Here is a 57,226-nt window from a genome sequence, read left to right on the forward strand (position 1 = left end):
AGGAGGATGAACAGGGGCAGGATGGCGACGGCGAAGGGGAACATGAGGCCGATGGCGAACAGGGTGAAGATGAGTTCGCGGCCTGCGAAGGCGAAGCGGGCGAAGATGTAGGCGGCCATGGCGGAGGCGGTGACGACGACGGCTGCGGTGGCTAGTGCGATGAGGGTGCTGTTGGCGAGTTGTCGCCAGAAGACGGTGTCGGCGAGGATGCTGGTGTAGTTGTCGGGTTGCCAGGGGTCGGGCCAGCCGAGGGGGTTGGTGGACAGTTGGCCGTTGTCTTTGAAGCCGCCGAGCACGCCGAACCCGACGGGCACCACGATCAGCGCACCGATGGCGATGGACACGAGGTGCAGCACGGCGCGCCGGGCGCGCGCTGCCGGATTGTCGGTGGTGGTCATCGCTGCACTCCCCGGGTGGTGATCGCGCCCTCGATGTCGCGGCGCAGCACGAATCGCTGGTAGAACAGGGCGAAGACGAAGCTCAGCACGAACATGACGATGCTGATCGCGCTGGCGTAGCCGACTTCGAAGCGGCGGAAGCCGCGGTCGAACATGGTGACGGCCATGGTCTCGGAGGCGTGGATGGGTCCGCCGCCGGTGAGGACCCAGACCATGTCGAACAGCTGGATGCTGCCGATGACCGACAGGAACACGCTGATCCGGATCGTCGGACCGAGCAGCGGCAGCGTCACGTGCCGGAACACCTGCCAGGCGCTGGCGCCGTCGGTGGTGGCGGCCTCGCTGAGTTCGGCCGGGATGCCCTGGCGACCGGCCAGATAAAGGATCATGTGGAAGCCGAAGTACTTCCACGAGATGACCAGGAACAGGGCGAACAGCACCGTGTCCGGGTCGGCGAAGATCGCTCCGGCGTCGGCGCCCAGCCACTGCGACAGCGTGTCGCCCAGGCCCCGGTTCGGCGAGAACACGAGGGTGAACAGCACGGCGGTGGTGACCTCGGACAGCACGTACGGGGCGAAGAAGATGACGCGGTAGACGCTGCGGCCCTTGAGCTTCTGGTTGAGCAGCATCGCCAGGCCCAGCGACACCGGCAGCTGGATCAGCAGCGACATGCCGATGAGCACGAACGCCCGCCACAGGTCGCCGAGGAATGTGGGGTCACCGAAGGCGCGGGTGAAGTTGTCGACGCCGACGAAGTTCTCCGGCAGGCCGAAGCCGTTCCACTTGTACAGGCTGGCATAGCCCGCGACCACGATCGGGGTGATCACCAGCAGCCCGAACAGCACCAGTGCCGGGGCCAGGAACAGCGCGATGGTGCCCAGGCGGCGGCGCGGCCGGAGCCGGGTCCGGCGGCCACGCTGCTGCGCGGCCGCCGGATCCGCCGCCAAGAGCTCGGTCGCCGCGTCGCCGGTGCGCGGGCCGGTGATCGTCGATGGCGTCATCGTGCCTGCTCCACTCGTTTCTCGTACGCGGTTACGGGTTCTTGGTCGATGAACATCGCTACTGGCTCTTCGCGACCTTGGTGATGTCCTTGACGATCTGCTCCGGGGTCTTGGAACCGGCGATCAGCTCGGCGACGCTGTCGTTGACCTGCTGACCCACCGCCGGCGGGTAGGCCTGGTCCAGGAACAGCTGGAACCCGGTGGCCGAGGCGAGGCTCGCGGCCACGACCTTGCTGTTGGGGTCCTTGATCGCGTCCGCGGCGTCCTTGACCGTCGGCAGCACCGCACCCGTCGCCGCCGACTTACGCTGATTCGCCGCGTCCAGCAGCACCTTCAGGAAATCGGTCGTCGACGCCGGAGCGTCCTTACCGACCACGAACCCGTTACCACCACCGAACGCCTCCGCCACGGTCCCCTTGCCACCGTCGACCGCCGGGAACGCGAAGTAACCCAGCTTGTCCCCCAGGCCCTTCTTACTCGTCGACGACGACGCCTGCACCGACGGAGCCCACTGCCCCATCAGCTCCAGCGCCGCACCACCATTGCCCATCGTCGCGGCCTGACCATCCGGCGACCCGTACTCCGCCCCCAGGAAACCCTTCTGGAACGGCTGCAGATCCACCAACTCCTTCAACCGCTGACCAGCCGCGATGAAATCCGGCGTATCGAAGTTGTTGTCCTTGGCAGCCTGCTGAAGCGCTCCCAGACCACCGATGCGCATAGCCAGATACGCCCAGTAGAAGTGCCCCGGCCACTTCTCCTTGCCCGCCAGGGCCATGGGGACGATGCCCTTGCCCTTGATGGTGCTGACGGTGGTGAGCAGTTCCGCCCACGTGGTCGGCGTCGCGGTGACACCGGCCTTGACGAAAAGGTCCTTGTTGTACCAGAACCCGACCATGCCCACGTCGAACGGCACCCCGTAGATCTTCCCGTCGATCGTGAACGGCTGCACCGACGCGGGCAGCAGACTGCCGATCCACGGCTGCACATCGGCCGTGATGTCCTTGACCAGACCGGCGTCCACCTGCTGCTTGAGCACGCCACCGCCCCAGGACTGGAACAGGTCCGGCGGCGAACCGGCCTGCGTGGCCGTGGTCAGCTTGGCCTTGAACGCCTCGTTCTCCAAAGGCTGGATCACGACCTTGACGTTCGGATGCGCGGTCTCGTACTCCTTCGCGATCGCCGCCCAGACCGGCAGCATCGGCTCCGTGTTCTGAATGTGCCACCAGTTGATGGTCTGCGGACCATCCGGTGTGCTCGGTTCGTCGCTGCCGCAGGCGCTGAGCAGGTATGCGCCCGCGCCGGCGCCCGCGATGCCGAGCAGCGTTCGGCGGGAGAGGTGCGCTGTCATGTGCCATCCCTTCGAGGACTTACCAGGTGCTCGGATGCCGATCGGGTCGGCGGGAGGTGCGGAAACACGGCTCCGAAACTTTCAGTACGCAGCCGGTATTTTCAGTTGATGGCGGGCACGTTACGACGTGGGCGCACACGGGGTCAAGGGGCTGTCTTATCTCGACTCGAACCGCTACGGTGGGCGGGATTTCTGAACCATCGGTCCGATAATTCTCGGAACGGTGCCGGAAGACAGGTCAGTGCCACCCCGAACACAAGGAGCCGAACATGTCGACCGAGATCGCAGACGTGGCCACCGCCGCCCGGTCGATCCGCAACCCCGTCCTGACCGGATTCCACCCCGACCCCTCGATCCTGCGCGTCGAAGACGACTACTACCTGGCCACCTCCACCTTCGAGTGGTACCCCGGCGTCCGCGTCCACCACTCCCGCGACCTCATCCACTGGCGAGCCCTCGGCGGCATCGTCACCGAACGACGACTACTCGACCTACGCGGCTGCGGCGACTCCAACGGCATCTGGGCACCCGACCTCACCTGGCACGACGGCCATTACCACCTCGTCTACAGCGACGTCGCCAGCTTCGCCAGCGGCTACTGGGACCCCCAGAACTACCTCACCACCGCACCCGACATCACCGGCCCCTGGTCAGACCCGGTGGCCCTGCACTCGCACGGCTTCGACGCGTCGCTGTTCCACGACGACGACGGCACGACCTGGCTGCTGGCGATGAGCGCCGACTGGCGGCCGGGGCGCGACCGGTTCGGCGGCATCGAGATCCAGCGCTACGACCGGGCCAAACGGGAGCTGGTCGGCAACGCGCAGATCATCTTCACCGGCACCGCGGCGGGACTGACCGAGGGCCCGCACCTGTACCGCCACGACGGCTGGTACTGGCTGGTCACCGCCGAGGGCGGCACCAGCTGGGAACACCAGGTCACCGTCGCCCGGTCCCGCAACCTGCACGGGCCGTACGAGGTCGATCCGATCGGGCCGCTGCTGACCTCGGCCGGGCGTCCCGACCTGGCGCTGCAGAAGGCCGGGCACGGCAGCTTCGTCCGCACCCAGCACGGCGACTGGTACCTCGCCCACCTGGCCGCCCGGCCCTACACCCCGCTGGGCAACTGCGTACTCGGCCGGGAGACCGCGATCCAGAAGGTCGACTGGACACCCGGCGGCTGGCCCAGCATCCCCGGCGGCATCCCCGCCGACGAGATCGCCGCCCCCGGCCTGACCCCGCACGCCTGGCCCGCCGAACCCGCGACCGACCACTTCGACGCGCCCCAGCTGTCCACCTCGTGGTCGACCCTGCGCCGCCCGGCCGGCCCCGCATGGATCGACCTGCGCTCCCGGCCCTCGCACCTGCGCATCCGCGGCGGGCAGTCACCGGTCGGCAAGCAGACCCCCAGCCTCGTCGCCCGCCGCGTCGGCGCGACCCGCTGCGCCCTGGAGACCGTCGTCGAGTTCGACCCCGCCGACCACCGCCACCTCGCCGGGATCACCGCCTACTACAACACCCTCAACTGGCACTACCTCTACCTGACCAGGGCCGACGACGGACGCCCGGTGCTGGAACTGCTCAGCTCCGACAGCGGGCGGCGCACCGCCCACCCGGCCCTCACCGTCGACGTCAGCGCCGCGGGCCGGGTCGGCCTGCGCGCGGAGTTCGACGGGCCCGCGGTGCGCTTCGGTTACGACCTGGGCGACGGCTGGCGGCAGCTGCCTGTCGACCTGGACGCGACCATCCTGTCCGACGAACACGCCGCGCTGATCATCGACGGCGAACCCGCCGCGTGGGGCTTCACCGGCGCGTTCCTCGGCCTGTGGGTGCAGGACCTCGGCAACGACGGCGTACACGCCGACTACGACCACGCCACCTACCTCGAGTACTGACCATCCCGTCGACTCCGGTCGACGCCCACCATGGAAGGACGCTCATGAGAATCAAACGGTGGATCGCCACCGGCGCCGTCGCCATCGCGACCGTCGGGGCGCTCAACACCCTGCCCGCCTCGGCCGGCCGCCCGTACAACCCGGCCGATCAGAGCCTGCGCAACCTCGGCCTACGCCACGACCTGTACATCGGCACCGCCGTCGACATGGCGGCCCTGAACGACGCCGCCGACCCGCGCTACCGCGAGCTCGTAGCCTCGCAGTTCTCGACGGTGACCGCAGAGAACGTGATGAAGTGGGAGAGCTTGGAGCCCACCCGCGGCACCTACGACTGGGCGCCGGCCGACGAGCTGCTCGCCTTCGCCCAGCAGAACAACCAGCGGGTACGCGGCCACGTGCTGGTCTGGCAGAACCAGCTGCCCGGCTGGCTCACCACCGGCGTCGAGGACGGCTCGATCAGCACCGAGCAGCTGCGCGACATCCTGCGCAACCACATCACCACCGTGGTCAAGCACTTCAAGGGCCGGATCTGGCAGTGGGACGTCGTCAACGAGGCCGTCAGCGACCCCTGGGACAGCCCGTCGACCCTGCACTACAAGGGTTTCTGGGCGCAGCACCTGGGCCCGGACTACATCGCCGACGCGTTCCGCTGGGCGCGCGCGGCCGACCCGAAGGCGCTGCTGTTCTACAACGACTACAACATCGAGGCGTTCGGCTCCGGTGACCCCGCCGACGACAAGACCCAGTTCGTGTACGACATGGCCAAGAACCTGCTCGCGCAGCGGGTGCCGATCGACGGGGTGGGCAGCCAGGGCCACCTGGGCACCCAGTACGGCAACTACGACACCCTGCAAGTCGCCGCGGCGTTGAAGAAGTTCGCGGGCCTGGGACTGGCGACCGCGTTCACCGAGGTCGACGTGCGCAGCCAGCTGACCGAGGCGGTGCGGAACGGGGACTCCAACGAGATCAATCCCCGGCTGCAGGCGTCGGCGGCCAACTACAGCGTGCTGCTGCAGGCCTGCCTGGCCGACCGGCACTGCCTGTCGTTCACGGTCTGGGGCTTCACCGACAAGCACTCCTGGGTGCCGGACTGGTTCGGCAACGAGGGCATGGCCAACATCTACGACGAGAACTACCAGCCCAAGCGCGCGTACCACCTGATGAAGGCGGACCTGATCTACGCCGGCCCGCCGTATGTGCTGCCGCGCATCGCGCAGAAGCCGCGCAGGTAGCCCGACGGGGGCGAGGCCCTGCGGTCTGGTTCTCCAGACCGCAGGGCCTCGGCGGGTCCGGGTGGATGGGACCGGGCGGCGCGACGCGGGCGGGCGGCCCTACACCGCCCGCCGCCGTCGTGTCCTCGCGCCGCCCGGCGACGCCGGGCCCCTCGGAACGGACCGGCTCTGCGGCCATGCCGCCGGCCTGCCGCCCCGGTCGCGCCCGGAGACACCCCGGCGCAACCCCGTGCGGTCGCCACCGCCGGTCACGGCGCCTCCTCCAACGCGCCGGGACAGCGGTGAACGGCCGACACGCTGGCCACAGCATTCGCAGTATTTTGCGCGGCACCGATCGACGTCAATGACTTTCGGAAAGTATCGGCGGCCGGTGGCCCCACCGACGCCGTCGCCCCGCCTCGCTCGACCGTCTCCGGAAGCCATTGACGGCCCGGAGCGGCCTGGCGAGAATGGAGCGGCGTCCCGAATCGTTTACACCACACGGCCGAATGGTTTCTGATCCGCGTGAGCGCCGCCATCATCGACACCGCACACGGCGACGGCGACGTCGTCAGTCTCACCTTCGACGACGGGCCCAACCCGGCCGACACTCCGGCTCTGCTCGACGTGCTGCGCCGCCACGACGTCACGGCCGTGTTCTGCCTCCAGGGCGACCAGGCCGAACAGCACCCCGAGCTGGTACGCCGCATCGCCGCCGCCGGGCACACGCTGTGCAACCACGGCATGCACCACGACGACATGAGCTCCTGGACACCCGAACAGATCGCCGCCGACCTCCGCGAGACCAGCGCCGCCATCCGCCGCGCTCTGCCGGGTGCCCGCATTCCGTACTTCCGTGCACCGTATGGCGCCTGGGGCGGCAGCCCGGCCGTGGCGGAGGCACTAGGCATGCGGCCACTGGGCTGGCGGCTGGCCGTCGCCGACTGGGAGACCCCCGGCACCGGTGAACTGGTGCGCCGCCTGCGGGCGGGCATCACGCCCGGCGCGGTGGTGCTCCTGCACGACGGCGGCGGCGACCGCAGCCAGACCGTCGACGCCGTCGACCTCGTCATCGCGTCCTTGAAGGCCCGCCGCTGGCGCTTCACCCAACCCCGGCCCGACTGGCCGCAAGCCCCGGCCTGAGCCGGGATCACGCTGCGGCGACCGCCTTGTTCCGGTCCAGCCACTGGCGGTGTGAGGCGCTCAGTCCCTGCTCGGCCGCGGCGACCACCGCCGCGTCCAGCGGTTCGGCGAGCAGTTCGTCGGTGCGCTGCCGTAGCCCGACAGCGAGCAGCCGTCCCGCGCCGGTGAGGGCGCCGGATGCCTCGACCGCGCCGAGTCCCCGGTCGACCTGCAGGCGTGCTTCGGCGAACCGTGAACTGGCCAGTGCGGTGAGGCTGTCCTCGGCGCGCAGCGCGCGCCAGGCGTCGGCGACGCCGACGAAGGCGTAGACGCCCTGTAGGAGCCCGGCGAGCGGGCGCGGGTCGGTGCGCCACGGCGCGAAGTAGCGGCGGGTGTCGGCCGGGTCGGTCAGCGGGGTGATGTCGAGCAGGCCGCTGAGTTTCGAGTGCTGGAACTCGTGCACCATCGTGACGGCGAGGTCCGCCGCCGATGCGGGGCGGGTGAGGCCGAACGCGCCGAAGGCGTGCCGGACGGTGGCGCTGCGGGCCGAGTGCGGATCGGTCTGCGCCAGCGGCACCAGCACCCGCAGCCCGGCGGCGAGTTCGGCGGCACGTCCGGGCAGGTGCCGGGCGAGCATCGTCCAGGCCTGGGCGAACACGGCCTGCCACTGGGCGACTTCGGCGTCGTCGAGGCGGTTGGCGGGCGGCGCGTGGTGGCCGTGGCGGTAGGGGTCGACGTCGTCGAGGGCTACCCCGGGCGCGTCGGGGGCGGTGAGCCGCCGGACGGGCTGCCATCCGGGCAGGTCGTCGCCCTGCCACCGGGGCTCGCCGTCGCGCAGGTCCGCGGGAATCCGGAACGGGTCGCCGCCCGCGGTGACGGAAAGGCGGCCGTCGTCGGCGGTGAGCCGCGCGGCGGTGGCGTCACCGACGGACAGCGCCCCCAGGCCGGGTACGGACAGCACGCCGTCGCGTACCGGCACCGGCAGGTCGGCCGGCACGCCCGCGGCGGCGGCGGCGACGGCGGCGAGGCCGCACAGTTGGCTGAAGTCGGCGGCGGCCGCGACGCCGCGTTCGGCGGCGCGCACGGTGATGCCGGTCCAGGAGCCGACCAGCGGTGCGCTCAGCACCTCGGCGAACCGGTCCGGGGCGGCCCGGCGGGCGCGTTCGAGGGTGTCGGCGATGGTGTCGCGTTCGGCGGTGCCGCCGGGCCAGTGGCGCAGCAGGTGGCCGATGAGCAGGAGATGGCGGCTGAGCTGCGCGGCCCGGAGTGCGGTCACGGCCTGAGGGCCGCCGTCCCCGCGGGCGAGCGCGGCGAACGGTGCGGGGCCGAGTTCGTGGTAGGTCGTCAAGGCTTCTCCGGGGCGGCGGCGCGGCGCAGGTCGGCGGCGACGCGGGCGGACACGTGGTCGATGAGCCGTCTCAGGTCCTCGCAGTACACCGACGGGTGGCGAAAACCGGTGCCGGGCCGGTAGCGGTGGGCGTAGTGGCCGCCGCCGCAGACGGGTACGACCGGGCAGGACAGGCAGGTGGCGGATAGGGCGCGCAGGCCGAGCTGGCGGGCGATGACGCCGGGGTCGGCGAGGGCCGCGTCGAGTTCGTCGTGGCGTACGTCCAGGCCGGTGGCCGCGGCGCCCGGGTAGGCGGATTTGAGCGCGTCGACCTGTTCGAGGGCGCCGTCGGACTCGACGACCAGCATTCCGGCGGGGCTGAGCCCGACCTGTTCGGAGCTGCCTGCGCCGCCGAGCAGCAGGGCGAGGATGTCGTCGAACAGCCGGATGCGGACCGGTTCGCGGCGGCCGTACCAGTGGTCGAAGACGGCGATCAGCCAGTCGGCGTAGGGGGTCGTGCCGGGTCGGGCGTGCGGTGGCGGTGCGCTGGTGTTGGCGTGCGGGAGCAGGAAGTCGATCGTCGGCGGTGTGAAGGCCGACAGTGCCTCGAAGGTGCCGACGGGGTCGGTGTCGGGCGACACGGTGGTGAGGATCCCCGCGTAGACGGACCGGTTCGCGGGTTCGCGCAGCAGGTCCAGGGCGCGGGCGACGGCGGCGTGGCTGCCTCGCCCGGCGTGGGTGCGGCGGTGCCGGTCGTGGTCGGCTTCGGTGCCGTCGACGCTGACCCCGACGGCGATGTCCAGCTCGCGCAGGCGGGTGACGACGGGGCGGGTCAGCAGCACGCCGTTGGTCTGCATGCCGACCAGGGTGCGGGTGGCGGGCGGCATCCGGGCCCGCAGGCGGCCGACGAGCCGTTCGATGCGGTCGAGACCGCACAGCAGGGGTTCGCCGCCGTGCAGGATCACCCGGACGTGACTCAGGTGGTGGGTTTCGGCGTGCCGGGCCAGGTTGTCGGCGGCGGCCTGCCAGACGTGGTCGGGCATGACCGCCGGGCGGTCGCGCCAGCTCTGGTCGCTCGACTCGTAGACGTAGCAGTAGTCGCAGGCGAGGTTGCACCGTTGATGGATTTTGAGGATCAGGTCGCGGACCGGGGTGGGCCGCCAGCCGGCGGCGTGCAGCCGCTGCGGGTCGAGCTCGGCGTACGGCCACGCTGCCGCCGCCTGCTGCGCCTGCCGCAGGGCCATCGTGCTGCCGCCGGCCGACGGCATGGTCACGAAGTGAACGACTGGAACGCCGAGATGATCCCGTCGGGGTCGTCGAGCGCGCCGATCACGCGGCGGGCCGCTCGGGCCAGTGCGTCGTCACCGCCCTGGATCACTTCTAGAACAGGACGGTCGGCCAGGTCCACCAGCGGCGCCCACGTGACTGCCGCCCCTGACGTGTTTGCAGCGTCCACCATTGCTCCCCATCACTGCGCTACGGTGGGCGGCCGGTCGGCGACATTCGGGTGCTTGGCAGCGCGCCCTGGAATCCCAAGATAGAGCCCGGAAGGGCGCTGAACTGTGCCAATCTTCCTGTTTGACAAAAATTGGCGATCATCGACTCAGGTCCGCGTCCTATCTGGACGCGTTCGGCGCGCACGCGACCGTCAGGGGCTGTTCGCCCGCGCGTGCCTCCACCGCGCCTGGAACTCGGCGACCAGCACGGCCTCGTCCAGCGGGGCACGCGAGCGCCTGTTGAGCTCGACGATGATCGAGTGGTATTTCGGCCAGGACAGCAGGTAGGCGCCCCGCAGTGCGGCCCGGTAGGTCTCGTGTGAGACGACCTCCAGCGAGCGGTCCCGGTAGATGCTGGTGCTGACCACCCGCCCCGACGGGCATCCGGCGTTGAGGTAGAGCTCGTGCAGAGCGTCCACCAGGTCACGGAAGGGTCCCGGCGGGACGGTGTCCAGGCCAGGTCTGCTGATGTGCACTGGGCGGCTCCGCACGGATGATGGCAGGGAGGTCGGACGGCGAAGACGCCGACGGTGGTGACACACCGTGGCGCCTCGTCACCTCCCGTGAGCATATCGATGGAAAGAAGCTTTATCCATCGACATCCATCCCTGGCCTCGGCATCCGGCGGGCTCAGTTGCCCGCGCTCCGGCGGCGCTCGCGCTCGTCGCGCAGGATCTGCCTGGCCTCGTCACGGCTGAGCCCGAGCTCGGACAGCAGTTGCCGCTGCGGGATGAGCAGCAACGCACCGATGCCGACGCCCACCGCCGTGCCGCACGCCGGTGACAGCGTCACCTCATTGACGATGAGCAGGGCCAGCACCCCGACCATCGCCACCGCGAACACCCACAGCGAGATCTTCAGATTGCGGTGCGAGCGCACCAGCCGCTCGAGATCCCGGGAACTCAGCTTGCGCATGGTCACCGAACCCTTCCCTATCGTGGACCGGCCTCATGCCGTCGCGGGGAAGCTAACCGGCAGGGCCCGCCGCCCGCTGCGGCAACTGCCGCGCAGTGCCCGCGCTCGGCCTGCTCGGCAGGGGTGGTGCGGTTCTCGGCCGGTTCCCCGGTGCGGGCCGCTCCGGCGATCGGCGCGGGGCCCGACCGTCCACATCGGTACGCCTAGAATCAGGTCGACGTCGGACACGGGAGGTCGCGGACCACGATGGCGCAACTGTCGCAGGACCCCGACGGCGCGCCCCGGACCGCGTTCACCGCCGCCCTCGCGCAGCTGCGCGGTCGCCTGCCCGACGTCTCCGACGAGGTGCTGGCCCGGCGGGCGAGCCTGACCGCGCTGCCGTCCGGGCGGCGGGTCGCCGTCAATGCGCGACGGCTCGGCGAATGGCTCCACGGCCGCTCGGTGCCCCGCGACTTCGAGCAGGTGCACGCGCTCGTGCAGGCCGTCGAGACGGCCGCGGGCGGGTCGGCCACGAGCCAGTCGCTGCAACGGTGGCGCCAGCTGTGGCGGGCCGCGCAGGAGCAGCGCACCGCCGTACGCACCACCCCGGCCGCCGGTGCCGAGCTGGTGGTCGGCCGTGCCCCCAGCGACGCCGCGTCACTGCGCCAACGCCCGGAGCTGGCCGGGGCGATCGATGACGCGCTGCGCGACCCCGCGGTGCGCCAGGTGCTGCTGACCGGACCGGGCGGGTCGGGCAAGTCGCAGCTCGCGGCTGCGGCGTTCCACCGGGCGCGCGGCGGCGGGGGCCTGTTCGCTTGGGTGTCGGCGTCGTCGCGGCAGTCGCTGCTGGCCGGATACGCCCGGGTCTGGCGGGCGGTCGCGGGCGGTGTCCTGGACGCCCCCGCCGCGCCGGGCGGGCGTCCGGCGCACCCGGACGGCTACGGCCACGACGAGGAGACCCAGGCAGATCTGCTGGTCGCGTGGCTGCGGTCCACGCCGCAGCGGTGGCTGGTGGTGCTCGACGACGCCGACGACCCGGCCGACCTGGACGGGCTGTGGCCGATGGGCGAGCACGGCCGCACCACTGTGACGACCCGCCGCCGCGACGCGCTGGTGCTGCGCCCCGCCGCACGGGTCGTGCAGGTGGGTATGTTCACCGGCCCGGAATCGGTGGACTACCTGCGCAACCGCCTGTCGCTGGACCCCTCGGCCGGACGCGGCCAGCCCCCGCCCGACGGCGAACTGGCCGAGCTGGCGGCGGCGCTGGGGCACTTCCCGCTCGCCCTGTCACAGGCCGCGGCGTTCCTCATCGACACCGGCACGGACGTGGCGGCATACCGGCGGCTGCTCGACGACGAACGCGAACGGCTCGCCGACCTGTTCCCTCCGTCGTCACCGGCCGACGGTCACGACCGTACGGTGGCCAGCACCTGGCAGCTGGCCGCGCAGCGGGCCGCGGCGCTGGCCAAGCCCGGCACCGCCCAGCGGATGCTGGAGCTGGTGTCGCTGCTGGCCCCGGTGGGCGTGCCGCAGGACCTGCTGCTGACCGGCGCGGCCCGGACGTGGGTCGGCGCGCAACGCCGGGAGGCGCTGGCCGCGCTGCGGGCCCTGCACCGGCTCAGCCTGCTCACCCACGACGCGCCGACGGTGGCCATGCACGCGCTGGTGCAGCGCGCGGTGCGGGAAGCCGTCCCGGAGTCCGAGCTGCCCGCGCTGGCCCGCACCGCCGCGGACGCGCTGGACGAGGCCTGGGCGACCCCGGACCCCGCCCTGCCGGTGGCCGCGCTCTACGACAGCCTGCTGGCGCTGCGGCGGGCGGCCGGTGAACACCTGTGGCGCCCCGGTATGCATCCGGTGCTGCGGCGGCTCGCCGAACACCTGATGGCCGTGGGCCGGACCGGCGCGGCCCGCGACACCGCGGGAGAGCTGCTCGAACAGGCCCGCGAACGGCTCGGCGGCGAGCACCGCGACGTGATCTTCCTGGCGGCGCAGCAGGCCCAGGCCGTCGGCGAGCTCGGCGACCCCGCCACGGCCCACGCCGCACTGGCGGTCCTGCGGCGTGACGCCGAGCGGCTGCTCGGCGCGGACGATCCGGACACCCTGTGGATACGCCAGCGCGAGGCGCTGCAGCCGTTCGAGCTGGGCGCACCCGCCACGGCCCTGGCGGAGATGGTGCCGCTGCACGCGCGGGCCGCGGCCGTGCTCGGCGACGACCATCCGCTGACACTGTCGACCCGGCGGTACGTGGCGCTGTGCCGGGGCATGTCGGGTGATCCCGCCGGAGCCAGGCAGTGGTTCACGGCCCTGGCCGACGAGCTGGCGCAGCAGCGCGGCCCGGCCCATCCGGACACCCTCAGCACGCTGTCGGACCTGGGACGGTGGATCGGCGAGACCGGTGACGCCGACGGGGCCGTCGACACCTACCAGCGTGCGATGCTGGGACTGGCCGCGGTGCACGGGCCGCTGCACCACGACACGCTGACCGCCCGGCACAACCTGGCCTACTGGCGCGGCCTGGCCGGGCAGCCGACGGCGGCCGTCGAGGAGTTCAGCGTGGCCACCCAGGACGCCGAACGGGCCCTGGGGCCGCGGCACCCGACGACGCTGACGTTCCGCACCAACCTGGCCTACTGGACCGGGCTGGCCGACGATCCGGCCGCGGGCATGGCGGCCCTGGCGGAGCTGCAGATCGTCGTCGAGCAGGTGTTCGGGCACACCCACCCCCGGGCGTTGCGCACCCGGCAACTGCACGCGCAGCTGCGCCACCGCGGCGGCGACGCGGCGGGCGCGGTCGGCGAACTGACCGGCGTACTGACCGACATGCGGGCCGTACAGGGCGACGGCCACCTGCGCACCGTCGAGGTCGCACAGCTGCTCGCCACGTGGACGTCGGCACCGGACCCGGTGGGGTGAGCACCCGCCCGGCGTTGACCAGGTGCGGCCGACCGGCCACAGTGGAGGCGTGCACCGTGCCCTCCACGCGCTGACCGTGGCCGCGTACCTGACGCTGGTCGCCGGGGTCGCCGTGGCCGAACCTCCGGTCACCATGCCGCACCATCCGGTCGCCGCGATCGTGCTCGGCGCGGTCTACGCCGGGGCGGCCACGGCAGGTTTCGCCCGGATCCGCAGTGTGTCGCGGCGGGGGCCGCGCGTCGCGTACGTCGTGGCGCAGCTGGTGTCGGGTTATGCGGTGTTCGTGGCGTCGGGCGCGTCGGTGGGCGCCATCCTGCTGCTGCTGGTGCTGGTGAGCCAGAGCGTGCTGCTGCTGCCCTCGCGCGGAGCGCTGCTGGTCGTCGGCCTGGTCCCGTTCGCGCACCTGGGCATGGCGTGGCGGCCCGGGCTACGGGAGGGCCTGGGCATGCTCGCCGCGGCCGCGTTCGCCGCGGTGCTGACCCGTCTGATCGTGCGCGAGCAGCTCGCCCGCCAGGAGCTGACCCGCGCCCACGAGCAGCTTCGCGAGTACGCGCTGCAGGTCGAGCGGCTGGCGGTGGCGCAGGAGCGCAACCGGGTCGCCCGTGACATCCACGACGGGCTCGGGCACTCGCTTACCGTGGTGCAGATGCAGGTCAAGGCGGCCCGGGCGGTGCTGGGCACCGATCCGGGCCGGGCCGACGCCGTGCTCGCCAAGGCGCAGGAACAGGCGGAGGAGGCACTGGCCGAGGTACGCCGGTCGGTGGGCGCGATGCGTGACCCGCGCGCCCAGGCGCCGCTGGCCGAGGCGCTGCGCGAGCTGGCCGAGCAGGCCTCGGCGTCGGGGGTGCCGACCAGCCTCGACATCGCCGGACAGGCCCGCCCGCTGCTGACCGCGGCGCAGGAGTCGCTGTACCGGGCAGCCCAGGAGGGCCTGACCAACGTGCGCAAACACGCCGGGGCGACCCGGGCCGCACTCGTGCTCGACTACACGGCGGGGGCCGCCGTGCGGCTGGAGGTCCGCGACGACGGCACGGGACTGCCCGCCGAGATCACCGACCTGGCCGGATACGGCCTGCTGGGGGTACGCGAACGGGCCGCGCACGCCGGTGGCCGGATGAGTATCGCGTCGGTGCCCGGTCAGGGCGCGACGCTGAGCGTCGAGGTGCCCGGGTGAGGCCGGTGCGGGTGCTGCTCGCCGACGACCAGGCCCTGTTCCGCGAGGCCCTGGCCGTGCTGCTCGGCGTGCGCGACGACATCGTGGTGGTCGGTGAGGCCGGTGACGGCGCGCAGGCCCTGGACCGCGCCGCCGCGCTGCGGCCCGACGTGGTGCTGATGGATCTGCGGATGCCGGTCCTGGACGGGGTCGCCGCGACCCGGCGGATGCGGGCCGAGCACCCCGCGGTGCGGGTCATCGCGCTGACGACGTTCGACGACGACGAGGACGTGTTCGCCGCGCTGCGCGCCGGGGCGCTGGGGTATCTGCTCAAGGACGTGTCGTCGGCGCGGCTGGTGGAGGCGATCCTCGCCGCCGCCCGCGACGAGGCGGTCCTGCAGCCGTCGGTGGCGGCGAAGGTCGTCGCGCGGTTCGCGCGGCTGCCCGCCGAGCAGCCGCCCGCCCGGCCGCAGCCGCTGCTGGTGCCGCTGTCCGAACGGGAGCTGGACGTGCTGCGCCTGCTCGCCGACGGCCGCTCCAACCGGGAGATCGCAGCCGCGCTGTTCCTGGCCGAGGGCACCGTCAAGAACCACGTCAGCGGGGTCCTGGCCAAACTCGACGCCCGCGACCGCACCCAGGCGGCGCTGCGGGCCCGCGCGCTCGGACTGCTCTGATTTCCGCCCCGGTCGTGCCGAGGCGTGACCCCGCCCATGACTTCCGGCACCTGTGGGCGCGGCCCCGGCTGGTCCAGGATGGCTCCCATGACGACTTCGACGCCCGACTCGACCGCCGCCGAGCACCCGCCCGCACGGTCGGCCACCCGCAAGAACCTGCGTTTCGCCCTGCACTATGCCGAGATGGTCGTCGCCATGCTCGTCGGGATGTTCGCGCTGGGCCCGCTGTGGTCGCTGGCCTGGCCCGGCCTGGCCGACCTGGCGGTGCCCAGCGCACTGGTGATGGCCACGAACATGACCGTGGGCATGGCGTTGTGGATGCGGCTGCGCAAGCACCGCTGGGCGCCCATCGCCGAGATGTCCGCAGCGATGTTCGCGCCGTTCCTGCTGCTGCTGGTGCCGTACGCGTTCGGTGTGCTCTCCGGGCACGGGCTGATGATGGGCGGCCACCTGCTGATGTTTCCCGCGATGCTGGCCGCGATGCTGTGGCGCCACCACGAGTACCGGCACTGAGCACGGACCGCCCGGTCCGCCGTCACCCGCACAGGGTGTCGGCGGACCGGGCGGTGGTGTCACTGGACGCCGAGGTTGCCGTTGTCCAGCGTCACCACACCCGACTCGTACGGCGTGCCCGTGCCGGTGATGCGCAGCGAGAACGTGTCGTGGCCCTTGCCCGGGTTGCCGCCGTCGAACAGCGTGGCGCGCAGCGTGGCGGGGCTGCCGCCGAACCGGCCCGTGGCCTGGAAGACCGCCCGGTCACCGACCACGACGAGCCAGGTGACGGTGTCGACGTCGAAGCGCTGCGCCGCGCGGTCGACGCGGACCGAACCGCTGGGTACGCCGCCCTGGTACCGGATCGAGGAGGTCATCCGCAGGTCGGTGCCCGCCCGGTCGTCGCCGCGGCCGGTGCCGGACACGCGGCCCGCCGGGTTGAACAGGACCAGCTCGGCGTCGACGGGCGGCCCGGTGAAGTACGCGCCGGTGAGGTCGGCGCGCAGCGCCCAGATGTCGGCCGGGGCCGCCGTCAGTGACACCTCCGCCCGTCCGGCGGCGTCGAACACCACGTCGTAGGAGCGGCTGCCGCTGGTCAGCGTCGGCGACAGGCTCAGGTGGGCGCCGGCCCGGCTGAGGTCGGCCGGATACCCGTCGGCCTCCTGGGTGGCCTGCAGTGTCAGCTTCGCACCGGTCCCCGCCGCTTGAACCAGGCCGGTCACGGTGAAGGTGAGGTTCTCCCGCTCGACGGTGAGTGTCGTGTCGGTGGCCGCCGCCTCGTACAGCCCGTCCGCCGGGGTGCGGGCCAGCACCGGGTAGTCGCCCGGGGCCCGGTCGGCGAGCCAGGTGGCCCTGGCTACGCCGTCGGCGCCGGTCGTCGCGGTGAGCGTCTGGCCGGCGACGGTGAAGTCGACCTGCCTGCCGGCAACGGGCGTGCCGGTGATGCCGTCGCGGACGACCGCCGACAGGGCCGCCGGGTCCGAGTGGTCGACGGAGGCGTCGCCGGTGTAGGAGATGTCCAGCGGCCTCTTGCGCACGTCGACGAGGAACTGGTAGTCGGTCCGGATGTCGGTGTCGGTGGTGCTGGTCCCCCGCGCGAACAGCGAGTGCTGGCCGACCCGTTCCCCGGCCGGGACGGTGACCTTGATGGTCGCCGTGGCCTGCTGCCCCGCCGCGAGCGTCATCCGCTGCGTGGTGGCCGTCCAGGTCGAGGGCACCAGTTCGGTGAAGTCGAAGGTGTCGGTCTCCTCGCCGGTGTTGCGCACCGTGAACGACAGGTCGGTGGGCGTGCCCATGGTCAGCGTCGGCCGCGGGGCGTTGCCGCGGGCGTCGGCCGGGTCGACGAGCACACCGGGGCCCCGGACGTCGAGGTAGACCTGGGACCACCAGGTGTCGGCCGGGCCACCGGCGAAGAACGGCTTGCCGATGGCACGCACGGCGACCTTCGCGGGGGTGCCGTCGGCCCACGGCCGGTCCATGGTGCGCTGCGGCGTACGGGAGTCGCTCGGGTCCCACGCGTCGATGTCGCTGCCGCCGTCGCAGGCCACCGAAGTCTCGGCGGGGTCCTCGTCGACGCGGCCGTCCCCGTCGTTGTCGATGCTGTCGACGGGGTCCTCGTCGGTGCGGCCGTCGACGTCCTCGTCGACACAGCCCGGGGTGCGCACCCCGTCGGGGCGCATCAGTTCGACGCCGCGTACGTGCTCCTGGGTGCTGCGCACGTTGCGCTCGTCGATGCGGAACACGACGACGCCGCTGTCCGGGACGCTCTGGTCGTAGGTGCCCGCCCGGGGTGTGCGGGCCTCGATGAGGAAGTAGTCCTCGGTGCCGCGCTCAGGGTCGTAGATCAGGTAGGTGGTGGCGATGCTGAGGTCAGAGACGGTGACGTAGCGGTCGGCGGTGACCACGACCGGTTTCTGCCCGCCGAGGTGCATCTTCGTCCACTGGTTCGGCTCGTACCACAGCTCACCTCCGGCGCAGGTGGGTCCGGCGAGGTCCCAGCTGCCGACGCCGAAGCCGTAGTGGTCGTACAGGTCGTACAGCTGGTGGCCGAGTTCGTGGGCGAGGGTGATGCGGTTGGTCGCGGTGCCGCTGTCGGCGGTGCGGAAGCCGATGGTCTTGCCGTCGAGCTTGCCGCCGGCGGCGACCTCGCGGGTCTGCCCGCAGTTGTCGGTGCCGGGCCGGGACGTGAAGATCGTGGCCACGCCGAGTTCGGTGTCCTCGACGGTGCCGTCGCGGTCGGTGTCGTAGCGCGCGAAGTCGACGAACGGGTCGGCGAGGTCGATCATCCTGCGCCGCCGCTGCGCCGGGTCCATCGCGATGCCCGGCCCGGACGCGCCCAGGTCGACCACGACGACGCCGTTGTCCGCGTCGCCGAAGGACTCGATGGCGGGCACCAGCACCCCGAGGTCGTGCTGGAGGTAGTAGTCGGCGACGTTGCCGAAGGTGAACAGCGGGAAGTACTTCGCCTCGATGTCGGCCTCGGTGACGTTGGTCAGGTCGTTGAACGTGGCGTATACCACCAGCAGCGGGATCAGCGTGTCGCCGCGGTCGTGGAACAGCGGGGCGTGCGGGCTGGCCGGGTGGCTGAAGTCCGGCAGCGGGAACGGGTACCCGGGCCCGGCGGCATGGGCGGGCGGGGCGAACGGCAGCAGCCCGGCCAGCAGCGCGAGCACCGTCGCCAGCGCGCCGAGCAGGCGCACGCGCAGCCTCGCGGGGAGGCGGACGGTGCGGATCCTGGTGGGATCCGGTTCGGACAGGGGTGATGCGGATGCGGCCATGACGGCTCCTCAGCGCAACGGACACCGGCGGCTTCAGCGGTGTGGACATCACTACGATCCGGCCGCGGCGCGCGGTCGCAACGGATTCCTCCACAACGTGACAGACAGATATCTGCACGTCGGAGGGGAAGCACAAAGCTTACGTACCGGACAAGAAGGGACGTCAATGTGCGCTGCCGAGTGGTGCCCGAACGGCTTCCACGGAAAGGGTCGCCGTATCGGCGGACGGAGCGGGACCGCCTGCTCGCGGTCCCGCTCCGTCCGATGTCGCCGGTGGTGTGCCGGACTCAAGCCAGGCGCAGCACCGCCGCGCCGCGCGGTGCCAGCGGCAGCTCCCCGTCCGGCCCGCGGGTTCCGACGAGCGCCTCGCCGGGCAGGCCGGTGACGGTCGTCGGCTGGTCGGTGCGGTTGACCAGGAACGCGAAACGTTCCCGTCCCCGGTGGCGCACGGTCAGCTCGACCGCGCCGCGTGCCTCGGCCGGCAGTTCGCTCGTCACGCCCGCGGCCTCGGCCAGCCCGGCCAGGATCGCGGTGACGCCCTGCGCGCCGAGCCGGGTCGACACGTAGGCGGCTGAGCCTGCGCCGACGGCGCGTCGGGTGACGGCAGGGTGCCCGGCGTGCTCGCCGCCGGCATAGCGTGACAGCACGGCCACGTCGGACCCGGTGACCTGGACCCGTTCGGTCCACAGGGTCGCGGCCAGGTCGCCGTCGACGGTCACGGATTCCGTGTCGAGCAGCGGCGCGAACTCCTCGACGCGTACGCCGAGCAGGTCGCGCAGCGCGCCGGGGTGCCCGCCGAGCCAGACGTGGTCGTGCTCGTCGACGATGCCGGAGAAGTACGTCGTGACCAGGTGCCCGCCGGACTCGGCGTAGGCCTGCAGCTCCTTGGCGGCCGGTGCGCTGACCATGTGCAGCATCGGCGCGACGACCAGGGAGTATCCGTCCAGTGCCGTGCCCAGCGGGACGACGTCGGCGCGGATGCCGAGGTTCAGCAACGCGGTGTACCAGTCCAGCGCCTCCTGGCGGTAGCGCAGCCGGTCGGTCGGGTGGGAGTCGGCCTCGGCGGCCCACCACGAGTCCCAGTGGAAGACGATCGCGGCGGGTGCCTGCTCGCGGGTCGTCCCGGCGACCGGGGCCAGGTCGCGCAGTGTCGCGCCGAGGGCGCCGGCGGCCCGGAACACGTCGCTGTCTTCTCCGGCGTGCGGGACCATCGCCGAGTGGTACTTCTCCGCGCCGGCCGCGGACTGCCGCCACTGGAAGAAGCAGACCGCGTCGGCGCCGTGCGCGACGTGGGTGAGCGAGTCGCGGGCAAGTTCGCCGGGCTTCTTGGCGACGTTGACCGGCTGCCAGTTGACGGCGCTGGTGGAGTGCTCCATGAGGAACCACGGGCGGCCCCCGGCGATGTTGCCGGTCAGGTTCGCCGAGAACGACAGCTCGTCGAACGCCTGCGGGCCGGGCTCGACGTAGTGGTCGTTGGACACGAAGTCGATGTCGGCGGCCCAGGCGGCGTAGTCCATGCCCTTGGTGCCACCCATGATCATGAAGTTGGTGGTGACGGGCACGTCCGGGGTGTGCCGGTGCAGGATGTCGCGTTCGGCCCGCAGGTGCTGGCGCAGCGCGTCGGAGGAGAAGCGCTTGAAGTCCAGCTGCTGGGTCGGGTTGGGGTGGGTCGCGGCGAGCCGGGGCGGCAGGATCTGCGCCCAGTCGCTGTACTCCTGCGACCAGAACGCGGTGCCCCAGGCGTGGTTGAGCGCGTCCAGGGTGGCGTAGCGGTCGCGCAGCCAGTCGCGGAAGGCACGCGCGGCGTCGTCGGAGTAGTCGTAGACGTTGTGGCAGCCCAGCTCGTTGGACACGTGCCAGGCCGTGAGCGCCGGGTGGTCGGCGTAGCGGGCGGCCATCTTGTCGACCAGGGCCAGGGCGTGCTCGCGGAAGATCGGGGAGGTGGGTCGCCAGTGCTGGCGTCCGCCGGGCCAGACCGTCTCGCCGCGGGCGTTGACCGGCAGGATCTCCGGGTGCTTGGCGGTGAGCCACGGCGGCGGCGACGCGGTGGCGGTGGCCAGGTCGACGGCGATGCCGTTGTCGTAGAGCAGGCCCATGACCTCGTCGAGCCAGCCGAAGCGCCAGGTGTCCTCGGCGGGCTGCAGCTTCGCCCAGGAGAAGATGGCGAGCGAGACGATGTTGACGCCGGCTTCGCGCATGAGGCGTACGTCGTCGCGCCACACCTCCCGCGGCCACTGCTCGGGGTTGTAGTCGGCGCCGTAGGCGAGGCCGGGTGCCACGTTGTCGGGCCGGCGCAGCCACTGCGGGCGGGCGGGAGGGGTCACGGGGTCGCTCCTTGCGAGGTGGTGCGAGAGGGCCGCGCCGCGGACGGTCGGGGTGGTCCGTCCGCGGCGCGGGGTACGTCGCGGGCGGGGTCGTGTCCCGTCCGCGGCGCGGGCCACGGTCAGCCGACCGTGAAACCCTGGTCCTTGCCGTACTTGGCGGACGCGTCCTGCCAGGCCTTGAGCCCGTCGGTCAGCGGCTTGTCCGTCACGTACGCCTGTCCGACGGTGTCGTTGAAGATGCTGTTGGCGTACACCTGGAAGGGCAGGTACGACCAGCCGGGAACGACGTCGGCGGCCGACTTGGCGAAGATCTCGTTGGCCTTCTGCCCGCCGAAGTAGCCGAACTCCTTGCCCAGGAACTCGGCGGACTTCAGCTCGGCGGTGGTGGCCGGGAACGCCCCGTTGTCGACGCGGATCTTCACGCCCTCACCGGCGGTGGCGTACTTGAGGAACGCGTAGGCGAGGGCGTTGTTCGGGCCGGCCTTCGGGATCGCCAGCGAGCTGCCGCCGTTCTCGGCCGCGGCGCTGGCCCCGGCGGTCCACTGCGGCATGGGCGCGACACGCCACTTGCCCTTGGCACCGGGCACGCCGGACTCCAGGTTGGCGGGCATCCACGCGCCGATGACCAGGGTGGCGATGCTGCCGTCGCCCAGGCCCTTGTACCAGCCGTCGCTCCACGAGCCGACGGGTGCGACGAGCTTGTCGCTGAGCAGCTTCTGCCAGGTGCCGGCGAACTTGGCCGAGCCCTCGTCGGCCAGGTTGATCTTCACGTTGGTGCCGTCGACGGCGAACGGCTTACCGCCGGCCTGCCAGATGAGGCTGGTGGTGAAGCCCGCGTCACCGGTGTCGTTGGTGATGTAGGCCTTCGGGTCGGCGGCGTGCAGCTTCTTGGCCGCGGCGGCGTACTCGTCCCAGGTGGTCGGCACTTCGATCTTGTGCTTGTCGAAGACCTCCTTGTTGTAGAACAGCGCCATCGGGCCGGAGTCCATCGGCAGGCCGAAGGTGCCGCCGCCGGTCTTGACCGACGACCACGGGCCGGGGGTGAAGGTGCCGTCGAGCTCGCCCGCGCCGAACGCGGTCAGGTCGGTCAGCGACTTGCCGAGGGCGAACTGGGGCAGGGCGTAGTACTCGATCTGCGCGACGTCGGGCACGCCCGAACCGGCGGCGACGGCGTTCTGCAGCGCGGTGTACTGGTCGTTGCCGGTGCCGGCGTTGACCAGGTTCACCTTGACCTTGGGGTACTTGGCCTCGAACGCGGCGACGGCCTGCTTGAGGGTCGGCTCCCAGGCCCAGACGGTGATCGAGCCGCCCTTGTCGAGCGCGGCCTGCACCTGGTCTGCCGAGACCGGGGTGGTGGTGTCGCCGCTGTCGTCGGAGCCGCAGGCGGCCAGGGCCGCGGTGGTGATCGCGGCCGTGGCGAGCGCCGCTGTGCGCAGGAACGCGCGTCGGTTGGTGAACATCGGTGTCCTCTCAAACGGGGGTGTTGCGCCTTGCGTGAGCGGTGAGGTCGGTGGGTCAGTCCTTGACGCCGCCGGCGGCCAGGCCGGACTGCCAGTAGCGCTGCAGGAACAGGAACGCGGCCAGCAGCGGCAGGATGGTCAGCAGCGAGCCGGTGATGACCAGGTGGAAGATGGCCTGCCCGCCGGCGGTGGCGGCCTGGTCGTTCCACGCGTTGAGGCCCAGGGTCAGCGGGTACCAGTCCGGGTCCTTGAGCATGATCAGCGGCAGGAAGTAGTTGTTCCACGTGGCGACCATGGTGAACAGCGCGACGGTGACGATGCCGGGGGCCAGCAGCGGCATGCAGATGCGTACGAAGGTGCGCAGCTCGCCCGCGCCGTCGACGCGGGCGGCTTCCAGCAGTTCGCCGGGGATGGCGCTGGCCGCGAAGGTCCACATGAGGTAGAGCCCGAACGGCGAGATCAGCGACGGGATGATCACGGCCCAGGGCGTGTTGGTGAGCCCGAGCTTGGAGAACATCAGGAAGGTCGGCACGGCCAGGGCGGTTCCAGGGACCGCGACCGCGCCGATGACGACGGCGAACACGCCGCGTTTGCCGGGGAAGTCGAACTTCGCCAGGGCGTAGCCGCCCAGGGTGGCCAGCGCGGTCGCGCCGCCCGCGCCCAGCACGACGTAGAGCAGGGTGTTGAGCAGCCACCGGACGAACACGCCGTTGTCGTAGGTGAGCGTGTCGTGGATGTTGCGCAACAACGCGAAGTCGCCGTCGAACCACAGCCCGAACGAGGTGAACAGGCCTTCCTGGGTCTTGCTGGCGTTGATGACCAGCCATACCAGCGGCACCAGGCTGTAGATCAGCATGAGCGCGGTGAGCGCGGTCAGCAGCGGGCTGCGTCTGGTCTGCTTGGCGCGCAGCGAGCGGCGGGGGCTCGTCATCTACCTGTCCTTCCGCGTGCCACGCAGCTGGACGGCGTAGGCGACGATCATGGTGAGGATGCCCATGACGATGGCGACGGTCGCGGAGTAGTTGTACTGCTGGCCGGAGAACGACAGCGAGTACGCGTACATGTTCGGGGTGAAGTACGTGGTGATCGCGTTGGGCGCGAGACTCTGCAGGATGCTGGGCTCGTTGAACAGCTGGAAGCTGCCGATGATCGAGAAGATCGTGGCGATGAGCAGCGCGCCCCGGATCGCCGGGAGCTTGATCGCCCTGATGACCTGGAACTGGCTCGCGCCGTCGAGTTCGGCGGCCTCGTACAGCGACTTCGGCACGACCTGCAGCGCGCTGTAGAAGATCAGCATGTTGTAGCCGACGAACTCCCAGGTGACGATGTTGCCGATGGAGGCCAGCACCAGGTCCGGGGACAGCGGGTCGGGCAGTGAGATGCCGAACGTGTCGTTGATGTTGCCGACCAGGCCGAAGCGGGAGCCGTACATGAAGCCCCACATGAGCGTGGCGACCACGGCGGGCACGGCGTAGGGCATGAACACCGCGACCCGGAAGAAGGCTTTGCCGTACAGCCGGCCGCTGTCGATGGCCAGGGCGATCAGCAGCGCCAGGATCAGCATGATCGGCACCTGTACGAGCAGGAACAGCGTCACCCGCCAGGTCGCCGACCAGAACTGCGGGTCGGTGAAGACCTGCTGGTAGTTCTCCAGCCCGACGAAGCTCGTGCCGCCGATCAGCCGGGTCCGGAACACGCTCAGGTAGATCGCGTAGGCGATGGGTGCGACGAAGACGAACGCGAACACCGTCATGAACGGGCCGACGAACGCCCAGCCGGTCCAGGAGCGGCGGCGGCGCGCCGGTCTGGGAGCGGTCTGGCCGGTGCGTGTGATGGTCGGAGGGGCAAGCACCGTCATGTCTCCTCCTTCCGACAGATCTCAAGAATGGCTGGTCAGGCCAGATGTTTACGCAAACATAGCGCTCACGTCACAGGCGTCCACATCTGCACAAAATGAGATCGCTCGATAACGCTACGTAATGTTTACGTAAACATCAGCTCGGTGATAGTGTCACCGACGCCGAACAGACGTCAAGAACCGGTTTCGGATTCGTTACCCGGAGCACTCCCGAAGGAGCACGGATGAGCCGGCCGAAGGCGGCCCGCGTGTCGATGGCCGACGTGGCCCGGCTCGCCGGCGTGTCCTCCCAGACCGTCTCCCGCGTGGCCAACGGCCACTCCAGCGTCGTCGGCAGCACCCGCCAGCAGGTGCTCGCGGCGATGAAAGAGCTCGACTACCGCCCCAACAGCGCCGCGCGCGCACTCAAGAGCGGCCAGTTCCGCACCATCGGCGTGATCCTGTTCACCCTGTCCAGCACCGGCAACAGCCGCACCCTGGAAGCCATCGCCGACCATGCGGCGCTGCAGGGATATGCCATCACGCTCATTCCTGTCGCCATGCCCACCCAGGACAGCGTGCTCGGCGCGTTCACCCGCCTCGGCGAGCTCGCCGTCGACGGCGTCATCGTGATCATGGAAGTGCACCTGCTCGACGCGGCGACGGTCACCCTGCCGCCGAACGTCCAGGTCGTGGTCGTCGACTCCGACGCCGGCGACCGGTACACCGTGGTCGACACCGACCAGGCCGACGGCGCCCGCCAGGCGGTGGCGCACCTGCTGGAACTGGGCCACCGCACGGTGTGGCACGTCACCGGGCCCGAGGAGTCCTTCGCCAGCCAGCGGCGTGCCCAGGCCTGGCGCGACACCCTCACCGCCGCCGGCCGTCAGGCACCCCCGGCACTGCACGGCGACTGGTCGGCCGCCTCGGGCTACCGCGCCGGGCTCGCCCTGGCCGACGAACCCGGCTGCACGGCCGTGTTCGTCTCCAACGACCAGATGGCGCTGGGCGTGCTGCGCGCCCTGCACGAACGGGGCCGCGCCGTGCCCGCCGACGTCAGCGTCGTCGGCTTCGACGACATCCCCGACGCGGGCTCCTTCATCCCGCCGCTGACCACCGTGCACCAGGACTTCGCCGAGGTCGGCCGCCGCTGTGTGGACGGCATCCTGCGCCAGATCGAGCGCGGCGAGACCGCACACGGCACCGCGCTCGTGCCGACCCGGCTGGTGGTACGCGACAGCACCGCCCCGCCGCCCGCCGACCGGTAATTGCGCCCATCACCCGCTTTAGCCCCAACGCCGGGCTGCCACCGGTTCGACCGGTGATTCTGCCGATGCCCGTTCCGTTAACATCGATGAAACTGACTCCACTGCTCGATCGACCAGCCGCCCGTCCCCCGCAGCACCGCTGCTGGGCGCCTGGTTCCTCACCGTCAGGAGTGGAACAGTGCAGCAAACCATCTCGTCCCCCCGCCGCCGGCTCACCCGCCTGATCGCCACCACGTTCGTGGCCACCGCGCTGGCCGCCGGAACCGCCCTGGGCACCGGCACCCCCGCGTACGCCGACGAGATCGGACAGGCGCCGACGTCGTCCAACATCACCGGCAACGGCAGCTTCTCCGTCTCGACGTACAACATCTCCAGCCTCGTCACCGGCTTCGGCGGCGGCGTGGCGTACTACCCGAGCACCGCCGGGCGCTACCCGGTCGTGGCCGTGTCCCCCGGCTTCACCGCCCGCTGGTCCAGCATCAGCTGGATCGGCCCGCGCCTGGCCTCGTGGGGCTTCGTCGTCGTCGGCATCGAGACCAACAGCGTCTACGACCAGCCCGCCAGCCGCGGCAGCCAGCTGCTGGCCGCCCTCAACTGGGCCGTGAACTCGGCCCCCAGCGCCATCACCTCCCGCGCCGACGGCAGCCGCCGCGGCGTCGCCGGCCACTCCATGGGCGGCGGCGGCACCCTGGAGGCCCTCGCGGCCGACACCACCGGCAACGTCAAGGCCGGTGTGCCGCTCGCGCCGTGGAACTCCGACAAGACCTGGAACAACGTCAACGAGCCCGTCCAGATCATCGGCGGCGAGAGCGACACCGTCGCCGGTGTCAGCTCGCACTCCATCCCGTTCTACAACTCCCTCGGCGGCTCCAAGAGCTACGTCGAACTGAACGGCGCCAGCCACTTCTTCCCGCAGACCACCAACGCGACCACCTCGCGCGCCCTGGTCTCCTGGTTCAAGCGCTGGCTCAACCAGGACGCCCGCTTCACCCCGTTCACCTGCGGCTACGGCGGCACGGCGGTCTCGGACTTCCGCACCAACGCCTGCTGAAACACCTCCACGGACGCGCGGCGGGGCTGATCCCCCGCCGCGCCTCCGCGCGTCCGCGCCCCGTATATCGTGGATCGAATGCGGGTGACGACGTGGAACGTGAACTCCGTCAAGCAGCGGCTGCCCCGGCTGCTGCCCTGGCTCGACCAGCGGCGACCCGACGTGGTCTGCCTGCAGGAGACCAAACTCGCCGACGCCGCCTTCACCGAACTGCTGGCCGGGGAACTGGCCGACCGCGGCTACGAATACGCCGCACACGGCGAGTCCCGCTGGAACGGGGTCGCGATCCTGTCCCGCGTCGGGCTCGACGACGTCGTGACCGGCCTGCCCGGCGGACCCGGCTTCCCCCACCCCGAAGCACGGGCGGTATCGGCGACCTGCGGCGGCATCCGCGTCCACTCGGTGTACGTGCCCAACGGCCGCACCCCCGACTCCGACCACTACCAGTACAAACTCACCTGGCTCGCCGCGCTGCGCGACACCGTCACCGCCGGATCCGACGCCGTGATCGTCGCCGGTGACATCAACATCGCACCAGCCGACGCCGACGTGTTCGACCCCGCCGCGTTCGCCGGTCACACCCACGTCACCGCCCCCGAACGGGCCGCACTGGCCGACCTGCAGGCCGCCGGGCTGCACGACGTCGTCCGCGAGCACTGGCCCGACAAACGCGTCTTCTCCTACTGGGACTACCGCGCGGGCATGTTCCACCAGGACCTCGGCATGCGCATCGACCTGGTGCTGGCCGGTGCGCCGGTCGCCGCGCGGGTCAAGGCCGCCTGGGTCGACCGGCACGCCCGCAAGGGCACCGGCCCCAGCGACCACGCCCCGGTCATCGTCGACCTCGACGAGGCCCCCGACGGCGACATCGGCCCCGTCGTACCACCCCCGTCCGCCCCGGCGACCCGCCGCACCAAGGCCCGGCTGCCCCAGGCCGCACCGGACGACAAGTGAACGCCCCGCGCCTGCACGTGGGCTGCGCGATGTGGAGCCTCAAATCCTGGCAGGGCCGCTACCTGCCGCATCCGGCCACCGCCGAACAGCGCCTGCGGGCGTACGCCGGATGGTGCGACGCGGTCGAGGGCAACACCACCTTCTACGCGACCCCCGCCCGGACCACCGTCGAGTCCTGGGCGCGGCAGACCGACCCCGACTTCCGGTTCGTGGTCAAACTGCCCAAGCTGATCACCCACGAGCGCCGCCTCGTCGGCGCAGACGCCGAACTGCGCGCCTTCCTGCACGCCATCGAACCCCTGGGCCCCCGGACCCACGCGGTATGGCTGCAGCTACCCGGCTCGTTCACCCCCGCCGACGTGCCGACCCTGGCCGCGTTCCTGCACCGCCTGCCCGCCGAGCACCGCTACGCCGTCGAGGTCCGCCACCGCGCGTTCTTCGACGACGACCGCGCCGCCCGCCAGCTCGAAGACCTGCTCGCCGCAGCCGACGCCGAATGGGTGCCGTTCGACACGGTCGCGTTCTTCCGGTCCCCGCCGACCAGCGACGCCGAACGCGAAGCCTGGGCCAAGAAGCCACGCATGCCGCACCGCTCCCGCGCACTGACCGACCGTCCCATCGTGCGCTACCTGGGCCGCGACGACACCGCCGCCACCGTCGAAGGCTGGCAGCCCTGGGTCGCCACGGTCACCGGCTGGCTGCGCGAGGGCCGCTCGCCGACCTTCTTCCTCCACACCCCCGACAACGCCGACGCCCCCGACCTCGCCCGCCGCTTCCACGACGAGGTCCGCGCCCACGTCCCCGACCTGCCACCGCTCCCCCAGCCCCTGTCGACCGAACCCCTGACCCTGTTCTGACCCCGCGCAGCGCCGGTCATCCTCCGACACGGCAGACCGCCGCAACGCGACGAAGATCGCCGTTTCTGGTCAGAACCTAGGCTCAGACCTCGGCTTCTGGCCCGAACCAGCGATCTTCGCAACGGGCGTCCCCGGTAAGGTTCGCGGATGCGCCGTCTCATCAGCCAGAGCAGGGTCGTCTCCGCGTCGGCGGAGGAGATCTTCGAGCTACTCACCGACCCCGCCCAGCACCCGCTCATCGACGGGTCCGGGTCGGTGCTGGCCGCTCGGGGCACGCCGCGCCGGCTGGCCCTGGGCATGAAGTTCGGCATGGACATGCGCATGGGAGCGGGCTACCGCATCCTCAACACCGTCGTCGAGTTCGAACAGGGCCGCCTGATCGCGTGGCGGCACTTCAACGGCCACCGCTGGCGCTGGCGGCTGGATCCGCACGCCGACGGAACCACCCTGGTCACCGAGGAGTTCGACTGGTCGACCGCGCGCGTGCCGCTGCTGATCAGCCTCAGCTGGTTCCCGCGCCGCAACCGCCGCGCGATCACCCGCTCCCTCGACCGCCTCGCCGCCCGCTTCGCGCCGCGTTGACCGCACTTCACGGCCTGACCGGGTCTCAGGTCGACCCCGGTGCCCCACCCGCGACCGAGTTCGAGCATGTCAGAGGCCTGCGGTCTACTGGTTCCACCGGCTCGACCCACGCCGCCGGACCGTACGAAGGGCGACCGCAACCGTCATGGCCGATCTGAAGGACCACGTCAACGATGCGAGCATCACCCGGCTCGCCACGGCCGTCGCCCGCGTGCACCCCGCCTTCCCGAGCGCGGACTTCGTGACCGCCGCGCGCCGGGGGCTGGAGCCGCTCGCGCTCAAACAGCGCGTATCGGCGGTGTCGGCGCAGCTCGCCACGTTCCTGCCGCAGTCGTTCCCGCACGCCGCGCAGGTGCTGCGCGAGGCCGTCGCCGCGACGCCGCTGGACATGTGGAGCGGCTGGCCCGCCACCGACTACATCGCCGTGCACGGCCTGGAGCATCCCGACGACGCCCTGGCCGCGCTCGCCGCGCTGACCCCGCACGCCACGGCCGAGTTCGCGATCAGGCCCTACCTCGCCAGGCACCCCGAACGCACCCTCGCCCAGCTCCACCAGTGGGCCGCCGACCCCGACCAGCACCTGCGTCGCCTGGCCTCGGAAGGCTCCCGGCCCCGGCTGCCGTGGGCGTCGCGCGTGCCTACGCTGGCCGACCCGCAGGTCACCCTCCCGCTGCTGGACCGCCTGCACGACGACCCCGAGCCGTACGTACGTCGCTCGGTCGCCAACCACCTCAACGACATCACCAAGGACCACCCGGACGTCGCCCTGGCCACGGCCCGCCGCTGGTCCGCGAGCGGCGGCGAAGGCACCGCCTGGGTGGTCCGGCACGCGCTGCGTTCACTGATCAAGCAGGGCCACCCGGAGGCGCTGGGGCTGCTCGGCTTCGACCACGGGGTCGACGTGACCGTGACCGACCTCAGTGTCACGCCGGACACGCTGGCGATCGGCGGGCAGGTCACCATCGCGTTCACGCTCACCGCGGACAGCGACGTGCGGGCCGCCGTCGACTACGTCGTGCATTACGCCGGTGCGCGGGGGGCCCGCGCGCCCAAGGTGTTCAAGCTGACCACCGCGACCCTGGAACCGGGACTGCCCCGCCAGGTCACCCGCCGCCACACGTTCCAGCATGTCAGCATCCGTCAGCTGTATCCGGGACCGCACCGCGTCGACATCCAGGTCAACGGCCGGGTGCTGGCGGGCGCGGACATCGTGCTACGCGACGGCCACTGACCCGGTGTTCACGCGGCCGGACGCCCACCGCCGCCACTGTACGATGGCCTGCGAGTGAAGGGCCTGATGTCGTTGGTCACCCGAGGTAGGCGCACCGCGTCGCGCCCGGCGTTGAGCCGGGACCGCGTGCTGCGGGCGGCGGTCGAGATCGCCGACGAGGCCGGTATCGCCGCCGTGACGATGCGCCGCCTGGCCGAGAACCTCGGGGCCGAAGCGATGTCGCTCTACCACCACGTGGCCAACAAGGATCAGGTCCTCGACGGCGTCGTCGACGTCATCGCGGCCGAGATCAACGAGGCCGTCGGCCGGATCACGCTGCCGACCCACGGCGCGGCGTGGAAAGCCGCGGCACGGGAGCGCATCCTCACCGCCCGGCAGGTGCTGCTGCGGCACAAGTGGGCTCCGGCACTGTTCGAGTCGCGGTCGACGACCAGCCCTGCGGTGCTGCTGTACTTCGACGGGCTGGTCGGCATCATGCGCGACGGCGGATTCTCCAACGACCTGGCCCATCATGCGATGCACGCGCTGGGCAGCCGGGCGATGGGATTCAGCCAGGAACTGTTCAGCCCCGGCGACCGACCGGCCACCGGCGAGCCCGATCCGGTGATGGCGGCGATGGCGGCCCGGCTACCTCATCTGGTCGGCATGCTGGCCGAGGTCATGCACGACGATCCCGACTCGACGGTGGGCTGGTGCGACGACCAGTCGGAGTTCGAGTTCGGGCTGGATCTGCTGCTCGAAGGCCTCGACCGCCGGCGTTGACCGCAATCGGTGTCCACCGGGTCGGCCGCCACTGCGCGGCGGTCGATTCTGCCGGTTGATTCTGCCGGGAACTGCCGGGCAGGCCTCCCGGCCCGGACCGGCCAGACGCAGGTGGCGCGGCTGTTTCGTGTCTTATTTGGAGCGCTGAAGGAGACGGCTCCGATTCCGCTTGCCCTCCACCACGGCTGCATACCGTCGAGTCACTGGCGGTGCGGGTGATGCCGCGACGCCAGGTCGGCAGGAACGCCGGGCCGGTTCGGCCCGGCTGTCATCCAGGGAGGATGCAGATGAAGCTTCGTTCGAGGAAACTGGCAGCGGTGGCGGGTGGGCTCGGCCTGGCCTTCGCGGGTGTGGTGCTGCCCGCGAGCGCCGCACACGCGGCCTGGGCGCCCAGCTGCGTGGAGGTCTTCGGACCGCCGGCGACCCAGTCGGCGCTGGTGCAGAACGACTGCTCGACGACCCAGAAGGTGCGGGTCATCGTCGCCTGGGGCCCGGACAGCAGCTGCGTGACGCTGCAGGCGGGCTACGAGTTCACCTACCGGTGGTCGATCGGGTCGTACGACGGCGTGGCCCTCTGCTGACGGGTCCGCCAGCCGTCAGGTGAGTCTTCCGAGCTGATCGCCGGGACACCGCTCTGACCTGAAGACGCCCCGGCCCTCCTTTGACGGGCCGGGGCGTCTCGCGTGAGTGGAAGGAACAAGCCGGACATCGCCGTTCGGGTGGACGCGCGTGGCCTGCCACACGAGGCCCGCCATTGACCGTCTTGCATCAGCCCGCTACCTTACAACGTAAGACTTACAACGTAAGGACAGGAGAGACCGATGAGGGCATACCTGCTCCACTCCTACGGATCGCCCGCGAACCTGCGGCTCAGCGACGTCGAGCAGCCCACGCCGGGGGCCGGTGAGGTCCTCGTCCGGGTCCGCGCGACCTCGATCAACCCCTACGACTGGCACCACATGCGTGGCGAGCCGATCGCCGCGCGGTTCATGGGCGGCGGGTTCGGCAAGCGCCGACCGAACGTGGCGATCCAGGGCTGCGACCTCGCGGGTGAGGTGGCCGCGGTCGGCTCCGGGGTCACCCGGTTCCAGACCGGCGACGCCGTATACGCACTGGTGAAACACGGCAGCTTCGGGCAGTACGCGATCGTCCGCGAGGACCACCTCGCACCCAAGCCGCAGAGCCTGTCCTTCGAGCAGGCCGCGACGGTGCCGATGGCCGCGCTGACCGCGCTCGTCGCGATCCGCGACGACGCCAAGGTCCGAGCAGGGCAGAAGGTCCTCGTCAACGGGGCCTCCGGCGGGGTCGGCACGTTCGCCGTGCAACTGGCCCGAGCCGCGGGCGCGCAGGTCGCCGCGGTGTGCAGCACCCGCAACGTGGAACTGGTCCGGTCGCTCGGCGCGACCGAGGCCATCGACTACACGACGCAGGACTTCACCCGTGTCGCCCGCGGCTTCGACGCCCTGCTCGACATCGCCGGAAGCCCGTCGGTGCGGGCCGCGCGGCGCACGCTGAACCCGACCGGCACGTACGTCGTCGTCGGCGGCGACGCCGGACGGTGGGTCCGCCCGGTCGACCACATGATCGCCGCCACCGCGATGGGCCGCTTCGCCTCCCAGTCCGTGGTCATCACCGCCACCCCGATCAGCCCCGCGAACGCCGCCGGGCTGGCGGAGCTGACCGCGCTGTTCGACAGCGGAGCGGTCACGCCGGTCATCGACCGCCGTTACCCGTTCACCGAGCTGCCCGAGGCGATGCGCTACGTCGAGGCCGGACGCGCCCGCGGCAAGGTGGTGGTCACTGTCGATTGAAACGCGGGGCACGCCGTCCGCAACGCAGAAGCGCCGCCGGCGGCAGCGCCGCAGCCGAGCCGGGTATGCCTAGCCCTACCCCGGTTCGGCCCCTTGGGCGGCTGGGCCGGGCCGACCTCGCTGGCTAGCGTGAGCACATGCCCGCTGAGCAGCCACATTTCCTCCTCGCCGCCATCACCTCACGCCGCTACCTGATCTCGGAGTGGCCCTGGCGTGCCCTGTTCTCCGTCCTGACCGCCCTGCCGGTGGTCGGCATCGCCGCGCTGCTGCTGACGCCGGTCACGGTGGTCGGGACGGCCGCGATCGTCAAGCTCACCGGCGCGGGACTGCACGGCCCGACGCTGCTGTCGCTCGCCGGGCTCGCCACGTTCACGCTGGCGGCGTTCGGCACCCTGCTGGCAGCCCCGTTCGCGGCGGTCGAGCGCCGCCGGCTGGGCATCGTCGACCCGCGCCCGCTGGAACCGGTGCCGCGCGCCGACTCCGTCGCGTCCTGGATCGGTGCCCGCTACGCCGATGCCGCGTCGTGGCGCGAACTGCTGTTCCTGGTGCTGCTGGGCACGGTCGCACCGGTCGTCTACGGCACACTGGCCTTCGCGACGTTCATCACCGGCACGCTGATCATCAGCCCGCTGCTGGTCCCCCGTGAACTCGACGGCGGACCCGTCACCATCACCATGGGGCCCTGGCAGGCCGACACCCCCGCGCAGGCCATCCCGTTCGCGCTGCTCGGCCTGGCCCTGCTGCCCGTGCTGGCGTATCTGACGGGGCTGCTGGCGGCCGGGCACGCCGCGACCGCCCGCGCCCTGCTGGGCGGGACCGGGCAGGCCGAGCTGCGGGAGGTGGCCCGCTCGCGGACGCGGCTGGTCGACGCGTTCGACGCCGAGCGCCGCCGTATCGAACGCGACCTGCACGACGGCGCGCAGCACCGGCTGACCAGCCTGACCCTGCAGCTCGGCGTCGCCCGGCTGGACCTGGCCGACGACACCCCCGCCGCGGCGGCGCTGGACCGGGCGACGACCGAGGCCAAGGATCTGATGGTGCTGCTGCGCGACCTCGTGCACGGCATCAGCCCGCAGACGCTGGCCGATCTCGGCCTGCCCGCCGCGCTGCGCGATCTCGCCGAACGCAGCCCCCTCGACGTCACCGTCACCGTCGCGCCGCAGGTCGCCGACCGCTACCCGGCCCGGGTCGAGAACACCGCGTACTTCGTGGCCTCCGAGGCGCTGGGCAACGTCGCCAAGCATGCGCGCACCGGGGCTGCGGCGATCCGGCTCGCCCGCCACGGCGACCTGCTGGTCGTCGAGGTCCGCGACGAGGGCGCGGGCGGGGCCGATCCGATGCGCGGCACGGGCCTGACCGGCCTGGCCGACCGGGTCGCGGCGGTCGGCGGGCGGTTGCTGCTGTCCAGCCCGGCCGGGGGCCCTACGCTCGTGCGTGTGGAGCTGCCGTGCCTGAGCTGACCAGGGTCGTGCTGGCCGAGGACGGGGTGCTGCTGCGGGAGGGCCTGACCGGTGTCCTGGAGCGGTTCGGGTTCGCGGTGGTCGCCGCGGTCGGTGACGCCGCCGCGCTGCTCGACGCGGTCGCGGCCGAGGACCCGGACCTGGTGATCACCGACATCCGGATGCCGCCGAGCTTCACCGACGAGGGCCTGCGGGCCGCGCTGGCGTTACGGGCGGCGGACCCCGGCCGGGCCGTGGTCGTGCTCAGCCAGTACGTGCGGGCCGAGTTCGCCGCGCGGCTGCTCGACAGCGGCGACGGGCGGCGGGTCGGCTACCTGCTCAAGGACCGGGTCGTGGACATCGCCGCGTTCGTCGGGGCGCTGCGGGCCGTGGTGGGTGGCGGCACGGTCATCGACCCCGATGTCGTACGCCATCTGCTGGCCCGCCGCCACGACCCGGTCGCCGAACTGTCCCCGCGCGAGCGGGAGGTGCTGGCGCTGGTCGCCGAGGGCCACTCCAACGCCGCGATAGCCAGGCGGCTGACGGTCACCGAGGCGGCGGTCGGCAAGCACGTCGGCAACATCCTGGCCAAACTCGGACTTCCGCCGGACGACGACACCAACCGCAGAGTGCTGGCGGTGCTCGCTTACCTCCGCTCGACCCCGCCTGCCTGACGTAGTGCCGTTCCTCGCGCAGGCGGTCAGGACAGTGCGAGCACGTCGTAGTCGTCGAGGTAGGCGGTATACGCCGACGGCGTGTAGGTGGCCAGCGTCGCACCTAGGTCCCGAACAGCGGCGACGGCTTGGGCTGCGGCGTGGTCCAGGCCGTCCATGTTGACCGCCACCCCGGGCACCTGATGGGCGGCCAGGCCGATGACCGCCACAGGACCATCCTCGCGCGAGGTCAGTTCGGTCACCAGGTCCCACTCCTTCGGAGAGAGCTCTCTGCACGCGTCGAGCAGCACCAGCACGGGAATCCCGGTGCGGGCGTCGCCCTCGTACGCGGAACTGATCAGCTCGCCGACCGCGATGGCGTCCATCCGCGCATACGCCAGCACAGCGCTCGCGTCGAGGACGACTCCGATCCTCACGCAGCGCGCCGCAAACGGGCTGCCGCACGGCGCGCCTCGAGATCACGCAGGCGCCCGCCCATCTTGGCGATGCCGTCGGCGGTGACGGCATGGTCCCCGGTGTAGCCGTGCCGCTCGAACATCGCGTGCAGGGCCTCGGTCTCCTCGGCCTTCTTCTTGTCGTGCTCGATAAGACCAGCGATGTACTGCGAGGCGTTGCCCTTGCTACGGGCATACTCTGCCAGGTCGACGGGCAGGCTGACGGAGGTACGGTCCGTCCCGGTACGCTCGGTGCTCATACGATTATCGTACTCCCGTAACACAGATCAACACAGCCTGAGCTATCGAGCGTCGGCAACCCTCGCGGTGAGGTGGCGGGCGTTGGCCCAGACCGCGTAGAGGGCGGGGGCGGGCAGCAGGAACAGGCCGATCGCGGGTTTGGCGACGACTGCCGCGGCCAGGATGCCCAGGATCGCCAGGTTGGCCAGGCTGAGATACCAGTACCGGATCGACACGTAGGCGCAGGCCAGCACGGTGGTGCGCCGCAGGCGGGCGTCGGCGGCCAGCAGCGCGGTGGCGGTGGCGGCCACGAGTGCGATGAGCAGGGCGAGCAGCGGGGTCACCGCGCCGAACGGGCCGCCGAGGGCGAGCTGGAAGTCGGCGGCCAGCACGATCACGGCGGCGGCCGCGCAGGCGGAGACGGCGAGCGCCCGGCCGAACGAGGTGCGGTAGGCGTTCCAGAAGGCGCGACCGACCCGGTGCTCGCCGTCGGACAGGGCCGCGAACGCGGCGAACGCGGCGGCTGCGGCCGGTCCGCACAGTGCCGCCAGCGCGGTGTAGAACGGCCAGGCGTGCAGTGGGCTGCCGCCGGCGGCGAGGGCCGCGAGCAGGGGCAGGCAGGCGGCGAGCAGGCACAGGTTGATCTTCAGTCCGGCGTACACGGTGCTGAAGACGGTGTCGTAGGGCAGCCGGGCGAGTAGTCGCATGTCAGGTCATCCCTTCATGCCGGAGGTGGCGATGCCCTGGATGAAGTGGCGCTGGCCGAGCAGGAAGATGATCGTGATGGGGAGTACGGACAGCACCGACCCGGTCATGATCATGGCGTAGTCGGCGTCGAACTGGCCGACGAACGAGCGCAGGCCGAGCTGGATCGTCCACAGGTCGTTGCTGGTCAGGTAGATGAACGGGCCCATGTAGTCGTTCCAGGTGTTGACGAAGGTCAGCAGGGCGAGGCTGGCCAGCGCCGGTTTGGACAGCGGCAGCATGATCCGGGCCCAGATGCCGTACTCGGACAGGCCGTCGACGCGGGCGGCTTCGCACAGTTCGTCGGGGATGGTCAGGTAGTACTGGCGCATCAGGAAGACGCCGAACGCGCCGAAGGCCTGCAGCAGGATCAGTGACCAGAACGTGTCGGTCAGCCCGGCCTTCTGCATCATGATGTACTGCGGGATCATGTACGCCTGCCACGGCACGGCGATGGTCGCGATGTACAGCATGAACAGCACGTCGCGGCCCCGGAAGCGCACCTTGGCGAACCCGTAGGCGGCGAAGCTGCCGGTCAGCACCTGCAGCAGGGTGATGACCAGGCTGAGGAACACGGTGTTGCCCAGGTAGGTGGCCAGCGGCACGCGCGACCAGATGTCGGCGAAGTTGTGCCACTGGAAGTCTTTCGGGATCCACTGGACCGGGATGGTGAACACGTCGTTGTTGCGTTTGAGCGACGCGCTGATCATCCACAGGAACGGCACCAGGATCGCCAGCGCGGCCAGGCCCAGCACGACATACAGAACGACCCGGCGGACCAGCGCGAACGCGCCGCGCGCGGGCTCGGATGCGGCGGTGGTCATCGGCGCTCCCGGCGGTTGTTGAACCAGAACTGGGCGAGGGTGAACACCAGCACGAGCATGAACAGCACGAGCGAGATCGCCGAGGCGTAGCCGAACTCGCCCTCGATGATGCCGCGGCGGTAGATCTGCTGGGACAGCACGAGGGTGGCGCGGCCGGGGCCGCCGTCGGTCATGACGACGATGAGGTCGAAGACCTTGAAGCTCTGCACGGTCAGCAGGATGAGCACGAGGAAGGTGACCGGCCGCAGGCCGGGCAGGGTGACGGCGCGGAAGCGCTGCCAGGTGCTCGCGCCGTCGACGGTGGCGGCCTCGTACTGCTCGTGCGGGATGGCCTGGAGTCCGGCCAGGAACAGCACCATGTAGTAGCCCATGTCGCGCCATACGCTGGTGAGGATGACCGCGGGCATGGCCCAGGTGGTGCTGGTGGTCCACCCGGGCGGGTCGTCGACGCCGATGAACTGCAGGAACTGGTTGACCGGGCCGAACTCGGGGTTGAACAGCATGTTCCAGACGATGGCGACCGCGACCAGCGAGGTGATGTAGGGGAAGAACGCGGCGGCACGGAAGAAGCCGACCCCGGCGATCCTCCGGTTGAGCAGCAGCGCGAGGCCGAGTGCGGCGAGCATGGTCAGCGGCACGTGACCCAGGGCGTAGAAGGCCGTGTTCCGCAGCGCGATCTTGGTGGATTCGTCGTCGAGCAGCCGCTGGAAGTTGTCCAGGCCGACCCACTCGGGCGGGTTGTAGGAGTCCCACTCCATGAACGACAGGGTGAACGCGGCGATCACCGGCACGAGGGTGAGCACGGCGAAGCCGAGGAAGTTCGGCAGGATGAAGCTCCAGCCGATGAGCGTGTTGCGCCGGGCGCGGCGTCGGTCGCGCGCCCGCGGCGACGGTGCGGGCTTCGCGGTCGCCGGTGCCGCGGTGAGCAGGTCTGCCATCTCGTCCTCCCGGGCGGGGACGGCCGGGTGGCCGTCCCCGCGTGCGTGGGTCAGTTGACTTCGCTCTTGACGCGGGACTCCATCTCCTTGATCGCGTCCTCGATCGCCTTCTGCTTGGTCATGATGAGCTGGTGTTCCTCGTTGAGGATCGTGTCGATCTTCGCGGTCTTGTCGCTGACCGGCATCTCAGGGTTGACCTTCTCGGGCGCGAAGGCCTTCTTCGACAGGTCGTCGGTGGGCATGCCCGGCAGCGTGAAGTACTGCTGGCGGATCTCGTCGCTCTGGTACGCCGGGACGACGCCGATGCCGGTGATCGCCTTCGCGCCGGCCAGCGAGCTGGCGAACTCGACGAACTTCTGCGCGGCGGCGGCGTGCTTGGCCTTCTTGTTGACCGCGAACGCGGTCGGTGCGCCGAACGTGGTGACGCCCGTCGCGCCGGGCCGCTGCGGCATCGGGGCGATGGCCCAGTCGGCGTCGGTGGTGCCCTTCTTCTTCTCCGACAGGATCTTGGCGATGTACCAGGTGCCCATCGGCAGCATCGCGGTCTTGCCGGATTCGAACATCGAGGCGTAGCCGGTCTTCTGGGTGACCGCGGTGCCGAAGTCGAGGGTGGCCCCGGCCTCCTGCAGCGCCAGCGCGGTCTTGTACTGGTCGGCGAAGAACTTGTAGTCGCCGCCGAGCTGGTCGCCGCCGGTCTGCGCGGCGGAGATGGCCTGCACGATGGAGCGCCAGGTGTGCTGGTAGGCGCCGTAGACCTTCTTCTCGCCGGTGCCCGACGTCAGCTTCTTGGCCAGTTCGACGTACTGGTCCCAGGTCAGGTTCGTCGGGTAGGGCTGGCCGGCGGCGTCGAAGATCTTCTTGTTGTAGTACAGGACCCAGAAGTCCTGCCGGTAGGGCAGCGCGTAGTACTTGTCGCTCTCCTGCTTGTACTGGTCGAGCCCGGCGAGTTTGCCGCCCTCGGCCGACGTCGCGGCCGCGGTGATGTCCTTGAGCTGTCCGCGTCCGGCGAAGCGCACGTAGTCGGCCAGGGTCTTCATGGTGATGACGTCGGTGGTGTCGCCACCGGCGAGCATCGTGGTGACCTTGGTCGGGTAGTCGGCGGCGAGGATGTCGACCGGCTTGACGGTGATGTCGGGGTTCGCCTGGTGGAAGGCGTCGAACAGGGTCTGGAACTCGGGGGTGGAGGCCAGGCTCCACACCGCGACGGTGAGCTCGACGGGGCCGCTTTCGGTCTCGTCGCCGCCGGAGCCGCACGCGGTCAGCGGCAGGGTCGCCGCCATCGCCAGGGCGGCCGCTGCCAGCATCTTCCTTCTCTTCACGAACGTTCCTTCCTAAAGGACGGCCGCTTACGCGGCGGAGGATCTGTTCTGTGCGTGGTGGTGCGGGCCGGTCGGCGGCGCGGGCAGCGCCGCCGTCGTGGTGACCTGGTCGGGCCACGTGACCCGGACGACCGGCGCGTCCTCGGGTCCCGAGATCTGGGCCAGCGGCGCGAGGTCGCCGCCGTTGAGCGCGAACGCGGCGGCGTGCCAGCCGGTCTGCGGCCTGGTCTGCAGCCAGGGGATGGCGGTGTGGGCGGCCAGCGGGGTGGCGTCGCGTACGGTGTGCACCCCGGCGACGTCGAGGCCGTACAGCCCGACGGCGGTCGAGGTCAGCGTCGTGCCGACGGCTTCGGCGACGGGCAGGCCGGGTCCGGCTGCCGGGCTGGCGGGCTGCGGATGCGCCGGGGCGTCGATCGGGCTCGACCGGTCCTCGGCCGGTGCCGCCGGGACGGGCCAGCCGCCGACGCGCAGTGCCGTGACCTGCTCCCAGCCGGGTGCCGCGGCCGGGTCGACGTGGATGAGCCGGACCTCCCACGCGCCGCGCACCACCGACACGGTGGTGACGGTGGCCGCGTCGACGGCCTGGCCGGTCAGCCCGGAGCCGTAGTCGAGGGCAGCGGGGTCCGGGGTGACCCAGTGGCAGCGGGCGCGGGAGGCCAGCACGGCGGCGTCGCCGTCCAAGGCCCGTACGTCCAGGGTGGTGAAACCGCTGCGGTGGGTGGCCTCGCCGTGCGTGTCGAGCAGCACGACCGACTGGTCCAGCGGGCAGTGCCAGCCGTCGTCGTCCATCGCGGGGGCGGTCGCGGTCGAGTAGCCGAACCGGGCGTACAGCGGCGAGTCGGTGCTGCGGTCGCCGGGGCGGGCGTGGTCGGTGCCGTGGTTGTAGACGCGCACGACGCCGTCGGCGGCGGTCGCCGACAGGGCCCAGCCGGGTGCGGCGACGACCGCGAACTGGTCGGCCTGCTCGACGGGCAGCGGCTGCTCGGTCGCGGTCCACACCGGATGTTCGGCGGGCAGGGCGAGTCCGAGCAGGCCCTTGGACGCCCAGTACGGCGAGCCGGTGCCGGAGTAGTGCTGGGCGATGGGCCGCCACGGGTGGAACCAGCCGAGGTTGAGCAGCCCGTCGTCGTCGGGTGCGCCGCGGTCGGTGAAGTGTTTGACGATCCCGGACGCGGCCCGGCGGGTCAGGCCCGGGGCCAGCGCGTCGCTGCCGGCCAGGGCGCCCGCCCAGAACGGTGCGGCGGCCGCGAAGCGGTAGGTGAGGCTGCGGCCCTGGATCAGCGGGGAGCCGTCCGCGCCGACCAGCCGGACCGCGTCGAGCAGGTAGCGGTCCAGGCGCTGGCGGTAGGTGGGCAGCAGCGGGGCGGCCCGGTCCTGCGCGCCGGTCATCCGGCTCCACAGGATCGGGTACAGGTGCAGCGCCCAGCCCGCGTAGTGGTCGTAGCTGCGCTCGGGCCCGTCGCAGTACCAGCCGCCGTCGCGGGCGAACGACTCGTGGGTGGCCAGGTCGGCTGCCATGTCGTCGGGTGAGAAGGGTCCGCCGACCGACGCCAGGAACTGCTCGACGACGATGCGGAACCAGACCCAGTTCGTCTGCGGGTAGGCGTGGTCGCCGACGACCTGGGCGAGGTAGTCCACGACGCGGTCGCGTACGCCATGGTCGAGGTTGTCCCACAGCCACGGCCGGGTCATGTCCAGGATCAGCGCGATCGACGCGGCCTCGACCTTGGCCTGGCCGTGCTCGCGCGGCGTGGTCCAGCGTTCGGGCGAGCGCGGGTCGGTGCCCGCGGCGAGGCCGGCCGCGTAGCGTTCGAGCAGGTTGGCGGGGTCGTTGCCGTGTTCGCCGGTGATCTGGAACCCGGCGAGCAGGAAGGTGCGGGCGAAGCCTTCGAGGCCGTCGACGGCGGTGCCGTAGCCGCCGGGCGGCCCGGGCGGGGTGATCAGCGCTCCGGTCGGTGAGGCGTGCCGCCAGGCGGCGGCGAGCAGGTGGTCGGCCAGCGCGGACCAGTGGGTGCGGGTCCATCCGGTGTACGGCGACAGGCTCGCCTGCTGCTCGTCGACGGCGGTGCGGTGGGAGCTCATGCGATCACTTCCAGGGCTTCGCTGGTGACGGCGTCGATCGGGGGTCGGCCGTGGACGTGGCGTTCGAGTTCGTCGAGGGCCTGGGCGCTCAGGCGGCGGGTCTCCGAGCCGAGCGACCCGGCGATGTGCGGGGTGATCATGACGTTGGGCAGCTGGGCCAGCAGGGATCCGGCGGGCAGCGGCTCGGGGTCGGTGACGTCGAGGATGGCGTTGAGCCGCCCGGTGGCGCATTCGCGTTCCAGCGCGGCGGTGTCGAGCACGGCCCCGCGGGCGGTGTTGATGACGGTCGCGCCGTCGGGCAGCAGGGCCAGCTCGCGGGTGCCGAGGGTGTGCCGGGTCTGCGGGAGTTCGGGCAGGTGCAGCGAGACGATGTCGGCGGCGGTCAGCAGTTCGTCGAGTTCGACCAGTCGTCCGCCGGCGGCGGTGACGGCGGCCGGGTCGGCGTACGGGTCGGTGACGAGCACCTGCGCGGTGTCCAGGGTGCGCAGCCGTTCGACGACGCGGCGGCCGATGCGGGAGAAGCCGACGATGCCGATGGTGCGGCCGTAGTTGGACAGGTCCTCGCGGTGGTGCACTGCGTCCCAGTTCGCGGGGCGACGGCGTGACTCGGCGGCCAGTACGTGGGCTTTCTTGCCGGCGAACACGATCGCGGCGAGGGTGTACTCGGCGACCGGGGTGGCGTTGGCCTCGGCGGCGCTGGTGACCAGGATGCCGCGCCGCCAGATCTCGTCGGAGACGAGGTTGCGTACGCTGCCGGCGCAGTGCAGGACGGCCCGCAGCCGGGGCGCGGCGGCCAGCCGCTGCGCGGTGAGCGTCGGGGCGCCCCAGGAGGTGAGCAGGACGTCGGTGTCGGCCAGGCGGGCCCGGACGTGCGGGTCGTCGAGGTCGTCGGTCCAGATCGGGTCGCCGAGGTCGGCCAGCGCGCGCAGCCGCTGCAGTTCTGCGGGCCCGAATTGGAGCCGGAACGGTTCGGGCCCCATCACGAGCAGTGCCTGCGGACGGTACATATGCGGTGGCCTCTCCCCGGTTCACAGAGCCTTGCTGATATGTTTGTTTATGTTCGTTCGAACAGTGCGCAAAGTAGACCAGTCTAGAAACTGCACGACAAGGGCCCGTTACGAACCTGTAACACGCAACGCGTAGACCTGGGCTTTTCTTTGTGAACGAATATGTTCGTTTCAAGTGTGAGGGAGGGACCGATGGTGCGAGCAGCCCGCCGTCGATGCCCGTCCGGGCCGGTCGGATCCGCCCGGACGGCGGCCCGCCGCGTGCCGTGCCACACCGCGCGTCCGTGCACAATCGAGCCCGACACGCGCGACACCACCGTGGAGGCCCAGCCGTGACCCTGTCCGAGCCACCGCTGCTGCCCGACCAGCGCCGCGAACGGCTCCTGGCCGACCTGCACACCCACGGCACGCTGCGGGTCAGCGAGATCGCCCGCGCGCTGGGCGTCACCACCGTCACCGTGCGCCGCGACATCGCCCAGCTCGCCGACGAGGGCGCGATCGAACGCGTACACGGCGGCATCCGGCTGCCCCGCGCCAACGACGGGCAGCCGCACCTGCGCGTCGCGGTCGCCGAGCCCGGCCGCGCAGGAGCAGCCGACGAGTCGTCACTGCCCGCCGTCGGCATGGTCGTGCCGTCACTGGACTACTACTGGCCCGAGATCATCCGCGGGGCCCGTGACGCCGCGCCCGACGCGGGGGTGCGCATCGTGCTGCGCGGATCGTCCTACGACGACGTCGCCGACGTACGCCGCCAAACGACGTGGCTGCTGGAGACCGCGGGCATCCAGGGTCTGCTGATCGCCCCGCCGACCCTGGGCGAGCAGGCCGCACAGCTCATCGACTGGCTGGCCGCACTGGACATCCCGGTGGTGTTCCTCGAACGCACCGCCACCGTCGGCGTCTACCACGAGCACGTCGAATCGGTGTCCACTGACCACGCGTTCGGCGCGAGCCTGGCCGTGCGGCACCTGGCCGCGCGAGGCCACCGCCGGGTCGGCTTCCTCGCCTCGGCCAGCAGCCCGCACACCCCCGCGGTGCGGCGCGGCTGGCAGCAGACCGTCGCCGACATCGGCCTGGACCCCGGCACCCCCGAACTGATCAGCCCCGACCACCGCGATCCGCGCTGGGACGCCGAGATCGACCGCGGCATCGACGCCTGGCTCGCCACCGGCACGACGGCGCTGCTGGCCCACTCCGACCGGGAGGCGATCTCGCTGGTCACCCGCTGCGAGGAACGCGGCATCGGCGTCCCCGGCGACCTGGCCGTGGTCGCGTTCGACGACGAGGTCGCGGGCCTGGCCAATCCGACGCTGAGCGCCATCCGCCCGGCGAAGTACACCATCGGCGAGAGCGCGATGCAGCTGCTGTCCCAGCGCATCCTGGACCCGGCCCGCCCGGTGCACCGGGTGCTGATCAGCCCCCAGCTGATCGTGCGCGACTCCAGCGGCACCCGCCAGTGACCATGCCGGCCCTGGCACGCCCCGCGGGCGAGCTGACCTCGCTGCTGCGCGACATCCGGGCCGCGGCGACCGGTGAGCCCCTGCCCGACCTCGGCTTCTCGGCCTACCGCGACTACTTCGACACCGGCAACCGCATCCGCTACGAGCGCCGCTACTTCCGCCGCCGCGCCCGCCTGGCCGCGCAGGCCGCCCAGGCACTGCTGGACCCGGACACCGACCTCGGGCCGCTGGCCGACACCCTGTGGTCGGTCTGCGACGAGTACACCTGGGCCCTGCCGGCGCACGTGCGCCACAGCGCCGACCAGGACCGGGGACCCGAACAGTGCCTGGACCTGTTCGCCGCCGAGACCGCCCACACCGTCGCCGAGACCGTGGCCGCCCTCGGTGACCGGCTCGACCGGCGGGTGGGCGACCGGGTCCGGTCGCAGGTGCGGCGGCGCGTCTTCGAGCCGTACCTCGACGCGCGGCCGCTGAACTGGGAAGGCCACGGCAACAACTGGGAAGCCGTGTGCGCGGGCGCGACCGGGCTCGCCGCGCTCGCACTGCTGCACGACTCCCCCGCCGACGCCGCCGCACTGGCCGCGATGCTCGACCGCAGCCGCCGGGCCATGGACCGCTACCTGGGCGGGTTCGGCGACGACGGCGGCTGCGCCGAAGGCGTCGACTACTGGGTCTACGGCTTCGGCTACTTCGTCTACTTCGCCGAGGCGCTGCGCGAGCACACCGGCCACGACCTGCTGGACTCGGCGAAGGTCGCGCAGATCGCGGCGTTCCCGCACCGGGTGGCGCTGGGCGGCGGGGCGTACGTGCCGTTCTCCGACGCCTCCGAGCGGCCGTGGCTGCCAGCGGGGCTGCTCACGCGGCTTGCCGAACGGTTCGGCACTCCGCCCGCGCGGGTCGTGCCGTCGCTGCACGACGACCACTGCTACCGGTGGGGGCACCTGTCCCGGACGCTGGCCTGGTTCCGGCCGCTGCCCGCGCCCGCGCCCACCGGGAACAGCAGTTACCTGCCGGACCTGGCCTGGGTGGTGCACCGGGGGCGGACCGGGTTCGCGGCCAAGGGCGGCAACAACGACGAGCCGCACAACCACAACGACCTGGGCCACTTCGTCCTGCACACGCACGGCGTCAGCGTGCTGGACGACCTCGGCGCGGGCGAGTACACCGCCGGCTACTTCGGACCCGGCCGCCACGCGTTCCTGCACCCGTCGGCGCGCGGTCACTCCGTTCCGGTCATCGACGGCCAGGCCCAGCTACCGGGGCCGGACCGGGCCGCGAAGGTGCTGCACCACGCCGACGACGGCGGCACGGTCAGCTTCGACCTCGACCTGACCGGCGCGTACCAGGTCGACGGGTTGCGCTCGCTGGTCCGGCGCTTCCGCTGGTCCGACGGGCGGCTCGAACTGACCGACGAGATCGACGCCGCACGGGACCTGCCCGTCGAGGAGCTGTTCATCAGCCGCCGCGAACCTGTGCTGGCCACCGGTTCTGCCGACTGGGACGGCCTGGCCACCCTCACCCACGACTGCCCCCAGGCGGCGGTCTCCGTGGAGCCGACCAGCGACCACCAGGCCCAACCCGACCGGGTATATCGCCTGACCTGCACCACCCTGGCCCCAGCCGGGCGCTCCAGCCACCGCTTCGTGTTCGAGCTCGCCTGATCGAACGGCCCTCGACAGGAGGATCGCCTGCCATCGGCCAGGATCGGACGACCGCCGTCCATGATCGCCGCTTAGGGTCACAAGTGGAGTCCTGCCGCACTTTTCGGCACGAGACGGCGATCATCGTCGGCGCTCGACGCCACGCCGGGGCGATCTGCTCCTTTTTCCGCCTCTTCCGGCGGCGGCCCGGCGTGGTCGACAATTCTCCTATGTCTGAGCAAAACGGTCATCCAGTGTCCGGTGACGTGTCCGGTGAAGGTCTGCACACGGTGCTCGTGATCGGGGCCGGGATCGCCGGACTGGCGGCCGCCACGGCGTTGCGCGGGCTGGGCCACACCGTCACGGTCCTGGAGGCACGCGAGCGGGTCGGCGGGCGCATCTGGACCGACGCCGAGGGCGTCGACCTGGGCGCGCACTGGATCCACGGCACCGACGGCAACCCGATCACCGAGCTCGTCGAACGGCTGGAGATCGGCTACAGCTACGTCGGCGGGGACAGCTCCTACACCGGCGGCTTCGACAGCCTCGACCTGTTCGGCGCGGACCGGCGCATGATCGGCCAGGCCGCCAAGAACCGCACCCTGGAACTGGCCGACGGCGTACTGCACGAACTCGAACAGCGCGCCGAGCACGCCCGCCGACGCGAACTGCCGGACATGTCACTGGCCCAGGCCATCACGCAGATCCTCGCCGCCCGCGGCTACAGCCCCGACGACGAGCACGCCGTGCGCTACCACCTCAACGTGGTGCTGCGCGAGGACGTCGCCGAGGACGCCGACCGGCTGTCGCTGAAGTTCTGGGAGGACGGCTACCTGGTCTACGGCCACGGCGACAGCGTCCTGCACCGCGGCTACCAGTCCGTCGTGGACGCCCTCGCCGACGGCCTGGACGTACGCCTGGGCCACGTCGTGACACGGATCGAGACCGGCGGGCCGGGACCGGTCCGGGCCGTCACCGCCCACGGCGACTTCACCGCCGACAAGGTGCTGGTCACCCTGCCGCTCGGGGTGCTCAAGAGCGGGACCGTGGCCTTCGACCCGCCGCTGCCCGAGCCGAAGCAGTCGGCGATCGACAGGCTCGGGTTCGGCACCCTCAACAAGATCGCACTGCACTTCGCGGAGCCGTTCTGGCCGCTGGAGCAGTACGCCTTCGGTTACCTGTGCCGCGACACCGACCGCCATCCCACGGTCGTGATCAGCATGTGGAAGTCGCACGGCAAGCCGATCCTGGTGATGCTGCTGGGCGGCTCGCTCGGCCGCGAACTGGAGACCTGGTCCGACGAGCAGGTCGCCGAGTACGGCGACACCGTCGTACGGGACCTGTTCGGCCCCGACGCGCCCGCCCCCGCGCACGTCTCCCGCACCGGCTGGTCCGGTGACCCGTTCGCGCGCGGCTCGTACGCCTGCATCGGGGTGGACGCCTCCCCGAAGGACATCGGCGTGCTCGCCGAACCGGTCGCCGGACGGCTGTTCTTCGCGGGCGAGGCCACCAACTCCTACCACTGGGGCTGCGTGCACAGCGCCTACGAGTCAGGCCTGCGCGAGGCCGCCCGGATCAGCGGCGACACCTCCCTGTACACCGCGCCCAGCGCCGAGACCCCGCGCCGCCAGCGCCGCGACATCGACCGGATGAAGCGGTTCGCCCGGATGCGGATGAGTCACCTCGCCGAACACGACCTGCGCGAACGCGTGGCGTGCCTGCGCGACGGCGTCGACCCGTACGGGGTGCGGCTGCTCGCGCCGCTGGTCGAGGCCGAACTGGAGACGCTGGCGTCGATGTTCGACGAGCTGTCGTTCGCGCCTGGCGAGGCCGTGTGCCGCGAGGACGACGCCGCGCACGGGATCTACCTGATCGCCGACGGCCGCGTCGAGGTCGACTTCGGCGGGGTGTACGAGCCCGCGGTCATGTCCCGCGGGGCGCTGCTCGGCGCGCACGACCTGTTCTTCAACGCCCGCACCGCGACCGTCACCGCCGTGGACGACGTGCGCCTGTACTACCTGGACCACTACCGGTACAAGACGTTCCTGTACGCGTTCCCCGACGTCATGATGCTGATGATCTCGGACCTGGTGACCCGCTGGGAGCAACTGGAGACCGCGCTGGGCGCGAGTGTCCTGCCGGGTGCGCAGCGCCGCCCGCAGCAGACCGACGGGGCGGTCACGGCGGGCTGACCGAGGACTGGCACACCACCGGAGTGCATCGGCGGACTTCTCCGGAATATCGTGACGGCGTGCGCTCCGACTCCCCCGTCCACCGCGGCGACCAGGCGACCCCAGGCGACGACGCGCTGGTCACGGTACGCGCCGGCACGCTTCGCGGACGGCGCGAGCACGGGCTGACGGTGCTGCGCGGCGTACGGTACGCCACCGCGGCCCGGTTCAGCCCGCCCGTGCCCGAGCAGCCCTGGTCCGGGGTCCGCGACGCCGTGCAGCACGGCGGGGTCAGCCCGCAGCCGCAGGCGAGGCCCGGGTCCGCGGGCGGCCGACCGGAGATCGGCGCGCAGTCCGAGGACTGCCTCAACCTGACGATCGTCACCCCGGCCGCCGACGGGGCACGCCGCCCGGTGATCGTCTGGCTGCACGGCGGCTCGTACCGCTCCGGCGCGGGCTCCTGGGACCGCTACCGCACCGACCGTCTCGCCCGCGAGGGCGGCGTCGTCGTGGTCAGCGTCAACTCCCGGCTCGGGGCGCTGGGCTACCTGTCCGCACCGGGTGTCTCCCCCGGCAACCTGGGCCTGCTCGACCAGATCGAGGCCCTGCGCTGGGTCCGCGACAACGCCGCCGCCCTGGGCGGCGACCCGGACAACGTCACCCTGGTCGGGCAGTCCTCCGGCGCGCACTCGATCGCCTGCCTGCTCGGTGTGCAGCAGGCCCGGCCGCTGTTCCGCCGGGTCGTGCTGCAGAGCCCGCCGCTGGGGCTCGGGCTGGGCGGCGCACCCGACACCGGGCGGCTGGGCGAGCGATTCCTGGCCCGGCTCGGCGTCGACCCCCGGCAGGCCACGCTGGAGCAGTTGCTCACCGCGCAGCAGGCGGCCGAGAAGGACCTGTCGGGGCGCGGGTTCACTCCGGCGTACGGGCCGGTGTCGGGTGCGGACCCGCTGCCCGGCGCCCCCGGATGGCTGGCCGCATGCCGGGCCGGTGCCGCCGACCTCGACGTGGTGCTCGGCACGACCCGCCGCGAGATGGCCTACTTCCTGGCCGGTGGCCCGATCTCGCAGCGGGTGCCGCTGGTCGGGCGCGCCGTCGAGAACGGCGTCATCGGCATGGTCACCTGGACCGCGTTCACCCGGCCCACGCTGCGGTTCGCCAGGTTGCTGGCCGGGGCGGGCGCGCGGGTGTTCATGTACGGCATCGACGGCGCGGCCTCGGCGTCGCCGTACCGGGCGGGACACTGCAGCGACCTGCCCTGGCTGTTCGGCGACGCCGACGCCTGGGCACAGGTGCCGATGCTCGCCGGGCAGAGCTGGGACGACGTCACCGGGCACGGCCGCGCGCTGCGCCAGGCGTGGCTGTCGTTCGCCGCCGGTGGCGGGGCCGCGCTGACCGCGCACGGCTGGGCGCCCTACGACGGTCGGCGCGCGGCCGTGCACCGCTTCGGCAGGTGAGGCTCACCGGCTCCCGTGCAGGCTGCGCTGGATGCTGGCGGCGATGACGGCCAGGTGCTCGCCGTACTCGGGCTCGGTCGGCCAGAAGTCGTACCGCCAGCGGTGGCAGGTGCGCTCCTCGCCTTCGGCGGCGTGGACCGCGCGCAGGATGACCGGACGGTAGACCAGCTCGGCCCGCCAGCCGCCGACGTACCTCGCCTTGATGTGCGCCCGCACCGGGTGCCGCCGGTGATGGCCGTACCCGATGACCGTGATCGTCTCGTTGCCCGTGCCGGGCCGGCTACCGCTTGGCGCCCGCGCAGTTGCCGCTGGTGCGCATGACGGTGTACTCGCGGTCGTCGTCGACGATGCCCGACGCGACGCCGTCGAAGTACGTCTCGACCTTCTGCAGGCCACGGCGCTGCTCGTAGTGCAGGTGGGCCGCGCCGGAGGCACCGGTGCTGCCGACCTTGCCGAGCTGATCGCCCTGCTCGACGCGCTGGCCCTCCTTGACCATCGGCGGTTCGAGCAGGTGCATGTACACCGTCACCCACCGGCCGCCGTGGTCGATCTTCACCCAGTAGCCGCCGCCGCTACCCCGCGGACCCTGCGGATTCTTCTGCGTACGCCCACCCAGCTCGCCGTTGATCCCGGCCTCGACGACCGTCCCGCCGTAGGACGCGAGCACCGGCCGCCCCCAGGACTGCCCGGACATCGGGAACATGTCGACGTCGTTGGCGCCGTGCCCCGGATAGGTGCCCAGCTGCCACTTCTCACCGCACGCGACGGGCAGCTGGAACACCGGCCGCGGACCCGCGGGCCACAGCCAGACCGCCGCCCCGACCACCACGGCCAGCGCCGCCACCACCCCGGCCGTGCGCCACAGCCGCGCCCGCGCCCTGGAGCTGCGCCGCCCCTTCCCACCGCGATAAACCGTCGCCACGCTCCGATAGTGGCAGGTCCCGGCAACGCCGTGGGACGCCGGAGATCACTGTTCCGTGTCAGAAAGTGAGGTCCGGCCCCACCTTTCGACCCAAAACAGTGATCTCCACCCGGAGCCCGAGCACGGAGCCGGAGCGCGCGCCGGAGCGGGCGGGACCGGAGCGGGAGCCGAGCCGGGCGTGCGACGCGCGGCTCGGCTCCCGCAATCAGCTCGCGGTGCAGGTCACCGTGGGTACGGCGTTCGTGCCGGTGTGGGAGCCGAGGAACCCGAAGGTCGTGCCCGCACCGGCGGCCAGGCTGCCGTTGTAGCTCATGTTGCGGGCGGTCACGGCCGCTCCGCTACTGGTGACGGTGGCGCTCCAGGCCTGGGTGACGGTCTGGCCGTTGGCGAACGTCCAGGTCAGCGTCCAGCCGGTGATCGCCGCGCTGCCCGCGGTCACCCGTACGTCGGCCTGGAATCCGCCCGGCCACTGGCCCACGACCGCGTACGTGGCGGTGCAGGCACGCCCGCCGGGCGGCGGTGACGCGCTCGGCGAGGTGGACGGGCGCGGCGAGGCCGACGGACTCGGGGAGGCGCTCGGCGACGCCGAGGGCCGCGGCGACGCCGACGCGCTCGGCGACGGCGTACCCCCGAAGATCGTGGCTTCCTTCGCGGTCGCCTTGAGGCCGTTGACGCCGTTGATCAGCCGCAGACCCCACGTGGTGAGCTGGGTGGGGTCGAAGTTGACGGTCATGTCCAGGTACGGATCGTTGTTGCCGGCCCAGGACCAGCCCAGGTAGCCCAGCCCGCGGGCCTGCGCCTCGGCGACCAGGGTCAGGTCGTCGACGTTGTTGGACGAGCGCTGCCAGCCGAATTCGCCGATGACCAGCGGCCAGCCGTTGTTGCTGAACCGGTCGAGGTAGTCGCGGATCGACGCGGCGGTGTTGAACACGTCGTACATGTGGATCGACAGCACCGTGTTGCGCTGGGTGTCGGCGCCGAGGATCGTGGCGGCGTTGTCGCGCATGACGTACTGCCAGTCCTGGCCCCAGTTCGGTGCGTCGACCATGAGCAGGTGCTGGAAGCCGTTGGTGCGCATCTTCTGGATCGCCGCGGTGGTCGCGGCGGTCCACTGCCCGGCGTTGGTGTTGCCGATGGGCTCGTTGCCGATGTTGATGACGACGTAGTTCTCCTGGCCGACCAGGGCGTTCTTCTGGCTGATCCAGTAGTTGACCGCCTCGTCGAGGGTGGCCGCCGCGGCGTCCTCGCCGTATCCGGTGGTGTCGTGTACCTCCAGGACGCAGATCAGGCGGTTCTGCTTGCACAGGGTGATGACGTCGGCGACGTCGGTGGACGGGCCCCAGCGCTTGCCGCTGCCGAGCACGACCCGCACGGTGTTGGCTCCGGCGGCCTTGATGTCGGCGAAGGCGCGGGTCTGGCCGGTGAACCAGACGTGTTCGTGGTTGACGCCGCGCATGATGAAGTTCTGGCCGTTGGCCTCGACGATGTTGCGGCCGCTGATGTGCAGGCCGACGGCCGCCTCAGCGGGGGCGGCGGCGACGAGGACGGAGGCGGCGGCGGCCAGTACGGCGACGCCGACGGAAGTGAGCAGTCTTTTCATGACCTACCTCGGGGAGGAGGCCCCATGATGGGGCGGATCGCGTCATGCCCACAGGCACGTATGCCTGATCGCTGATCGCTGCCCCGACTTGCCCGCGCGGTGGCCAGCGTAGGCGCATTCGTCGGTACGTGCAACTAATAGGAACCACCCCTCCCCCGCCATCGATGACAGATGATCGGGCCATGGACGTCCTCAGCAGCCGCATCCTGCTCCGCCCGGCCGACCCGCAAGCCTCGCAGCGCTTCTACCGCGACGTGCTCGGGCTGGCGGTCTACCGCGAGTTCGGGCCGCCCGAGCATCCCGGCGTGGTCTTCTTTCTCGGCCAGGGCCTGCTGGAGGTATCCGGCGGCACCGCGGACTCGGGCCCGGGGACGACCGGCATCTGGCTGCAGGTCCGTGACCTGCGAGCCGAGCACGAGCGCCTCGCGGCCCGGGGTGTGGCGATCGTGCGCGAGCCCCGGCGAGAGTTCTGGGGCCTGGACGAGATGTGGATCGAGGACCCGGACGGGGTGCGCATCGTGCTCGTCGAGGTTCCCGCCGACCACCCGCTGCGCCGCGACCAGCGGTGAGGTGACAGCCGAGCTCGGCCGCCATGCGGCCTTGCGTAGTCGAGTACTTTATCTGTTACAGTACTCAACGTGCCCGAGAACACTGACAGCGATACCTTTCTGGCGAGCGACGCCTTCGCAGCCGACCTCCTGCGTGGGCATACCGACACGATCGTGTTGGCGGTCGTGAGCCAGGGCGAGAGCTACGGCTTCGAGATCTTCAAGACGATCCGCGACGCCACCGGCGGTGCCTACGAGATCAAGGAGGCGACGCTCTACGCCAGCTACCGCCGCCTGCTCAAAGACGGCCTCGTCGAGGCCTACTGGGGCGACGAGACCCAGGGCGGCCGGCGCAAGTACTACCGCATCACCGACGCCGGGCGTGCGGTGTACCGCGACAACGTCGGCGCCTGGGAGATCACCCGGGGCCTCATCGACACCCTGCTCGATCTCGGCAGACCAGCCCGTACGGGCACCACCCGACCCGGAAGGCCACAGCAATGACCGACGGCAGCCTGGCGATCCACCGCCTGCTCGACGAGGCGTTCGCCGGAATCGAGATGACCCCCGAGGCGCGCGACCTCAAGGAGGAGATGCGCGCCAACCTCGTCGCCCGCATCGCCGAACTCGAGAAGTCCGGCGTCGGCAGCGACACCTCCGCCCAGCGCGCCATGGCCGAACTGGGCGACATCTCCTCGATCGTGTCCGAGACCGCCGCCGCGCCGTCCACGGCCCCGTGGCTCGACCAGCGCGTCCGGCCACGTCCCGGCTACGTCGTACGCACCCTGCTGCTGTCCCTGCTGGCGGCCGCCGCACTGGCGCTGCTGGCCTGGTCCGTGCTCGACAGCGCCGCGCGCGGCTGGCAGCCGCTGGCCGTGGCGGTGCTGGCCCTGGCCGGTGGCGTCATCGTCGCCGACGCCTTGCGCCAGGAGACCACCTCCAGCTATCCCCTGCCGACCGCCCGCGCCGCCGGCTACGGCACCGCCGCGACGGTGGCCCTGGCCGGTGCCGGATGCGTGGCGGCCGCCTACCCCCGGTGGCCGGTCGGGCTGCTGGTCACCGGCGGGGTGCTGCTGCTCGCCGCCGCTGTCGCGTTCACCTGGCTCGGCGTGACCCAGACCAACCGGCACAAGCCCTGGATGGTCCGCCTGCAGCGCGAGCACCAGCAGATCGGCGACGTGTTCGCGGGCGATCCGGCCGCCGCCGCCCGGTTCGGCATCTACACCGTGGCGATCTGGCTCGCCGCGATCGCCGGGTTCGTCGTGCTGACCGTCACGGTCGGCTGGGCGTGGTCGTGGCTGGCCCTGGTCGGCGGCGTCCTGGCGATGTTCGTCGTCATGGCGCGCAGCATGTTCCGCCCGCGCGGCACCGACGCGCACCGCTCCTGACGGAAACGGAGACCGGCCGGGTGCGTCAGCACCCGGCCGGTTCGCGTCGGCGCTGGATTCAGGCCAACTGCCGCCGCAGCCAGCCGGGATCGGGGTTGACGTGCGGCCGACCCGCGACCACGACGGTCGGCACCGTCTCGTCGCCGCCGGTGATGGCCCGCACCGCCGCCGCGCCGTCCGGGTCACGCCAGATGTCGACCCAGTGCACCCGGTGCGCCTGGGCACCCAGGCGCAGGCGGAGGCGCAGGCAGTACTGGCAACCGGGCCGCCAGTAGACGATCGGGCGGCCGTCGGCCGCGCTGCGCCGCTGCGCCTCGGCCGCGGCGAGCGAGCGCGGGAACACCAGCGGCGACACCGCCACGGCCAGCAGGGCGAAGACCAGCCCCAGCGCGACCCCGGCACCGGGTGATCCGGTGCTCACCTGCCGCGCCGCCATCGCCAGGCCGACCAACGCGAAAAGAACGGCCAACATCCATCTGCGCGCCATGCGGCCAAGGTAGCGGGCCGGTGCGCGCCGTCGGCGAGCGCGCCCTACCCGATCCGGTAGGAGACGTCGCCGCGCATCGGGATGCCGATACCGCCCACGATCCTGAGCTCACCGGCCCCTGCCACCATCGACGGGCTCTGTGTGCGGGCGTTCTTGACCTGGAACGACAAGCCCTGCCGGAGGGCGTCGCCGCCGCGCGGCTGCGCGACGTAGAACTTCTCGGTGCCGCCGATCGACCAGCCGCCGTCGGCGGTCCTGGCGAACAGGCAGACCGTGTCCCAGCCGTTGCGGGGCACCGCGATCGGCACGGTCCGGCCCTCGCCGTCGGCGAAGGCGCACCAGCCCACGGCGTGGGAGTCCCGGCCGCCGCACAGCGCGACGAAGACGGTGCGGCTGCTGTGGTTGTGCACGGTCAGGTAGCGGTTCGAGTCGGTGACGAGCCACGTTCCGCCACCGCTGCCGGTTCCCAAGATCGCGAAAGGATCCATCTGCCGCCGCTTCCCGCCGGGGTTCGAGAACACCGTCAGGGTATCGACGTGTTTGACGCCCCGCAGGGCCGTCCGGATGACCACTGAGTGTCGGCGCGGTGTCGGTGCCCGTATGCGCAACTGGGCCGAAACCCTGCCGAGCGGTCTGGCATTTGATGTACTCGGTTGCAGTGGTATGGCAGCATTCGGCCTCCCCTCGGCGGCCGTGTCGCGTCAACACGGGGGTCCGGCATGCAGCGGTTCGGCGTTGGCAAGGTGACCATCTCGCTCGTCGCGATGGCGGCGTTCACGGCCGCCTGCGGCAATACGATGGGCGAACCGGCCACCTGGGTCACCCCGACCCCGGCCGTGCCCGCGTACGCCGCGCAACTGGAGAGGACGCTGCAGACCATCGTCGGCGACCTGCACGTGCCCGGGGCGGTCGTGATGATCACGTCCCCGGCCAAGGGCGACTGGGCGCAGACCTTCGGCACCGCCGAACTCGACGGCAACGCCCCGATCAACGTCGGCGACCACTTCCGGATCGGTTCGAACACCAAGACGATGACCGGCACGGCGCTGCTGCAACTCGTCCAGGAAGGCAAGATCGGCCTGGACGACCCGGTGTCGAAGTACCGGCCCGAGGTGCCCAACGGCGACAACATCACTATCGCCCAGATGCTGAGCATGCGCAGCGGGCTGTACAACTACTCCGAGGACGAGCAGTTCAACGCCGACCTGGACAGCGACCCGCTGCGCGTGTGGAAGCCCGACGAGCTGCTGGCCATCGCGTTCGCCAAGCCGCCGTACTTCGCCCCCGGCGCGGGCTTCCACTACTCGAACACCAACCTCATCCTGGCCGGGCTGATCGTCGAGCAGCTCACCGGCCACTCCCTGCAGGACGAGTTCCAGCAGCGCATCTTCGGCCCGCTCGGCCTCAAGCAGACGCTGCTACCCGCAGCCACCGAGTCCGACCTGCCCACGCCCCACCCGCAGGGCTACATGTTCGGCACGAACGTCAGCACCCTCACCGACCCCGCGCTGCCGCCCGCCGAGCAGGCCGCCGTCGCCGCCGGCACCCTGCAGCCCCGGGACGTCACCGTCAGCAACCCGTCGTGGGCGTGGGCGGCAGGCGGCGCGATCTCCACCGCCCCTGACCTGACCAGGTATGCCACGGCGCTGGTCGGCGGCGGGCTGCTCGACGCGAAGACGCAGCAGATCCGGCTGGACAGCATCCAGCCGATCCAGACCCCGGCGCCGATCGAGGTCGGCTACGGCCTGGCCATCGCCCGCTTCGGGCCGCTGTACGGCCACGACGGCCAGCTCCCCGGCTTCAACTCGTTCATGGCGCACGACCCCGTCCGCAAGGACACCGTCATCGTGCTGACCACGCTGACCGCCGCCGCGGACGGCAGGCAGCCCGCCAACGCGCTGGCCATGGCGATCATCGGCGCGCTGTACGACCTGCCCGCGGCCCCGTCCCCGACGCCGAGCCGCTGACCGGCCACTTAGCGGCGGTAGTCGGGGACGTCGAGGGTCACTCCGCCGCGCATGGCCGCTTCGTGCGCGACGATGCCTGGCGCGGTCCAGGCCGCAGCGGTGTCGGCGTCGATGCGCGACGGGCGCCCTTCGACGATGCTGCGGACGAACTCGTGCACCAGGTGCGGGTGCGAACCGCCGTGCGCGTCGCGGTGAGCGGCGAACCCGGCGATCTCCCGGGGCAGCAGATGGCCGTGGTCGGCGGGCTCGAACACGGTGCGTTCCACCGGATTACCGCGCTGGCCTGGCCCCGGCGCCGTCATGTCGAACCGGGTCAGCGGGCCGCCTTCGACAGAGGGCCATTCGATGCCGGTGCGGTCGCCGTAGACGCAGAAACCTTCGGTGTACGCCCGTGCCGTCTGATGGAACGCCATCGTCACCTCGGCGACGGCATCGCTGCCGCGCAGCCGGAACAGGCCCGCCTCCAGCGGGTACGGGTTGCCGAACGAGCCTTCGCGGTCGCCGGTGAGCCTGCCCGAGCCGAGGCAGTGCACGCTCGTGACGGTCGTGTCCAGCAGCGCCAGGATCGGCGAGAGTGCGTGCGTCACGTACGCCATCGGCGGGTAGCCGCGCCAGTAGGCGGCGAAACCGTCGAGGTTCTGGATGTGAAAGCCCCGGTAGAACGTGACCGCGCCCAGTTCTCCGCTGCGGTGCAGCCGCTCGACGGCGTGATACTCCCGGGCGTACACCGATGTCTCCATCATCATGTACACCCGGCCCGATGCGTGCGCCGCGGCGCGGACCGCGCCGAGGTCCTCCAACGACATCGCCATCGGGACCGCGCAGGCGCAGTGTCGTCCCGCGGTCAGCGCTGCAATCGATTGCCGGGCGTGGAAGGCGACCGGTGTCAGCAGGTGAACGGCGTCGACACGAGGGTCGTTCAGCACCGCGTCGAGGTCCGTGGCCCGGTCGGTGACACGGTGCCGGTCGCCGACCTCGGCCAGCCGGGCCGGGTCGGCGTCGACGATCGTGATGTGGCCGACGTCCGGATGACGCTGGTAGATCGGC

At 71.5% G+C, this 57,226-nt stretch carries 52 protein-coding genes and 1 pseudogene (1 of these 53 cut by a window edge); 26 read left to right on the forward strand and 27 right to left on the reverse strand.

Features of this window, described 5'->3' with window-relative positions:
* From HAV40_RS10760 to HAV40_RS10770, 3 genes and pseudogenes are all read right to left on the reverse strand, one after another.
* A pseudogene (locus tag HAV40_RS10760) lies at window positions 1-398 on the reverse strand (carbohydrate ABC transporter permease); the annotation flags it as partial.
* Complete coding sequence (locus tag HAV40_RS10765; protein ID WP_166380803.1) at window positions 395-1,399, reverse strand: carbohydrate ABC transporter permease; 1,005 nt, start codon at window positions 1,397-1,399, stop codon at window positions 395-397. The pseudogene HAV40_RS10760 and the gene HAV40_RS10765, both read right to left, overlap by 4 nt.
* 58 nt (window positions 1,400-1,457) lie before the next feature.
* Window positions 1,458-2,750: an extracellular solute-binding protein gene (locus HAV40_RS10770; RefSeq protein ID WP_166380804.1), complete on the reverse strand. Its 1,293-nt coding sequence runs from the start codon at window positions 2,748-2,750 to the stop codon at window positions 1,458-1,460.
* Window positions 2,751-3,019: 269 nt separating this feature from the next.
* On the opposite strand from HAV40_RS10770, the gene HAV40_RS10775 reads away from it, so the two are divergent.
* From HAV40_RS10775 to HAV40_RS10785, 3 genes are all read left to right on the forward strand, one after another.
* Window positions 3,020-4,645 (forward strand): glycoside hydrolase family 43 protein, encoded by a 1,626-nt coding sequence (locus HAV40_RS10775; RefSeq protein WP_166380805.1) that lies wholly within the window; start codon window positions 3,020-3,022, stop codon window positions 4,643-4,645.
* Window positions 4,646-4,689: 44 nt separating this feature from the next.
* The gene (locus HAV40_RS10780; protein WP_166380806.1) at window positions 4,690-5,877 is read left to right on the forward strand and encodes an endo-1,4-beta-xylanase; all 1,188 of its coding nucleotides are present in this window, start codon (window positions 4,690-4,692) and stop codon (window positions 5,875-5,877) included.
* A 504-nt stretch (window positions 5,878-6,381) separates the two neighbouring features.
* Complete coding sequence (locus HAV40_RS10785; protein ID WP_239086778.1) at window positions 6,382-6,999, forward strand: polysaccharide deacetylase family protein; 618 nt, start codon at window positions 6,382-6,384, stop codon at window positions 6,997-6,999.
* A gap of 7 nt (window positions 7,000-7,006) precedes the next feature.
* Here the strand turns inward: HAV40_RS10785 and HAV40_RS10790 are convergent, their stop codons facing one another.
* The 5 genes from HAV40_RS10790 to HAV40_RS10810 form a co-directional block, all read right to left on the reverse strand.
* Window positions 7,007-8,326, reverse strand: a complete 1,320-nt coding sequence (locus HAV40_RS10790) for an HEXXH motif domain-containing protein (RefSeq protein WP_166380807.1) — start codon at window positions 8,324-8,326, stop codon at window positions 7,007-7,009.
* Window positions 8,323-9,573, reverse strand: coding sequence for an FxsB family cyclophane-forming radical SAM/SPASM peptide maturase (locus HAV40_RS10795; RefSeq protein WP_239086779.1), 1,251 nt, complete (start codon window positions 9,571-9,573; stop codon window positions 8,323-8,325). Before HAV40_RS10795 ends, HAV40_RS10790 begins: the two co-directional genes overlap by 4 nt.
* Window positions 9,574-9,575: 2 nt before the next feature.
* Window positions 9,576-9,713 carry a hypothetical protein gene (locus HAV40_RS10800; protein WP_166380808.1) on the reverse strand — a complete coding sequence of 46 codons (138 nt, stop codon included), beginning with the start codon at window positions 9,711-9,713 and terminating at the stop codon, window positions 9,576-9,578.
* A gap of 240 nt (window positions 9,714-9,953) precedes the next feature.
* Complete coding sequence (locus tag HAV40_RS10805; protein ID WP_166380809.1) at window positions 9,954-10,220, reverse strand: hypothetical protein; 267 nt, start codon at window positions 10,218-10,220, stop codon at window positions 9,954-9,956.
* Window positions 10,221-10,431: 211 nt separating this feature from the next.
* On the reverse strand, window positions 10,432-10,716 hold the full coding sequence (locus tag HAV40_RS10810; protein WP_166380810.1) for a hypothetical protein: 285 nt from the start codon (window positions 10,714-10,716) through the stop codon (window positions 10,432-10,434).
* 246 nt (window positions 10,717-10,962) lie between these two features.
* Here HAV40_RS10810 and HAV40_RS10815 point away from each other — a divergent pair, with 246 nt between their 5' ends.
* The 4 genes from HAV40_RS10815 (at window position 10,963) to HAV40_RS10830 (ending at window position 15,948) form a co-directional block, all read left to right on the forward strand.
* Complete coding sequence (locus HAV40_RS10815; RefSeq protein WP_166380811.1) at window positions 10,963-13,608, forward strand: tetratricopeptide repeat protein; 2,646 nt, start codon at window positions 10,963-10,965, stop codon at window positions 13,606-13,608.
* Between the two features lie 49 nt (window positions 13,609-13,657).
* Window positions 13,658-14,782 carry a sensor histidine kinase gene (locus HAV40_RS10820; RefSeq protein WP_203671719.1) on the forward strand — a complete coding sequence of 375 codons (1,125 nt, stop codon included), beginning with the start codon at window positions 13,658-13,660 and terminating at the stop codon, window positions 14,780-14,782.
* Window positions 14,779-15,435: a response regulator gene (locus tag HAV40_RS10825; protein WP_166380812.1), complete on the forward strand. Its 657-nt coding sequence runs from the start codon at window positions 14,779-14,781 to the stop codon at window positions 15,433-15,435. The genes HAV40_RS10820 and HAV40_RS10825 overlap by 4 nt, the downstream gene beginning before the upstream one ends.
* A gap of 87 nt (window positions 15,436-15,522) precedes the next feature.
* Window positions 15,523-15,948, forward strand: a complete 426-nt coding sequence (locus HAV40_RS10830; RefSeq protein ID WP_166380813.1) for a hypothetical protein — start codon at window positions 15,523-15,525, stop codon at window positions 15,946-15,948.
* Between the two features lie 59 nt (window positions 15,949-16,007).
* Here the strand turns inward: HAV40_RS10830 and HAV40_RS10835 are convergent, their stop codons facing one another.
* The 5 genes from HAV40_RS10835 to HAV40_RS10855 all read right to left on the reverse strand — a co-directional run bounded on the left by HAV40_RS10835 (window position 16,008) and on the right by HAV40_RS10855 (window position 24,346).
* Window positions 16,008-18,704, reverse strand: a complete 2,697-nt coding sequence (locus HAV40_RS10835; RefSeq protein ID WP_166380800.1) for a hypothetical protein — start codon at window positions 18,702-18,704, stop codon at window positions 16,008-16,010.
* Between the two features lie 287 nt (window positions 18,705-18,991).
* Window positions 18,992-21,028: a beta-galactosidase gene (locus HAV40_RS10840; protein ID WP_166380814.1), complete on the reverse strand. Its 2,037-nt coding sequence runs from the start codon at window positions 21,026-21,028 to the stop codon at window positions 18,992-18,994.
* A gap of 119 nt (window positions 21,029-21,147) precedes the next feature.
* Window positions 21,148-22,488, reverse strand: a complete 1,341-nt coding sequence (locus tag HAV40_RS10845; RefSeq protein ID WP_166380815.1) for an ABC transporter substrate-binding protein — start codon at window positions 22,486-22,488, stop codon at window positions 21,148-21,150.
* Between the two features lie 55 nt (window positions 22,489-22,543).
* Window positions 22,544-23,419 carry a carbohydrate ABC transporter permease gene (locus HAV40_RS10850; protein WP_166380816.1) on the reverse strand — a complete coding sequence of 292 codons (876 nt, stop codon included), beginning with the start codon at window positions 23,417-23,419 and terminating at the stop codon, window positions 22,544-22,546.
* Window positions 23,420-24,346, reverse strand: a complete 927-nt coding sequence (locus HAV40_RS10855) for a carbohydrate ABC transporter permease (protein WP_166380817.1) — start codon at window positions 24,344-24,346, stop codon at window positions 23,420-23,422. It lies immediately after the preceding gene.
* 224 nt (window positions 24,347-24,570) lie between these two features.
* On the opposite strand from HAV40_RS10855, the gene HAV40_RS10860 reads away from it, so the two are divergent.
* The 11 genes from HAV40_RS10860 (at window position 24,571) to HAV40_RS10910 (ending at window position 34,954) form a co-directional block, all read left to right on the forward strand.
* A complete protein-coding gene (locus tag HAV40_RS10860) occupies window positions 24,571-25,593 on the forward strand; it encodes a LacI family DNA-binding transcriptional regulator (RefSeq protein ID WP_166380818.1) in 1,023 nt (340 codons plus the stop codon).
* A 178-nt stretch (window positions 25,594-25,771) separates the two neighbouring features.
* Window positions 25,772-26,644 carry an alpha/beta hydrolase family protein gene (locus HAV40_RS10865; protein ID WP_239086781.1) on the forward strand — a complete coding sequence of 291 codons (873 nt, stop codon included), beginning with the start codon at window positions 25,772-25,774 and terminating at the stop codon, window positions 26,642-26,644.
* A gap of 78 nt (window positions 26,645-26,722) precedes the next feature.
* Complete coding sequence (locus HAV40_RS10870; RefSeq protein ID WP_166380819.1) at window positions 26,723-27,598, forward strand: exodeoxyribonuclease III; 876 nt, start codon at window positions 26,723-26,725, stop codon at window positions 27,596-27,598.
* 29 nt (window positions 27,599-27,627) lie between these two features.
* Entirely contained in the window at window positions 27,628-28,455 is an 828-nt protein-coding gene (locus HAV40_RS10875) for a DUF72 domain-containing protein (protein ID WP_166381139.1), read from the forward strand.
* A gap of 147 nt (window positions 28,456-28,602) precedes the next feature.
* On the forward strand, window positions 28,603-29,037 hold the full coding sequence (locus tag HAV40_RS10880) for an SRPBCC family protein (protein WP_166380820.1): 435 nt from the start codon (window positions 28,603-28,605) through the stop codon (window positions 29,035-29,037).
* 145 nt (window positions 29,038-29,182) lie between these two features.
* Window positions 29,183-30,268, forward strand: coding sequence for a DNA alkylation repair protein (locus tag HAV40_RS10885; protein ID WP_166380821.1), 1,086 nt, complete (start codon window positions 29,183-29,185; stop codon window positions 30,266-30,268).
* 66 nt (window positions 30,269-30,334) lie between these two features.
* The gene (locus tag HAV40_RS10890) at window positions 30,335-31,030 is read left to right on the forward strand and encodes a TetR/AcrR family transcriptional regulator C-terminal domain-containing protein (protein WP_166380822.1); all 696 of its coding nucleotides are present in this window, start codon (window positions 30,335-30,337) and stop codon (window positions 31,028-31,030) included.
* A 287-nt stretch (window positions 31,031-31,317) separates the two neighbouring features.
* Window positions 31,318-31,611, forward strand: a complete 294-nt coding sequence (locus HAV40_RS10895; RefSeq protein ID WP_166380823.1) for a hypothetical protein — start codon at window positions 31,318-31,320, stop codon at window positions 31,609-31,611.
* 240 nt (window positions 31,612-31,851) lie between these two features.
* A complete protein-coding gene (locus HAV40_RS10900) occupies window positions 31,852-32,841 on the forward strand; it encodes an NAD(P)-dependent alcohol dehydrogenase (RefSeq protein ID WP_166380824.1) in 990 nt (329 codons plus the stop codon).
* A gap of 137 nt (window positions 32,842-32,978) precedes the next feature.
* Window positions 32,979-34,301: a sensor histidine kinase gene (locus tag HAV40_RS10905; RefSeq protein WP_166380825.1), complete on the forward strand. Its 1,323-nt coding sequence runs from the start codon at window positions 32,979-32,981 to the stop codon at window positions 34,299-34,301.
* Window positions 34,289-34,954 (forward strand): response regulator transcription factor, encoded by a 666-nt coding sequence (locus HAV40_RS10910; RefSeq protein WP_166380826.1) that lies wholly within the window; start codon window positions 34,289-34,291, stop codon window positions 34,952-34,954. Before HAV40_RS10905 ends, HAV40_RS10910 begins: the two co-directional genes overlap by 13 nt.
* Window positions 34,955-34,980: 26 nt before the next feature.
* Here HAV40_RS10910 and HAV40_RS10915 read toward each other — a convergent pair whose 3' ends face one another.
* The 8 genes from HAV40_RS10915 to HAV40_RS10950 are packed head-to-tail and all read right to left on the reverse strand — an operon-like array spanning window position 34,981 to window position 42,542.
* Window positions 34,981-35,370: a hypothetical protein gene (locus tag HAV40_RS10915; protein WP_166380827.1), complete on the reverse strand. Its 390-nt coding sequence runs from the start codon at window positions 35,368-35,370 to the stop codon at window positions 34,981-34,983.
* The gene (locus HAV40_RS10920) at window positions 35,367-35,648 is read right to left on the reverse strand and encodes a hypothetical protein (RefSeq protein ID WP_166380828.1); all 282 of its coding nucleotides are present in this window, start codon (window positions 35,646-35,648) and stop codon (window positions 35,367-35,369) included. The genes HAV40_RS10915 and HAV40_RS10920 overlap by 4 nt, the downstream gene beginning before the upstream one ends.
* Window positions 35,649-35,690: 42 nt before the next feature.
* Window positions 35,691-36,335 carry a DUF624 domain-containing protein gene (locus tag HAV40_RS10925; RefSeq protein WP_166380829.1) on the reverse strand — a complete coding sequence of 215 codons (645 nt, stop codon included), beginning with the start codon at window positions 36,333-36,335 and terminating at the stop codon, window positions 35,691-35,693.
* Window positions 36,336-36,341: 6 nt separating this feature from the next.
* Window positions 36,342-37,196, reverse strand: a complete 855-nt coding sequence (locus tag HAV40_RS10930; RefSeq protein WP_166380830.1) for a carbohydrate ABC transporter permease — start codon at window positions 37,194-37,196, stop codon at window positions 36,342-36,344.
* A complete protein-coding gene (locus HAV40_RS10935; protein ID WP_166380831.1) occupies window positions 37,193-38,134 on the reverse strand; it encodes a carbohydrate ABC transporter permease in 942 nt (313 codons plus the stop codon). Before HAV40_RS10935 ends, HAV40_RS10930 begins: the two co-directional genes overlap by 4 nt.
* A gap of 50 nt (window positions 38,135-38,184) precedes the next feature.
* Window positions 38,185-39,453, reverse strand: a complete 1,269-nt coding sequence (locus HAV40_RS10940; RefSeq protein WP_239086788.1) for an ABC transporter substrate-binding protein — start codon at window positions 39,451-39,453, stop codon at window positions 38,185-38,187.
* 27 nt (window positions 39,454-39,480) lie between these two features.
* Complete coding sequence (locus HAV40_RS10945; RefSeq protein WP_166380832.1) at window positions 39,481-41,535, reverse strand: DUF2264 domain-containing protein; 2,055 nt, start codon at window positions 41,533-41,535, stop codon at window positions 39,481-39,483.
* Entirely contained in the window at window positions 41,532-42,542 is a 1,011-nt protein-coding gene (locus HAV40_RS10950) for a hydroxyacid dehydrogenase (RefSeq protein ID WP_166380833.1), read from the reverse strand. The genes HAV40_RS10945 and HAV40_RS10950 overlap by 4 nt, the downstream gene beginning before the upstream one ends.
* A 332-nt stretch (window positions 42,543-42,874) precedes the next feature.
* Here HAV40_RS10950 and HAV40_RS10955 point away from each other — a divergent pair, with 332 nt between their 5' ends.
* The 4 genes from HAV40_RS10955 to HAV40_RS10970 all read left to right on the forward strand — a co-directional run bounded on the left by HAV40_RS10955 (window position 42,875) and on the right by HAV40_RS10970 (window position 49,267).
* A complete protein-coding gene (locus HAV40_RS10955) occupies window positions 42,875-44,002 on the forward strand; it encodes a substrate-binding domain-containing protein (RefSeq protein WP_203671720.1) in 1,128 nt (375 codons plus the stop codon).
* Window positions 44,003-44,004: 2 nt separating this feature from the next.
* Window positions 44,005-45,663 carry a heparinase II/III family protein gene (locus tag HAV40_RS10960; RefSeq protein ID WP_166380835.1) on the forward strand — a complete coding sequence of 553 codons (1,659 nt, stop codon included), beginning with the start codon at window positions 44,005-44,007 and terminating at the stop codon, window positions 45,661-45,663.
* Between the two features lie 209 nt (window positions 45,664-45,872).
* The gene (locus HAV40_RS10965) at window positions 45,873-47,834 is read left to right on the forward strand and encodes an FAD-dependent oxidoreductase (RefSeq protein ID WP_166380836.1); all 1,962 of its coding nucleotides are present in this window, start codon (window positions 45,873-45,875) and stop codon (window positions 47,832-47,834) included.
* A 59-nt stretch (window positions 47,835-47,893) separates the two neighbouring features.
* On the forward strand, window positions 47,894-49,267 hold the full coding sequence (locus HAV40_RS10970; protein ID WP_166380837.1) for a carboxylesterase family protein: 1,374 nt from the start codon (window positions 47,894-47,896) through the stop codon (window positions 49,265-49,267).
* Between the two features lie 3 nt (window positions 49,268-49,270).
* Here HAV40_RS10970 and HAV40_RS10975 read toward each other — a convergent pair whose 3' ends face one another.
* The 3 genes from HAV40_RS10975 to HAV40_RS10985 all read right to left on the reverse strand — a co-directional run bounded on the left by HAV40_RS10975 (window position 49,271) and on the right by HAV40_RS10985 (window position 51,789).
* Entirely contained in the window at window positions 49,271-49,483 is a 213-nt protein-coding gene (locus HAV40_RS10975; protein WP_166380838.1) for a hypothetical protein, read from the reverse strand.
* 64 nt (window positions 49,484-49,547) lie between these two features.
* The gene (locus HAV40_RS10980) at window positions 49,548-50,189 is read right to left on the reverse strand and encodes a M23 family metallopeptidase (RefSeq protein WP_166380839.1); all 642 of its coding nucleotides are present in this window, start codon (window positions 50,187-50,189) and stop codon (window positions 49,548-49,550) included.
* Between the two features lie 205 nt (window positions 50,190-50,394).
* Entirely contained in the window at window positions 50,395-51,789 is a 1,395-nt protein-coding gene (locus tag HAV40_RS10985; RefSeq protein ID WP_166380840.1) for a cellulase family glycosylhydrolase, read from the reverse strand.
* A 182-nt stretch (window positions 51,790-51,971) separates the two neighbouring features.
* Between HAV40_RS10985 and HAV40_RS10990 the strand changes: the two genes are divergently transcribed.
* The 3 genes from HAV40_RS10990 (at window position 51,972) to HAV40_RS11000 (ending at window position 53,725) form a co-directional block, all read left to right on the forward strand.
* On the forward strand, window positions 51,972-52,358 hold the full coding sequence (locus HAV40_RS10990; protein WP_166380841.1) for a VOC family protein: 387 nt from the start codon (window positions 51,972-51,974) through the stop codon (window positions 52,356-52,358).
* Between the two features lie 69 nt (window positions 52,359-52,427).
* The gene (locus tag HAV40_RS10995) at window positions 52,428-52,841 is read left to right on the forward strand and encodes a PadR family transcriptional regulator (protein WP_239086790.1); all 414 of its coding nucleotides are present in this window, start codon (window positions 52,428-52,430) and stop codon (window positions 52,839-52,841) included.
* Complete coding sequence (locus HAV40_RS11000; protein WP_166380842.1) at window positions 52,838-53,725, forward strand: permease prefix domain 1-containing protein; 888 nt, start codon at window positions 52,838-52,840, stop codon at window positions 53,723-53,725. Before HAV40_RS10995 ends, HAV40_RS11000 begins: the two co-directional genes overlap by 4 nt.
* Window positions 53,726-53,783: 58 nt before the next feature.
* On the opposite strand, the gene HAV40_RS11005 is transcribed toward HAV40_RS11000, so the two are convergent.
* Window positions 53,784-54,212, reverse strand: coding sequence for a glutaredoxin family protein (locus HAV40_RS11005; protein WP_166380843.1), 429 nt, complete (start codon window positions 54,210-54,212; stop codon window positions 53,784-53,786).
* 44 nt (window positions 54,213-54,256) lie between these two features.
* The gene (locus tag HAV40_RS11010; protein ID WP_166380844.1) at window positions 54,257-54,682 is read right to left on the reverse strand and encodes a hypothetical protein; all 426 of its coding nucleotides are present in this window, start codon (window positions 54,680-54,682) and stop codon (window positions 54,257-54,259) included.
* 249 nt (window positions 54,683-54,931) lie between these two features.
* On the opposite strand from HAV40_RS11010, the gene HAV40_RS11015 reads away from it, so the two are divergent.
* Entirely contained in the window at window positions 54,932-56,179 is a 1,248-nt protein-coding gene (locus tag HAV40_RS11015) for a serine hydrolase domain-containing protein (RefSeq protein WP_239086792.1), read from the forward strand.
* Between the two features lie 8 nt (window positions 56,180-56,187).
* On the opposite strand, the gene HAV40_RS11020 is transcribed toward HAV40_RS11015, so the two are convergent.
* Window positions 56,188-57,226, reverse strand: partial view of a Gfo/Idh/MocA family protein gene (locus tag HAV40_RS11020; RefSeq protein ID WP_166380845.1) — the 3' portion only. It continues 50 nt past the right edge of the window; the window shows 1,039 of its 1,089 coding nt (coding positions 51-1,089); its start codon lies beyond the right edge, outside the window; it ends in the stop codon at window positions 56,188-56,190.

The organism is Catellatospora methionotrophica (assembly GCF_011297335.1).
GTDB classification, from domain to species: domain Bacteria; phylum Actinomycetota; class Actinomycetes; order Mycobacteriales; family Micromonosporaceae; genus Catellatospora; species Catellatospora methionotrophica.

Bases quoted from the DNA above. Each gene is read 5' to 3' on its own strand.
- HAV40_RS10890 (WP_166380822.1), top strand. From the start codon at position 30,335: ATGTCGTTGGTCACCCGAGGTAGGCGCACCGCGTCGCGCCCGGCGTTG.
- HAV40_RS10930 (WP_166380830.1), bottom strand. From the start codon at position 37,196: ATGACCACCGCCGCATCCGAGCCCGCGCGCGGCGCGTTCGCGCTGGTC.
- HAV40_RS10835 (WP_166380800.1), bottom strand. From the start codon at position 18,704: ATGGCCGCATCCGCATCACCCCTGTCCGAACCGGATCCCACCAGGATC.
- HAV40_RS10935 (WP_166380831.1), bottom strand. From the start codon at position 38,134: ATGGCAGACCTGCTCACCGCGGCACCGGCGACCGCGAAGCCCGCACCG.
- HAV40_RS10985 (WP_166380840.1), bottom strand. From the start codon at position 51,789: ATGAAAAGACTGCTCACTTCCGTCGGCGTCGCCGTACTGGCCGCCGCC.
- HAV40_RS10900 (WP_166380824.1), top strand. From the start codon at position 31,852: ATGAGGGCATACCTGCTCCACTCCTACGGATCGCCCGCGAACCTGCGG.
- HAV40_RS10795 (WP_239086779.1), bottom strand. From the start codon at position 9,573: ATGCCGTCGGCCGGCGGCAGCACGATGGCCCTGCGGCAGGCGCAGCAG.
- HAV40_RS10775 (WP_166380805.1), top strand. From the start codon at position 3,020: ATGTCGACCGAGATCGCAGACGTGGCCACCGCCGCCCGGTCGATCCGC.
- HAV40_RS10860 (WP_166380818.1), top strand. From the start codon at position 24,571: ATGAGCCGGCCGAAGGCGGCCCGCGTGTCGATGGCCGACGTGGCCCGG.
- HAV40_RS10855 (WP_166380817.1), bottom strand. From the start codon at position 24,346: ATGACGGTGCTTGCCCCTCCGACCATCACACGCACCGGCCAGACCGCT.
- HAV40_RS10990 (WP_166380841.1), top strand. From the start codon at position 51,972: ATGGACGTCCTCAGCAGCCGCATCCTGCTCCGCCCGGCCGACCCGCAA.
- HAV40_RS10925 (WP_166380829.1), bottom strand. From the start codon at position 36,335: ATGCGACTACTCGCCCGGCTGCCCTACGACACCGTCTTCAGCACCGTG.
- HAV40_RS10950 (WP_166380833.1), bottom strand. From the start codon at position 42,542: ATGTACCGTCCGCAGGCACTGCTCGTGATGGGGCCCGAACCGTTCCGG.
- HAV40_RS10965 (WP_166380836.1), top strand. From the start codon at position 45,873: ATGTCTGAGCAAAACGGTCATCCAGTGTCCGGTGACGTGTCCGGTGAA.
- HAV40_RS10850 (WP_166380816.1), bottom strand. From the start codon at position 23,419: ATGACGAGCCCCCGCCGCTCGCTGCGCGCCAAGCAGACCAGACGCAGC.
- HAV40_RS11005 (WP_166380843.1), bottom strand. From the start codon at position 54,212: ATGGCGCGCAGATGGATGTTGGCCGTTCTTTTCGCGTTGGTCGGCCTG.
- HAV40_RS11000 (WP_166380842.1), top strand. From the start codon at position 52,838: ATGACCGACGGCAGCCTGGCGATCCACCGCCTGCTCGACGAGGCGTTC.
- HAV40_RS10920 (WP_166380828.1), bottom strand. From the start codon at position 35,648: ATGAGCACCGAGCGTACCGGGACGGACCGTACCTCCGTCAGCCTGCCC.
- HAV40_RS10875 (WP_166381139.1), top strand. From the start codon at position 27,628: ATGTGGAGCCTCAAATCCTGGCAGGGCCGCTACCTGCCGCATCCGGCC.
- HAV40_RS10960 (WP_166380835.1), top strand. From the start codon at position 44,005: ATGCCGGCCCTGGCACGCCCCGCGGGCGAGCTGACCTCGCTGCTGCGC.
- HAV40_RS10810 (WP_166380810.1), bottom strand. From the start codon at position 10,716: ATGCGCAAGCTGAGTTCCCGGGATCTCGAGCGGCTGGTGCGCTCGCAC.
- HAV40_RS10895 (WP_166380823.1), top strand. From the start codon at position 31,318: ATGAAGCTTCGTTCGAGGAAACTGGCAGCGGTGGCGGGTGGGCTCGGC.
- HAV40_RS10870 (WP_166380819.1), top strand. From the start codon at position 26,723: ATGCGGGTGACGACGTGGAACGTGAACTCCGTCAAGCAGCGGCTGCCC.
- HAV40_RS10780 (WP_166380806.1), top strand. From the start codon at position 4,690: ATGAGAATCAAACGGTGGATCGCCACCGGCGCCGTCGCCATCGCGACC.
- HAV40_RS10765 (WP_166380803.1), bottom strand. From the start codon at position 1,399: ATGACGCCATCGACGATCACCGGCCCGCGCACCGGCGACGCGGCGACC.
- HAV40_RS10905 (WP_166380825.1), top strand. From the start codon at position 32,979: ATGCCCGCTGAGCAGCCACATTTCCTCCTCGCCGCCATCACCTCACGC.
- HAV40_RS10845 (WP_166380815.1), bottom strand. From the start codon at position 22,488: ATGTTCACCAACCGACGCGCGTTCCTGCGCACAGCGGCGCTCGCCACG.
- HAV40_RS10830 (WP_166380813.1), top strand. From the start codon at position 15,523: ATGACGACTTCGACGCCCGACTCGACCGCCGCCGAGCACCCGCCCGCA.
- HAV40_RS10770 (WP_166380804.1), bottom strand. From the start codon at position 2,750: ATGACAGCGCACCTCTCCCGCCGAACGCTGCTCGGCATCGCGGGCGCC.
- HAV40_RS10885 (WP_166380821.1), top strand. From the start codon at position 29,183: ATGGCCGATCTGAAGGACCACGTCAACGATGCGAGCATCACCCGGCTC.
- HAV40_RS10880 (WP_166380820.1), top strand. From the start codon at position 28,603: ATGCGCCGTCTCATCAGCCAGAGCAGGGTCGTCTCCGCGTCGGCGGAG.
- HAV40_RS10815 (WP_166380811.1), top strand. From the start codon at position 10,963: ATGGCGCAACTGTCGCAGGACCCCGACGGCGCGCCCCGGACCGCGTTC.
- HAV40_RS10945 (WP_166380832.1), bottom strand. From the start codon at position 41,535: ATGAGCTCCCACCGCACCGCCGTCGACGAGCAGCAGGCGAGCCTGTCG.
- HAV40_RS11015 (WP_239086792.1), top strand. From the start codon at position 54,932: ATGCAGCGGTTCGGCGTTGGCAAGGTGACCATCTCGCTCGTCGCGATG.